Annotated in this window: 53 protein-coding genes (1 of these 53 only partly in view); 34 read left to right on the top strand and 19 right to left on the bottom strand. The window is 69.9% G+C overall.

Features of this window, described 5'->3' with window-relative positions; translation table 11 throughout:
• The 3 genes in view from AB0H36_RS15285 to AB0H36_RS15275 are tightly spaced (at most 26 nt apart) and all read right to left on the bottom strand, a layout consistent with a single transcriptional unit that may run on beyond the window.
• A protein-coding gene (locus AB0H36_RS15285) for a DUF6596 domain-containing protein (protein WP_360522258.1) crosses the window boundary here: on the bottom strand, nt 1-939 show its 5' portion. 288 nt of this gene lie to the left of the window's left edge; the window shows 939 of its 1227 coding nt (coding positions 1-939); it begins with the start codon at nt 937-939; its stop codon lies off the left edge, out of view.
• A 26-nt stretch (nt 940-965) separates the two neighbouring features.
• Entirely contained in the window at nt 966-1358 is a 393-nt protein-coding gene (locus tag AB0H36_RS15280) for a YciI family protein (RefSeq protein WP_360522255.1), read from the bottom strand.
• Between the two features lie 24 nt (nt 1359-1382).
• Entirely contained in the window at nt 1383-2183 is an 801-nt protein-coding gene (locus tag AB0H36_RS15275; protein WP_360522252.1) for a GNAT family N-acetyltransferase, read from the bottom strand.
• 124 nt (nt 2184-2307) lie between these two features.
• Between AB0H36_RS15275 and AB0H36_RS15270 the strand changes: the two genes are divergently transcribed.
• Entirely contained in the window at nt 2308-3087 is a 780-nt protein-coding gene (locus AB0H36_RS15270; RefSeq protein WP_360522249.1) for a TSUP family transporter, read from the top strand.
• On the opposite strand, the gene AB0H36_RS15265 is transcribed toward AB0H36_RS15270, so the two are convergent.
• Entirely contained in the window at nt 3074-3550 is a 477-nt protein-coding gene (locus tag AB0H36_RS15265; RefSeq protein WP_360522245.1) for a GAF domain-containing protein, read from the bottom strand. The genes AB0H36_RS15270 and AB0H36_RS15265 overlap by 14 nt on opposite strands.
• A 50-nt stretch (nt 3551-3600) precedes the next feature.
• Between AB0H36_RS15265 and AB0H36_RS15260 the strand changes: the two genes are divergently transcribed.
• Complete coding sequence (locus AB0H36_RS15260) at nt 3601-4365, top strand: class I SAM-dependent methyltransferase (RefSeq protein WP_360522242.1); 765 nt, start codon at nt 3601-3603, stop codon at nt 4363-4365.
• On the opposite strand, the gene AB0H36_RS15255 is transcribed toward AB0H36_RS15260, so the two are convergent.
• Entirely contained in the window at nt 4346-4555 is a 210-nt protein-coding gene (locus AB0H36_RS15255) for a hypothetical protein (RefSeq protein WP_360522239.1), read from the bottom strand. The two genes, AB0H36_RS15260 and AB0H36_RS15255, sit on opposite strands and share 20 nt — an antisense overlap.
• Before the next feature lie 3 nt (nt 4556-4558).
• Between AB0H36_RS15255 and AB0H36_RS15250 the strand changes: the two genes are divergently transcribed.
• Nucleotides 4559-4783 (top strand): hypothetical protein, encoded by a 225-nt coding sequence (locus AB0H36_RS15250; protein ID WP_360522236.1) that lies wholly within the window; start codon nt 4559-4561, stop codon nt 4781-4783.
• Here AB0H36_RS15250 and AB0H36_RS15245 read toward each other — a convergent pair.
• Nucleotides 4764-5885, bottom strand: a complete 1122-nt coding sequence (locus AB0H36_RS15245; RefSeq protein ID WP_360522233.1) for a cytochrome P450 — start codon at nt 5883-5885, stop codon at nt 4764-4766. The two genes, AB0H36_RS15250 and AB0H36_RS15245, sit on opposite strands and share 20 nt — an antisense overlap.
• Before the next feature lie 123 nt (nt 5886-6008).
• On the opposite strand from AB0H36_RS15245, the gene priA reads away from it, so the two are divergent.
• Genes priA through AB0H36_RS15205 form a run of 8 tightly spaced genes read left to right on the top strand, consistent with a single transcriptional unit; the run spans nt 6009 to nt 14659 of the window.
• Entirely contained in the window at nt 6009-6746 is a 738-nt protein-coding gene (gene priA, locus AB0H36_RS15240; protein ID WP_360522230.1) for a bifunctional 1-(5-phosphoribosyl)-5-((5-phosphoribosylamino)methylideneamino)imidazole-4-carboxamide isomerase/phosphoribosylanthranilate isomerase PriA, read from the top strand.
• A complete protein-coding gene (locus AB0H36_RS15235) occupies nt 6743-9046 on the top strand; it encodes an HAD-IB family hydrolase (RefSeq protein WP_360522227.1) in 2304 nt (767 codons plus the stop codon). The genes priA and AB0H36_RS15235 overlap by 4 nt, the downstream gene beginning before the upstream one ends.
• Nucleotides 9043-10239, top strand: coding sequence for a zinc-binding dehydrogenase (locus AB0H36_RS15230; protein WP_360522224.1), 1197 nt, complete (start codon nt 9043-9045; stop codon nt 10237-10239). Before AB0H36_RS15235 ends, AB0H36_RS15230 begins: the two co-directional genes overlap by 4 nt.
• Before the next feature lie 33 nt (nt 10240-10272).
• The gene (locus tag AB0H36_RS15225; RefSeq protein ID WP_360522221.1) at nt 10273-11853 is read left to right on the top strand and encodes a lactate racemase domain-containing protein; all 1581 of its coding nucleotides are present in this window, start codon (nt 10273-10275) and stop codon (nt 11851-11853) included.
• Complete coding sequence (locus AB0H36_RS15220) at nt 11853-12785, top strand: lysophospholipid acyltransferase family protein (RefSeq protein ID WP_360522218.1); 933 nt, start codon at nt 11853-11855, stop codon at nt 12783-12785. The genes AB0H36_RS15225 and AB0H36_RS15220 overlap by 1 nt, the downstream gene beginning before the upstream one ends.
• Nucleotides 12786-12793: 8 nt before the next feature.
• Nucleotides 12794-13372 (top strand): hypothetical protein, encoded by a 579-nt coding sequence (locus AB0H36_RS15215; protein WP_360522215.1) that lies wholly within the window; start codon nt 12794-12796, stop codon nt 13370-13372.
• 46 nt (nt 13373-13418) lie between these two features.
• Nucleotides 13419-14180, top strand: coding sequence for an imidazole glycerol phosphate synthase subunit HisF (gene hisF, locus AB0H36_RS15210; RefSeq protein WP_360522212.1), 762 nt, complete (start codon nt 13419-13421; stop codon nt 14178-14180).
• Nucleotides 14177-14659, top strand: coding sequence for a MarR family transcriptional regulator (locus tag AB0H36_RS15205; RefSeq protein ID WP_360522209.1), 483 nt, complete (start codon nt 14177-14179; stop codon nt 14657-14659). Before hisF ends, AB0H36_RS15205 begins: the two co-directional genes overlap by 4 nt.
• 37 nt (nt 14660-14696) lie before the next feature.
• On the opposite strand, the gene AB0H36_RS15200 is transcribed toward AB0H36_RS15205, so the two are convergent.
• From AB0H36_RS15200 to AB0H36_RS15190, 3 genes are all read right to left on the bottom strand, one after another.
• Complete coding sequence (locus AB0H36_RS15200) at nt 14697-16064, bottom strand: right-handed parallel beta-helix repeat-containing protein (RefSeq protein ID WP_360522206.1); 1368 nt, start codon at nt 16062-16064, stop codon at nt 14697-14699.
• Between the two features lie 161 nt (nt 16065-16225).
• A complete protein-coding gene (locus tag AB0H36_RS15195; protein ID WP_360522203.1) occupies nt 16226-17587 on the bottom strand; it encodes an O-antigen ligase family protein in 1362 nt (453 codons plus the stop codon).
• Nucleotides 17588-17593: 6 nt separating this feature from the next.
• Nucleotides 17594-19231 (bottom strand): Wzz/FepE/Etk N-terminal domain-containing protein, encoded by a 1638-nt coding sequence (locus tag AB0H36_RS15190; protein WP_360522200.1) that lies wholly within the window; start codon nt 19229-19231, stop codon nt 17594-17596.
• A 198-nt stretch (nt 19232-19429) separates the two neighbouring features.
• Between AB0H36_RS15190 and AB0H36_RS15185 the strand changes: the two genes are divergently transcribed.
• Complete coding sequence (locus tag AB0H36_RS15185) at nt 19430-19939, top strand: MarR family transcriptional regulator (RefSeq protein ID WP_360522197.1); 510 nt, start codon at nt 19430-19432, stop codon at nt 19937-19939.
• A 115-nt stretch (nt 19940-20054) separates the two neighbouring features.
• Complete coding sequence (locus AB0H36_RS15180; RefSeq protein ID WP_360522194.1) at nt 20055-20594, top strand: hypothetical protein; 540 nt, start codon at nt 20055-20057, stop codon at nt 20592-20594.
• Here the strand turns inward: AB0H36_RS15180 and AB0H36_RS15175 are convergent.
• From AB0H36_RS15175 to dacB, 4 genes are read right to left on the bottom strand one after another with little or no spacing between them, the layout of a single operon-like run.
• Nucleotides 20591-21850 carry an MFS transporter gene (locus tag AB0H36_RS15175; RefSeq protein WP_360522191.1) on the bottom strand — a complete coding sequence of 420 codons (1260 nt, stop codon included), beginning with the start codon at nt 21848-21850 and terminating at the stop codon, nt 20591-20593. The two genes, AB0H36_RS15180 and AB0H36_RS15175, sit on opposite strands and share 4 nt — an antisense overlap.
• A gap of 13 nt (nt 21851-21863) precedes the next feature.
• Nucleotides 21864-22445: a helix-turn-helix domain-containing protein gene (locus AB0H36_RS15170; RefSeq protein ID WP_360522188.1), complete on the bottom strand. Its 582-nt coding sequence runs from the start codon at nt 22443-22445 to the stop codon at nt 21864-21866.
• Nucleotides 22446-22485: 40 nt separating this feature from the next.
• Nucleotides 22486-23427 carry a GNAT family N-acetyltransferase gene (locus tag AB0H36_RS15165; RefSeq protein ID WP_360522185.1) on the bottom strand — a complete coding sequence of 314 codons (942 nt, stop codon included), beginning with the start codon at nt 23425-23427 and terminating at the stop codon, nt 22486-22488.
• A 40-nt stretch (nt 23428-23467) separates the two neighbouring features.
• A complete protein-coding gene (dacB, locus tag AB0H36_RS15160; protein WP_360522182.1) occupies nt 23468-24991 on the bottom strand; it encodes a D-alanyl-D-alanine carboxypeptidase/D-alanyl-D-alanine-endopeptidase in 1524 nt (507 codons plus the stop codon).
• Between the two features lie 180 nt (nt 24992-25171).
• On the opposite strand from dacB, the gene AB0H36_RS15155 reads away from it, so the two are divergent.
• The 4 genes from AB0H36_RS15155 to AB0H36_RS15140 all read left to right on the top strand — a co-directional run bounded on the left by AB0H36_RS15155 (nt 25172) and on the right by AB0H36_RS15140 (nt 30123).
• Nucleotides 25172-26470, top strand: coding sequence for a family 43 glycosylhydrolase (locus tag AB0H36_RS15155; RefSeq protein ID WP_360522179.1), 1299 nt, complete (start codon nt 25172-25174; stop codon nt 26468-26470).
• 177 nt (nt 26471-26647) lie between these two features.
• Nucleotides 26648-28765: a phage holin family protein gene (locus AB0H36_RS15150; RefSeq protein WP_360522176.1), complete on the top strand. Its 2118-nt coding sequence runs from the start codon at nt 26648-26650 to the stop codon at nt 28763-28765.
• 3 nt (nt 28766-28768) lie between these two features.
• Nucleotides 28769-29536 (top strand): MBL fold metallo-hydrolase, encoded by a 768-nt coding sequence (locus AB0H36_RS15145; RefSeq protein WP_360522173.1) that lies wholly within the window; start codon nt 28769-28771, stop codon nt 29534-29536.
• On the top strand, nt 29533-30123 hold the full coding sequence (locus AB0H36_RS15140) for a VTT domain-containing protein (protein WP_360522170.1): 591 nt from the start codon (nt 29533-29535) through the stop codon (nt 30121-30123). Before AB0H36_RS15145 ends, AB0H36_RS15140 begins: the two co-directional genes overlap by 4 nt.
• Here the strand turns inward: AB0H36_RS15140 and AB0H36_RS15135 are convergent.
• Entirely contained in the window at nt 30109-30750 is a 642-nt protein-coding gene (locus AB0H36_RS15135; protein ID WP_360522167.1) for a TIGR03085 family metal-binding protein, read from the bottom strand. The two genes, AB0H36_RS15140 and AB0H36_RS15135, sit on opposite strands and share 15 nt — an antisense overlap.
• Before the next feature lie 164 nt (nt 30751-30914).
• Here AB0H36_RS15135 and AB0H36_RS15130 point away from each other — a divergent pair, with 164 nt between their 5' ends.
• Together AB0H36_RS15130 and AB0H36_RS15125 are read left to right on the top strand one after the other, a co-directional pair.
• Entirely contained in the window at nt 30915-32765 is a 1851-nt protein-coding gene (locus AB0H36_RS15130) for an ABC transporter ATP-binding protein (protein WP_360522164.1), read from the top strand.
• A 76-nt stretch (nt 32766-32841) separates the two neighbouring features.
• Nucleotides 32842-34638 (top strand): ABC transporter ATP-binding protein, encoded by a 1797-nt coding sequence (locus AB0H36_RS15125; protein WP_360522161.1) that lies wholly within the window; start codon nt 32842-32844, stop codon nt 34636-34638.
• 227 nt (nt 34639-34865) lie between these two features.
• On the opposite strand, the gene AB0H36_RS15120 is transcribed toward AB0H36_RS15125, so the two are convergent.
• Both AB0H36_RS15120 and AB0H36_RS15115 read right to left on the bottom strand, forming a co-directional pair.
• Nucleotides 34866-35186 (bottom strand): Fe-S cluster assembly protein HesB, encoded by a 321-nt coding sequence (locus AB0H36_RS15120; protein ID WP_360522158.1) that lies wholly within the window; start codon nt 35184-35186, stop codon nt 34866-34868.
• Nucleotides 35187-35314: 128 nt separating this feature from the next.
• The gene (locus AB0H36_RS15115) at nt 35315-36325 is read right to left on the bottom strand and encodes a hypothetical protein (RefSeq protein ID WP_360522155.1); all 1011 of its coding nucleotides are present in this window, start codon (nt 36323-36325) and stop codon (nt 35315-35317) included.
• A 262-nt stretch (nt 36326-36587) separates the two neighbouring features.
• Between AB0H36_RS15115 and AB0H36_RS15110 the strand changes: the two genes are divergently transcribed.
• Nucleotides 36588-37367, top strand: coding sequence for a GNAT family N-acetyltransferase (locus AB0H36_RS15110; RefSeq protein WP_360522152.1), 780 nt, complete (start codon nt 36588-36590; stop codon nt 37365-37367).
• On the opposite strand, the gene AB0H36_RS15105 is transcribed toward AB0H36_RS15110, so the two are convergent.
• On the bottom strand, nt 37364-38458 hold the full coding sequence (locus AB0H36_RS15105; protein WP_360522149.1) for a dipeptidase: 1095 nt from the start codon (nt 38456-38458) through the stop codon (nt 37364-37366). The two genes, AB0H36_RS15110 and AB0H36_RS15105, sit on opposite strands and share 4 nt — an antisense overlap.
• A 64-nt stretch (nt 38459-38522) precedes the next feature.
• On the opposite strand from AB0H36_RS15105, the gene hisI reads away from it, so the two are divergent.
• From hisI to AB0H36_RS15045, 12 genes are all read left to right on the top strand, one after another.
• On the top strand, nt 38523-38852 hold the full coding sequence (hisI, locus tag AB0H36_RS15100; RefSeq protein WP_132211951.1) for a phosphoribosyl-AMP cyclohydrolase: 330 nt from the start codon (nt 38523-38525) through the stop codon (nt 38850-38852).
• Between the two features lie 118 nt (nt 38853-38970).
• Complete coding sequence (locus AB0H36_RS15095; RefSeq protein WP_360522146.1) at nt 38971-40467, top strand: anthranilate synthase component I; 1497 nt, start codon at nt 38971-38973, stop codon at nt 40465-40467.
• Nucleotides 40467-41009: a Trp biosynthesis-associated membrane protein gene (locus AB0H36_RS15090; RefSeq protein ID WP_360522143.1), complete on the top strand. Its 543-nt coding sequence runs from the start codon at nt 40467-40469 to the stop codon at nt 41007-41009. Before AB0H36_RS15095 ends, AB0H36_RS15090 begins: the two co-directional genes overlap by 1 nt.
• A gap of 68 nt (nt 41010-41077) precedes the next feature.
• Nucleotides 41078-41332, top strand: a complete 255-nt coding sequence (locus AB0H36_RS15085; RefSeq protein WP_360522140.1) for an HGxxPAAW family protein — start codon at nt 41078-41080, stop codon at nt 41330-41332.
• A gap of 13 nt (nt 41333-41345) precedes the next feature.
• Nucleotides 41346-42152: an indole-3-glycerol phosphate synthase TrpC gene (gene trpC, locus AB0H36_RS15080; RefSeq protein WP_360522137.1), complete on the top strand. Its 807-nt coding sequence runs from the start codon at nt 41346-41348 to the stop codon at nt 42150-42152.
• Nucleotides 42153-42227: 75 nt separating this feature from the next.
• Nucleotides 42228-43439, top strand: coding sequence for a tryptophan synthase subunit beta (gene trpB / locus AB0H36_RS15075; protein WP_360522134.1), 1212 nt, complete (start codon nt 42228-42230; stop codon nt 43437-43439).
• On the top strand, nt 43432-44256 hold the full coding sequence (trpA, locus tag AB0H36_RS15070; RefSeq protein WP_360522131.1) for a tryptophan synthase subunit alpha: 825 nt from the start codon (nt 43432-43434) through the stop codon (nt 44254-44256). The genes trpB and trpA overlap by 8 nt, the downstream gene beginning before the upstream one ends.
• A 7-nt stretch (nt 44257-44263) precedes the next feature.
• Nucleotides 44264-44926, top strand: coding sequence for an SCO family protein (locus AB0H36_RS15065; protein WP_360522128.1), 663 nt, complete (start codon nt 44264-44266; stop codon nt 44924-44926).
• A complete protein-coding gene (locus AB0H36_RS15060) occupies nt 44923-45444 on the top strand; it encodes a MauE/DoxX family redox-associated membrane protein (RefSeq protein WP_360522125.1) in 522 nt (173 codons plus the stop codon). The genes AB0H36_RS15065 and AB0H36_RS15060 overlap by 4 nt, the downstream gene beginning before the upstream one ends.
• Nucleotides 45441-46154 carry a thioredoxin domain-containing protein gene (locus tag AB0H36_RS15055; protein WP_360522122.1) on the top strand — a complete coding sequence of 238 codons (714 nt, stop codon included), beginning with the start codon at nt 45441-45443 and terminating at the stop codon, nt 46152-46154. The genes AB0H36_RS15060 and AB0H36_RS15055 overlap by 4 nt, the downstream gene beginning before the upstream one ends.
• An 87-nt stretch (nt 46155-46241) precedes the next feature.
• Nucleotides 46242-47321 (top strand): prolipoprotein diacylglyceryl transferase, encoded by a 1080-nt coding sequence (gene lgt / locus AB0H36_RS15050; protein ID WP_360522119.1) that lies wholly within the window; start codon nt 46242-46244, stop codon nt 47319-47321.
• Complete coding sequence (locus tag AB0H36_RS15045; RefSeq protein ID WP_360522116.1) at nt 47314-48039, top strand: VIT1/CCC1 transporter family protein; 726 nt, start codon at nt 47314-47316, stop codon at nt 48037-48039. Before lgt ends, AB0H36_RS15045 begins: the two co-directional genes overlap by 8 nt.
• Here the strand turns inward: AB0H36_RS15045 and AB0H36_RS15040 are convergent.
• Both AB0H36_RS15040 and AB0H36_RS15035 read right to left on the bottom strand, forming a co-directional pair.
• Complete coding sequence (locus AB0H36_RS15040; protein ID WP_360522113.1) at nt 48036-49046, bottom strand: 1-aminocyclopropane-1-carboxylate deaminase; 1011 nt, start codon at nt 49044-49046, stop codon at nt 48036-48038. The genes AB0H36_RS15045 and AB0H36_RS15040 overlap by 4 nt on opposite strands.
• Before the next feature lie 317 nt (nt 49047-49363).
• Nucleotides 49364-50179: a phosphotransferase gene (locus AB0H36_RS15035; protein WP_360522110.1), complete on the bottom strand. Its 816-nt coding sequence runs from the start codon at nt 50177-50179 to the stop codon at nt 49364-49366.
• A 248-nt stretch (nt 50180-50427) separates the two neighbouring features.
• Between AB0H36_RS15035 and gltB the strand changes: the two genes are divergently transcribed.
• Both gltB and AB0H36_RS15025 read left to right on the top strand, forming a co-directional pair.
• Nucleotides 50428-54966 (top strand): glutamate synthase large subunit, encoded by a 4539-nt coding sequence (gene gltB / locus AB0H36_RS15030; RefSeq protein WP_360522107.1) that lies wholly within the window; start codon nt 50428-50430, stop codon nt 54964-54966.
• Nucleotides 54966-56432, top strand: coding sequence for a glutamate synthase subunit beta (locus AB0H36_RS15025; RefSeq protein WP_360522104.1), 1467 nt, complete (start codon nt 54966-54968; stop codon nt 56430-56432). The genes gltB and AB0H36_RS15025 overlap by 1 nt, the downstream gene beginning before the upstream one ends.
• Nucleotides 56433-56478 lie beyond the last annotated feature (46 nt).

Raw genomic sequence — 56478 nt, 5'->3', positions numbered from 1 at the left:
CAGGCCGGCGATCTGCTCCCAGTCGGTGCTCTCCACCGCATCGGCCTCACTGTGTACGGCGGCGATCGCAGCCTCGAGCTGGTACGCGCCGACGGGTCCCGAGCGCAGCGCGTCCTCTGCGAGCCGGGTGCCCTCGGCGATCTCGTCGGCGTACCAGCGAGTGCGATCCTGCCGGTCCGCCGGGATCAGGTCGCCGCCCGGACCGGTGCGGGCGTCCCGGCGCGCGTGGGTGAGGACCATCAGCGCGAGCAGCCCGGTCACCTCACTCGACCCGGTCGTGGCCTGATGCAGGAGACGCGTGATGCGCATGGCCTCAGCTGCCAGGTCCACGCGCTGCAGGTCCTCGCCCGCGCTGGCCGTGTGACCTTCGTTGAAGATCAGGTACAGGACGTGCAGGACTGCTCGCAGGCGTACGCCGTACTCCGCGCCAGTCGGCAGCTCGAACCGCGCGCCGGCGTCCTGGATCAGCCGTTTGGCCCGGCTGATCCGCTGTGCCACGGTCGGCTCCCCGACGAGCAGTGCGGCGGCTACCTCGGCCGTGGTCAGGCCGCCGACCGATCGCAGCGTCAAAGCAACCTGCGACGCCGGTGTCAGCGCGGGGTGGCAGCACAGGACGAGCAGGCGGACGGTGTCGTCGGCGTCCTCGCGGTAGTCGGCAACCTGCTCCGCGTCCGCCGGCTCCCGGAGGAAGTCGTTGAGCTCGCGCTGCCGCCGGGCGTTGTCGCGCCGCCAGCCGTCCATCAGCCGCCGCGTCGCGACACTGACCAGCCAACCGACCGGGTGCTCGGGTACGCCGTTCGCCCGCCACTGCACGAACGCCTCGAGCAGCGCCTCCTGGACGGCGTCCTCGCACTGGTCGAAGGCGTCGTACCGCCGGACCAGCGCCGCCAGCGCCCGCGGCGCAGCAGCCCGGATCGCCGCCTCCAAGCCGCCAGTCACCTGACCGTCCGGCATCTGGCGGCCGGTCACCTGATTGCGGCGCCCGGGGCGAAGTCGGCGTCGCCGAGCTCCATGACCGGCCGGACCTCGATCCGGCGCAGCTCCAGCGCCGGCACCTCGGCGGCGAGCTCCAGCGCCCGCTCGATCGTCGGGCAGTCCACCAGGAGCGCGCCCGCCAGGAACTCCTTCGTCTCCAGGAACGGCCGGTCCGAGATCACCGGCGTCCCGGCGACCAGCTGGGCGCTCTGGCTCGTCGACGGGTCGTCCAGGGCGAGGACGGACAACAGCTCTCCGCTCGCCCGCAGCTCGCGGACCCGGGCGGCCAGGCGCTCACGGTCACCCGCCAGCTCGATTTGCTGCTGCGGGGTCAGCCCGGCCAGCGCTTCGGCGTTGTTGTGGATCAGCAGTAGGAACTTCACCCACCCATTGTCCCGATCCAGGGATCAGGGCCGGATCCAGACCGTCCAGCGTTCGATGCGCAGGTAGCTGAGGCGCTGGTACACCGGCTGGCCGTCGTCGGACGCGAGCAGGACCGACGGCTGGTCGTGGTGGGTGGCGGCGGTCCAGGTGAGGGCGGCCCCGGCTCGGCGGCCGCGGGCGGCGGGCATGACCGCGACATTCTCGACGACGGTCACACCGGCGGCGTTGTGGGCGACGGCGGTGGCGAGCGGTACGTCGCCGTCGTACCCGACCCAGACTGTGGTTGGTCCGTCGAGGAAGGTCGCCGCGTACAGCACGCCGGTGTCGACGGGCTGGAGCTCCGGGACCGGATAGCCCTCGATGAACACGCGCTCGGCGTCGGCCAGCCCGGCGGAGTCGGTGACCTGGCGGACGTCGAGATCGGTGACCGGCGGGGTCGCCGTGGCGTCGGGGAAACGGACCATCAGCGGAGGATGGCCGACCAGGGCGAGCCCGTGCTCGCGCAGGTCGCGGGTCGGCCAGGGGCTGACGAAGAGGTACGGCACGTTGTTCGGCAGCCGGCGCGCGACCTCGGCGAGCACCTCGGCCGGGTCGACCGGTTGTTTCGCCACGATCAGGTTCGTGAACGGCCCGCGGTCGCCGAGGAAGCCGCCGGCCCAGGTGTCGCCGTCGTACCAGGGCTTGCCGGCCCGGCGGGCGCCCTCGGTCACCCAGGAGGCGTGCGCGAGGACCGCTTGGCGGACGAGGGAGTCGGCCGGTGCGAGGTCCGGTTCCCAGCCGGTGGCGAGCGACTCGCCTTCGGGTGGCACGATCGAGGACGCCATGCGCCCACTGTGGCACCGCGCCGCCGGATATGTCGTGGGTCACGTCCGCCGGTGTAAGGGTTTTTTGGGACAACGTCCTTACCTGATGATGGCCGGGTGAGTGCTTTCCGCCTGGTGTGCCGCCGTGCCTGACATCTCCCTGTGGACCCTGGTCTTCCTGGTGGTCGCGGCCTTCTCCGCCGGCTGGATCGACGCCGTGGTCGGGGGCGGCGGCCTGATCCAGCTGCCGGCGATGCTGCTCGGCCTGCCGGGAGCGACCCCGGCGCAGATCCTTTCAACGAACAAGATCTCCTCGCTGTGCGGTACGGCGACCAGCGCCGTCACCTTCGGCGTCAAGGTGCGCCCGGACAAGCGGACTGTCATCCCGCTGGCGATCCTGGCCGGTCTCGGGTCCGCCGTCGGCGCCCTTGTGGCGACGAAGATCCCGATGTCCTGGTTCAAGCCGATCGTGCTGGTGCTGCTGATCGGCGTCGCGATCTACACCGCGATGAAGCCGTCACTCGGCGCGCGTACGGCGTTGCGCTTCGACGGCCGTGATCACTACGTCGCGGCGAGTGTGGTCGGCGTGCTGATCGGCTTCTACGACGGCGCGGTCGGGCCCGGGACGGGGTCGTTCCTGATCTTCGCGCTGGTCGGCTTCCTCGGCTACAACTTCCTGCAGGCCAGCGCGAAGGCGAAGATCGCCAACGTGGCCACCAACCTCGGCGCGATCGTCATCTTCGCCGTGAACGGCGCCCCGCTGTGGATCCTCGGCCTGGTCATGGGCGCGGCCAACATGCTCGGCGGCCTGCTCGGCGCCCGGACCGCGGTGGCCCGGGGCAGCCGGTTCGTCCGGATCATCTTCCTGGTCGTCGTCTCCGCGCTGATCCTTCGATTGGGCTACGACGTCGTCAGCGGTTGGTGAACGTCGGGGCCCAGGGCGCGTCGGCCAAGCCGATCCGCTGGATGGCTTCGGCCGTGCGGGTCGCCAGGCCCTGCAGGACGTCGATCTGGTCGTCGGTGGCGCGGTGGTGGCGGGACCAGTAGGCGCCGATCGCGGCGACCGGGGTCGGTGAGCCGACCGGCACCATCAGCAGGCTGCGGACGAAGGTCGGCAGGTACGCCTCGAGCGGGATGCGTTCGTCGAGTTCGATGTTTGGCACGACCGCGGTCTCGTCGTGCAGCATCGCCCAGCCGCTGATGCAGCTCGTGATCGGGAACCGCTGCCCCTTCCACAGCGGCGCGATCGCGTCCTCGTCGGCGTAGAAGCAACGGTCCTGCTCGCGCAGCACGAAGGTCGCGCCCTGCGCGCCGGTGAGCCGCCGGGCCTCGACACGCACGATGTCGCCGACCTCGGCCAGCGACTGCGCATCCGCCAGGTTCGTCATGCCGTCATTGTGCGGTCCGCGGGCGGCGATTCGCCAGTAGGGTCCGCATCATGGTCGACTACAACGGACGGTTGAGCAGTGTGTACGCCGCGGGGCGAGGAATGACCGTGGACGAGGTCAAGCGCTGGACTGATGCGTTCCAGCCTCACCTACCGGGTGAACGGCCGTTGACCCTGCTGGACCTGGGCAGCGGGACCGGCCGCCTCACGCCTGGGCTCGCCGACGCGTTCGGCGGTCCGGTGTACGGCGTGGAGCCGTCGGACCGGATGCGGGAGATCGCCGAAACGACCGCTGTGCACCCGGACGTGGTCTATCGGAAGGGCAGCGCGGAGGAGATCCCGTTGCCGGAGGCATCGGTCGACGGCGTGCTGATGTTCCTGTCGTTCCACCACTTCCGGGACCAGCAGCAGGCGCTCGAGGAGGTCCGCCGAGTGCTGAAGCCCGGGGGAGTGGCGTTCCTGCGCAGCCAGTTCGCGGACCTGATGCCGGACCTGTTCTGGTACGACTACTTTCCGTCCGCACGAACCGTCGACGCCGGCATGTACCTGTCCCTCGACGCCGTGAAGTCCCTTGCGCGCAAGGCAGGTCTGACACCCGCCGACGACGTGGTCTGGGTGACCACCGAGCCGCCGCGTACTTTGCGCGAGAGCTACGACCGGCTCAAACTCCGGGCGCTGTCGACGTTCGAACACCTGCCGGAGGACGAGATCGAGGCAGGCTTCGCCCGGTTGGCCGCCGACGCCGACCGCGATCCGGACCGGCGCCTGTCCGTCCATCCCGCGGCGATGCTGCTGCTCAGCCGAACTGGGTCCTAGAAGCGGCCTTCTGGGCTTCGCGCCGGGCCGCGGTGAGCAGGGCGTCGCCGAGCACGGTGCCGATCACCGCACGTTCGGCCAGCAGGTCGCGGTCGACAGCCGCCTTCGCCAGCCAACGGATCTCGAGCGCCGCCAGCTCGTCGCTGTCCGTCGGTACTCCGCCAGCATGTTGCTGATCGTCGGAGACCACCCGGTGGAGTTCGTAGTTGCCGATCTGCTCGTCGTCGCCCTCCTGGTCGTCGCCGCGATGCTCGGGCGGCTGACCCTGTTGGCGATTGCGTTCGGTGTCGGGCTCGGTGTGTTCACCGTCGCCTTCGCGGCCTCCGTGGACGACGGCGCAACCAGCTGGGCGCTGGCGTCCGCCGTCATCGGCTGCCTGCTGCGCATAGCGGTCGTGCTCAGGTCACATCCCAGCTGACGTTGAGCGCCGGCGGCTTGCGGAAGACCAACCCGCGCGGCGGCGGGGAGGACGGATCCAGCCGGAGGCCTGGCAACGCGAGCACTGCGCTCACCGCGGTCAGCGCTTCGAGACGGGTCAGGTGCATGCCGAGGCAGATGTGCGGACCGCTGGCGAACGCCAGGTGCCGACGGGCGTTCGTACGGCGTACGTCGAAATCGTCAGGCGACGGGAACAACGCCGGATCCCGGCCCGCACCCGCCAGCGACACCGTGACGAAATCGCCCCGGCGAATCGACGCACCGGCCAGTTCGACATCGCGGGTGGCGTAGCGGTCGACCACCGCCGCGGCAGGTTCGAGGCGAAGCGATTCCTCGATCGCGTTCGGCAGCAGCGACGGGTCCGCGAGCACCAGGTCCAGCTGGTCCTGGTGGTTGAGCAGGTGCCACAAGGCGTTGGTGATCATGCCTTCGGTGGTCTCGATCCCGCCGAACATCAGAACGGCGGCGTTCGCGACCACCTCGTCGACACCGAGCCCGGCCCCGGCGGCCGCGGCGATCAGCGAGTCGGCCGAATCGAGGCCTGAGGCAACATGCGCGTGCAGGGCGGCGAACGCCTTCGAGCCTTCGGCCGTCACCGGACGACCGGCGGCGACGCCGGAGACCGAGTCGGAGATCGCGGTGTACCAGTCGAGAACCGTCGACGCCGACGCCGGCGGCAGGCCGAGCGAGTAGGCGACCACCGCGACCGACAACGGCCCGGCCACGGTCCGCCGGAGGTCTGCGGTGCCATCTGCCCGGATTGCACCGACCAGTTCGTCGACGGTCTGCTGCACAGGCTCGGTGAACCGCCGGCGGGTCTCCGCGAGCGTGAACGGCTCCTCGAAGGGACCGCGGTGCGCCTTGTGCGTGGCGCCGTCCAGCGACAGCATCGACGGACCGACCACCTGTGCGGTCGAGAACCGCGGGTCGTCGACGGTGAAGGTCTCCGGATCCCGCAGTACCTCGAGAGCGAGTGAACGGCCGGCGACCACCCAGCCACCGAGCGCGTCGACCCAGCCGATCGGACGGAGCGCCGCCAGCGCGGGATGCGGATCCGTCTCGAGCTCCTCCACGGTGACCATTCAGCCACCCTAAAACGAGCAGACCACCTTCTAGAGTGGTATTGCTGAGACAGATTGGATCTCAACGACTCAGCGGGGCAGCGGGTGACGAATGCCGAACTAAGGCCATCTAGGGTGTGGGCCATGTCTGAGAACCTGGTGCTGCTGCCTGCCGTCGATGTGGCGGACGGTCAGGCGGTCCGGCTGGTGCAAGGGGAGGCCGGCAGCGAGACGTCGTACGGCGATCCGCTGGCGGCGGCGATGGCGTGGCAGGAGGCCGGCGCCGAGTGGATCCACCTGGTCGACCTCGACGCCGCGTTCGGCCGCGGCAGCAACCGTGAGCTGCTCGCGGACGTGACCGGCAAGGTGGACGTCCAGGTCGAGCTGTCCGGCGGCATCCGCGACGACGACTCCCTGGCGGCCGCCCTCGCCACCGGCGCGCGCCGGGTCAACATCGGCACCGCCGCGCTCGAGAACCCGGAGTGGTGCGACCGGATCATCCAGCAGTACGGCGACCGGGTCGCGATCGGGCTCGACGTCCGCGGCCGGACCCTGGCGGCCCGCGGCTGGACCAAGGAAGGCGGCGACCTCTACGAGGTGCTCGAGCGGCTGGAAGCGGCCGGCTGCGAGCGGTACGTCGTCACCGACGTGACCAAGGACGGCATGCTGCAGGGCCCCAACCTGGACCTGTACCGCGACCTGTGCGCGCGCACCGACAAGCCGATCATCGCCTCCGGCGGCGTCTCCAGCCTCGACGACCTCGTGGCTTTGAGCACGCTGGTCGAGGACGGCGTCGAAGGCGTCATCGTGGGCAAGGCCCTGTACGCCGGTGCGTTCACCCTGACCGAGGCACTCGAGCTCACGCGTGGAGGCGACAAGTGAGTCTGGCCGACAAGCTCAAGGACAAGAAGGTCCTGGTCACCGGCGTCACCGGGTTCGTCGGTGAGGCGCTGCTGCACCGGATCATCGGGGAGCTCCCCGGGACGACGGTGGTCGCGATCATCCGGCCGAAGGGCTCCCTCAAGGGCGCCGACCGGATGGCGCAGCTGCTGAAGAAGGACATCTTCAAGCCGTTCTACGGCGAGGGCACCCCGCACGCCGACGCCGAGGCGCTGACCGCGGCCCGGATCGAGGTGGTCGAGGGCGACCTGGCCGACGTGCCGGAGCTGCCGAAGGACCTCGACATCGTCGTGCACTGCGCCGGCGACGTGAGCTTCGACCCGCCGATCCACGAGGCGTTCACGACCAACGTGCTCGGCACCAAGAGCCTGCTCGAGCGGATCGTCGAGACCGGGCGGGCGGTGCACTACGTGCACATCTCCACCGCGTACACCGCCGGTCGCCGGCGCGGCGCGATCCCGGAGGCTCCGGTCGACCACAACGTCGACTGGCGGGCCGAGGCCGAGGCCGGCATGGCGATGAAGGCCCGGGTCGAGGAGCAGTCCCGGTCGGCCCCGATGCTGGCCAAGTTCCGCAAGGATGCCGAGAAGCTGCACCGCCGCGCCGGTCATCTGACCGCGGCGGCCGACACCGAGCGCCGGCGGACCGAGTGGGTCGCGAAGAAGCTGGTCGAGACCGGCACCGAGCGGGCCCGCAGCCTCGGCTGGACCGACTGCTACACCTTCACCAAGGCCCTCGGCGAGCGCGTGGTCGAGGAGTTCTCGGCCACGCTGCCGACCTCGATCGTCCGCCCGGCCATCATCGAGTCCGCGGTGCAGAGCCCGCACCCGGGCTGGATCGAGGGCTTCAAGATGGCCGAGCCGCTGATCCTGGCCTACGGCCGCGGCGAGCTGCCCGAGTTCCCGGCCAGTCCGGACTCCGTGGTCGAGATCATCCCGGTCGACCACGTGGTCGGCGCGATCTGCGCGGTGATGGCGACCGAGCCGGAGCTGTCGAAGCCGGAGTACTACCACGTCAGCTCAGGTGCACGGAATCCGCTGACGTTCGAGCAGTTGTACGCCGGGGTCCGCGCCTACTTCTCCAAGCACCCGTTCGATCTGGGCGAGCGCGGCGCGGTCCGGCTGCCGGTGTGGAAGTTCCCCGGCGGCGACTCGGTCGAGAGCATGCTGCGGTACGGCGAACGCGCGCACAAGATCGCCGACAAGATCATCACCACCGTCCCGCGCAGTGAGCGGACCCGGAAGTACGCGCGCGAGCTCGACGTCCAGAAGCGCCGCCTCGACTTCCTCCGCCGCTACATGGATCTGTACTCCGAGTACGCGCAGGCCGAGCTCCAGTTCGTCGACGACAACGTGCTGGCGCTGCACAACGCGCTCGAGGGTGACGACCAGGAGAAGTTCTGGTGCGACACCTCGATCGTCGACTGGCAGCACTACCTGCAGGAAGTGCACTGCCCGAGTGTCACCGACTCGCTGCGCCGGCTGGACGTCGTACGGAAGAAGCGGAACAAGGCGCTGGCCGAGTCCGCCGGTGTGCTCAAGAAGATCGGCGAGCCGGCAGGCAGCGAGACAGACGCCGAGGTGATCGCCGCGTTCGACATGGACGGCACGCTGCTGTCGTCGAACGTGATCGAGACCTACCTGTGGATGCGGCTGCCCGAGCTGGACAGCCACCAGCGGCTCGGCGAGATCGGCTCGATGCTTCGCCGGCTGCCGAAGCTGATCTCGGCCGAGCGCAAGGACCGCGGCACCTTCCTGCGGACCATCTACCGCCGCTACGAGGGCGCCGAGCTCGAGGAGCTGAACCGGATCGTCGACGAGCTGCTCGCCGAGCACGTCCTGGAGCGGCTGAGCGGGGACGCCGTACGGCGGATCCGCGAGCACCGCGCGGCCGGGCACAAGACGATCCTGATCACCGGCGCGATCCGGCCGCTGACCCGGCCGCTGGAGCCGCTGTTCGACGAGATCGTCGCCGCCGAGCTGGCCGTCGACGACCGCGGCCGGTGCACCGGGTTCCTGTCCGGGCCGCCGCTGGTCGGGGAGTCCCGGGCTGCGTGGATCAAGCACCGCGCCCGCGGCACGAACATCGACCTGTCCAAGTCCTACGCCTACGCCGACAGCCACTCGGACCTGCCGATGCTGCAGGTGGTCGGCAACCCGGTCGCGGTCTCGCCGGACGTGTCGCTGTTCCGGGCCGCCCGGGCCGCGCGCTGGCAGATCGTCGACTGGAAGACCCCGTCCACCTCGTCAAGACTGGAGCTGCCAGGGGTGAACGCCCGATGATGCTCGCGCTGGAGATGTACCGGTCGCCGGCCAAGTTCCTGGCGGCCAAGGCGGTCGGCGGCCGGATTCCCGGCATCCTGACCGGACCGGCCGCGCCGCTGCGCCTGGTCACCATCAACGAGCCGAAGGCCGAGCGGGAGGGCTGGGCGCGGATCCGGCCGATCCTGTCCGGGATCTGCGGCTCCGACCTCGGCATGGTCACTGGCTCGACCAAGCTGTACTTCTCGGCGATGGTCTCGATGCCGTTCGTGCCCGGCCACGAGATCGTCGGCGAGCTGCTCGACGACTGCGGGGACCTGCCGAAGGGCACCCGGGTGGTGATGGACTCCGTCCTCACCTGTGCCGCGCGCGGCGTCGAGCCGTGCCAGGGCTGCGCGTCCGGCACCACCAACCGGTGTGACCGGATCACGGTCGGGCACGTCGCGCCGGGCCTGCAGACCGGGTTCTGCCAGGACACCGGTGGCGGCTGGGGCAACGTGATGGTCGCGCACCGCAGCCAGCTGTACGCGGTGCCGGACGGGATGTCCGACGAGCGCGCCGTACTGACCGAGCCGCTGGCCTGCGCCGTCCACACCGCGCTGCGGGCGAAGGTGGAGCCGGGCCAGTCGATCCTGATCAGCGGAGCCGGCGCAGTCGGCCTGTTCGCGACCCTGGCGCTGCGCGAGCTGACCCAGGCCGGCCGGATCACCGTCGTCGCCAAGCACGCGAAGCAGCGGGAGCTGGCCCGGGCGTTCGGCGCCAGCGACGTGGTCGCCCCCGACGAGGTGTTCCGCGGCGTACGGCGCTCGACCGGAGCCTTCCGGCTGAAGCCGGAGATGGCCAAGGAGTTCCTGCTCGGCGGTGTGGACATCGCCGTGGACGCGGTCGGCAGCAAGGACTCGATCGACACCGTGCTGCGGGTGACCAAGGCCGGCGGCCGGGTGCTGCTGTCCGGGATGCCGGCCAGCGGCGCCGACCTGTCGCCGGTGTGGTTCCGCGAGCTCGAGCTGACCGGCACCTACGCCTCCGCGCGGGAGGAGCCGAACGACAAGCCGGCCTTCGAGACCGCCCTGGAGCTGGCAGGCAAGGCTCCGCTGGACGGGATCGTCGGTGCGCGCTACCCGCTGTACCGCTGGCGCGAGGCGATCGACCACGCGCATTCGGCCGGCCGACTGGGCACGGTCAAGGTTGCTTTCGATGTGAGGGCCTCATGAGGGCGCTGAACGTACGACGAGAGGGTTTGTGACATGTCTCGGCCAGGTTTTGTGCTTGAGGTGGACGACCGGACGCCGCCGCTGATCGTGCACTCGGGTGAGGGCTTCCAGCTGGAGCGCTTCCCGCTCGGCACCCGGGTGGTGTACCCGCCGGAGGCGCTGCCGCCGGTCCGGGACGTCGAGGAGGCGATCCAGAACGCGCTGCTGAACCCGATCGACGCCGAGCCGCTGCCGGAGCTGCTGACGGCCGGGATGCGGCTGACGATCGCGTTCGACGACATCTCGCTGCCGTTGCCGCCGATGAAGAAGCCGGACATCCGGCAGCGGATCATCGAGGCGGTGCTGACGATGGCCGCCGACGCCGGGGTCGACGACGTCGAGATCATCTCGGCGAACGCGCTGCACCGCCGGCTCACCCCGAACGAATTGCGCGACATCGTCGGCGAACGGGTGTTCCGGTCGTTCTTCCCCGACGGCAAGCTCTACAACTTCGACGCCGAGGACCGCGACAACCTCACCCACCTGGGCCAGACCCGGCACGGCGAGGACGTGGAGATCTCCAAGCGGGCGGCCGAGTCCGACCTGCTGGTCTATGTGAACGTGAACCTGGTGGCGATGGACGGCGGCCACAAGTCGACGTCGATCGGGCTGGCGTCGTACAAGTCGCTGAAGCACCACCACAACAGCCACACGATGATCCACTCCCGGTCGTTCATGGACCACAAGGCGTCCAAGATGCACCACTCCGCCTGGCGGATGGGCGAGGTGCTGACCCAGAACGTCAAGGTGTTCCAGATCGAGACGACGCTGAACAACAACATCTTCGGCGGCGGCCTGGAGTTCCTGCAGAAGCGCGAGTGGGAGTGGTCGCTGAAGGACCAGGCCTCGATGCTGGCCACCAAGCGCGGGCTGGCCGCGGCGCCGGCCAAGCTGCGGCACAGGATCTTCACCGACGTCCGGGCGAACTACGAGCTGACCGGGGTGAACGCCGGCGCGATCGAGCCGGTGCACGACAAGACGCTGGAGATGGTGCACCGCCAGCACCTGGTCGAGGTGCAGGGCCAGTCCGACGTCGGCATCATCGGCGTGCCCTACCTCGGCCCGTACAACGTCAACTCGGTGATGAACCCGATCCTGGCCGCGTGCATGGGGCTGGGCTACCACTTCAACGCCTACCGGGGGAACCCGATCGTCCGCAAGGACGGCGCGGTCATCCTCTACCACCCGGTGCCGTACGAGTTCAGCCAGCTGCACCACCCGTCGTACGTCGACTTCTTCGAGGAGGTGCTGTCGGAGTCGACCGACCCGGCCACCATCGAGGCGAAGTTCGAGAAGCAGTACGCCGAGGACCCGTGGTACATCCACCTGTACCGGACGTCGTACGCGTACCACGGCGTGCACCCGTTCTACATGTGGTACTGGATCTCGCACGCCCTGGACCACTGCGGCGACATCGTCTGGGTCGGCGCCAACCGCAAGACGGTCGAGCGGATGGGCTTCCGGTCCGCGTCGACGCTGCAGGACGCGCTCGAGATGGTCAGCCACTCGGTCGGCCGGTCGCCGTCGATCACCTACCTGCACAACCCGCCGCACCTGCTCGCGGACGTGCGCTGATGGGTACCAGCCTGGTGAAGTTCAGCCGCGACACCGCGCGCGACGTGAAGCAGGTCGCGCGCGGGTGGCGGTGGGGCCGGCGGCCGCAGGTGCCGCGGTCGGCCGAGCCGTACGTGATCCCGAAGGAGACCTCGGTCTTCCCGACCAGGTGGGCCCGGACCCCGGCCGCGATCGCGGTCCGCGAGGTGCTGCAGAAGGGCGCGCTGAACTCGGTGCTGCGGTTCGAGGTGAACCCGCAGGTGAGCGGGCTCGACTCGCTGCTCAAGGTCAACGGCCCGGCGCTGATCGTGGCGAACCACTCGTCGCACCTGGACACCCCGCTGCTGCTCTGCACGCTGCCGGACGCGATGCGCCGCAAGACGGCCGTGGCCGCGGCGGCGGACTACTTCTTCGACACCTGGTGGCGGGCGACCGCGTCGGCGATCGTGTTCAACACGTTCCCGATCGAGCGCCGCGGCGGCAAGCTCAGCTCGACCCCGGGCGACCTGCTCGCGGACGGCTGGAACGTGGTCGTGTTCCCGGAGGGCACCCGGTCGCCGGACGGCTGGATGGAGCGGTTCCGGATGGGGGCGGCGTACCTGGCCGTCGAGCACGGCGTCCCGGTGATCCCGGTCGGGATCAAGGGCTCGTTCGCCGCGATGCCGCGCGGTCGCGGCTGGCCGGTTCCCGGCCGCCCGACGGTCGCGGTCCGGTACGGCGATCCGCTCAGCCCGGCCGAGGGTGAGAGCGCCCGGGAGTTCGCGCCGAAGATCTCCGCCGCGGTGTCGGCCCTGCTGGACGAGGAGTCGACCACCTGGTGGGAGGCCCGCCGTCGGGTCGCCGCGGGGGCCTCGCCGTCGCAGTCCGGTCCGGACGCCGCCCGCTGGCGCCGGGTCTGGGAGTCGACCGCCCCGATGAAGCCTGCCGGCACCAAACGCCGCGCCTGGAAGTGACGCCACTCATGGTCCGGCCGAGGTTCGCCTCGGCCGGTCGACCGTTCTGGATCCTGGCCGGCACGTACTTGGTGATGCTCGCCGTTCTGTGCGCCTCGCTCGCGACCTGGGCGGTCAGCTGGCCGATCGCGGCCTGCCTGTACGTCGTGCTGGTCGCCGTGCTGGCGCTGATGTTCTGGGTCACCTTCCGTGACGCCGGATTCTCGATCGATGCCGAGACCGTCGCCTACAAGGCGAGCGCCTGGGGACCGCCGAGGGTGCTGCCCCGCGCCGGGCTCGTGCGGGTGCTCTCGATCGGCCGGGTCAAGTGGTCGCTGCCGATCGGCATCCTGGTGATCCTTGCGGCGGACGGTAACCGGATCGGCGCCGCGCGCTGGCTGTGGTCGTCCGAGACGCTCGCCGAGGTGACCACGGCGATCGGGCTCCCGGTCGAGCATCGGGACGCCGTCGGCTCGCTGGAGATGATTCGCGAGCTCGGTGTCGACCCGGCGTTCAAACGCAACCCCCTGCACGCGCTCGTGCTGGTGGCCGCCGCGGGCGCCGGCGTCCTGATCGCCTGGCCGGTCGTCCGCGCGCTGCTGCTCTGAGACACGTTCACCGGACCGAGACGTGGGGATCGGTACGCTTGGCCGCGTGAGTCTTGCCGTGCGAGTGATTCCCTGCCTGGACGTCGATGCCGGGCGGGTGGTCAAGGGTGTCAACTTCATCGATCTGCGCGACGCCGGGGACCCGGTCGAGATGGCCAAGGTGTACGACGCGGAGGGCGCCGACGAGCTCACCTTCCTCGACATCACCGCGTCCTCGGGCTCCCGGGAGACGACGTACGACGTGGTCGGGCGGACCGCCGAGCAGGTGTTCATCCCGCTCACCGTCGGCGGCGGGGTCCGGGAGGCGGCCGACGTGGACCGGCTGCTGCGGGCCGGCGCGGACAAGGTCGGCATCAACACCGGCGCGATCGCCCGGCCGGAGGTGATCCGCGAGATCGCGCACCGCTTCGGCAACCAGGTGCTGGTGCTGTCCCTCGACGTACGGCGGGCGCCGGACCAGCCGAGCGGGTTCGAGGTGACCACGCACGGCGGCCGGAAGTCGGCCGGGCTGGACGCGATCGAGTGGGCCCAGCGCGGGTGTGAGCTGGGGGCGGGGGAGATCCTGCTGAACTCGATGGACGCCGACGGGACGAAGCAGGGTTTCGACCTGGAGCTGATCCGGGCGGTCCGGGCGGTGGTCGACGTACCGCTGATCGCGAGTGGGGGAGCGGGCGCGCCCGAGCACTTCCCGCCTGCGGTCGAGGCGGGGGCGGACGCCGTACTGGCGGCGAGCGTGTTCCACTTCGGCGACTTCCGGATCGCCGACGTGAAGAAGGCGCTGCGCGACGCCGGGATCGTGGTCCGGTGACCGTGGACACGCAGGAGACCGAGCGGTCCGAGCAGAACGAGCAGCTGGTCGCGGACATCGAGCAGCAGCTGTCGGCGCTGTTCCGGCGGTCGCGGTCGGCGTCGCTGCGGCTGGCCCGCCGGGTGCACCCGGACATGGATGCGGCCGGCTACGCGCTGATCTCCCAGATCGAGCTCGGCTCGGCCGGCGGTGGGGCGGGCGTGCGCGCGTCGGACGTCGCCCAGGCGCTCGGCCTGGACAAGTCGACCGTCAGCCGCGGCATCACCCAGTTGGAGACCCTCGGCCTGATCGAACGCGTCGGCGACCCCGACGACGGCCGCGCCCGCCTTCTCCGCCTCACCACCGTGGGAGCCGACCGCTTCGAAGCCATGCGCTCCCAACGCCAAACCGAGTTCCGAGCCATCCTCGACCGCTGGAACCCCACAGACCTGGCCGCCCTGGGCCGCCTACTAACCCGCCTCAACGACGACCTCACCTGAACCACCCGCCCTCCGCTCCGCTCCTCGCAGGGAGCGGTCAGCGCAGTTCGGCTTGGCCGTGTTTGTCGTTGCCGGTGGTGCGCCAGGCGGGCCAGGAGAGGTCGGTGTCGTTCCAGGTGAAGAGCGGGTCGTCCAGGGACGGGACGACGTACGTGTTGGCTTCGAAGCGGTTGTTGTTGGAGGTGTAGACGGCGGTGTCGCCGATGTCCTGGACGGCGCCGGTGAGTTGGCCGGCGGACATGGCGACCCGGTTGCCGTGCACCCAGACGTTGCGTACGACGTGCGGCCCGTGCGGCGCGGGGTCCTCGCCGGCCCGCCCACCGCTCTCGATCAGCGCGATCCCGTTGGCGTTGCCGCTGAGGTCGTTGCCCACGACCTCGATCAGCCCGGTCCCGCCCGACGACTGGATCTGGATCCCGGCCTCCCACGCCCAGCCGCTGTGCCGCCGGCCGTTCCCGGAGATCTCGTTGGACCGGATGACCGCGTCGTAGCTGATCTCGTGCTGGATCCCGGCGCCCCAGTTCCCGGTGATCCTGTTCGACGAGTACTCGGTGTGGATGTTGCCGCCGTCGGTCCACAACCCCGGCCCGTAGTTGTCGTGGACGTAGTTGTGCGTGACCGTGTGCCGCTCGGTGTGCCAGCTCTTGCTGCCACCGGCCTCCCACCCGGACGAGTACCCGGCCGCCCCGTTGAACGAGATCTCGTTGCCGCCGACCAGCGACCCGTTGCCCCAGGCACCGAAACCGAGCTGCCCCTGGTGGTGCACGAAGTTCCCGGTCGCGACCGCGCCGTCGGCCAGCCCCAGGCCGACGCCGTGGTTGAGCCGCACCTCGTTGTTCAGGATCCGCCACCCCGACCCCATCGCGTACGGCGTGACCTGCCGACTCTCGACCGCAGCCACCTGAGCCTCGTTCGCCGCCTGCTCGAGAACAAGGTTCGCCACCGTCACGTCGTCAGCGGTCGCCTGGACGAGACTGGGCGCGACGGCCTGCTCGACCAAGCGCCCACGCGGGTCCGCACCGATCGTGATCGAGTTCGCCGCGTAGTCCGCATAGACCGTCCCGCTGGTCACGGCCGACCTCGAGCCCACCCGCGTCAACCGCTGCTTGTCGACGAAAACGTCCTCCGCATACGTACAGGTCGGCGCGTATTCCAGACACTCGCCGTGGTAGCTCGGCTCCGGCGACAGGAACCCAGTAGTCGACCAGACCGACCCATCCTGCCGCCACCCGCTCAACACCTTCGCCCCACTGACCACCGCACCCTGCAGCCCGATCAGCGAGTCGCCCTTCTTAGGCGTCAGCGGTTGCTCCAGCCGGAAAACGCCGGAAGAGAGGCAGTACGTCGTACCCGCTGGATGCGCGTCGATCACACCCTGCACGTCCTCGGACGGACCGACCGACACGCCATCACAAGAGCGAGGCCCCGGCCCGACCGGACCGGTGGGCCCCGGCCGACCAGCCGGCGTGAACTCGGTCGACTCGTCAGCGCCACCCAACGACCACGACACCGCAGCCACCACCGCCACCAGCGCGCAGGCGGCCGCAATCCACCGCCGCGGATGTCTCACGGCGAGCGGAACCATGGCCGGACCGTCGTCACCGCCACCCCGATCCCGAAGAGGGTCCACAGCAACGCCGCAACCTGCGGCCCCTCCAGCTGTGGATCGAAGAAGCAGGAAACGAGCACAGCCGTGGTCACCATCAGGCAGAGCACGCCCACCTGACGCCGGGTGTGCTGCCCTTCACTCGTCAGGCGCCGGCAGCCGGCGACCATACGCCAGTACCAGCCCACCCACAGGGCGATCCACAACGCGAAGCCGACGAGCCCCATCCGGGCCAGGATGTGCAGGTGCGAGTTGTGCGGACTCCGCAGGGTGTCCTTGCCCGCGTCGAGTACGCCGACCTCGCTGGCCAGGTTCTGCCCGAACCCGGACCCGTCGACGAGATGACCGTCCTCGATCTGCTTGTCGAGGATCCGCGTCCACAGTTGCTGACGGCCCTCGACCGTGCCGCCGAGGTTGCCGGGGGAGTCCTGCCCGCCGAGGCTCACCACGTTGGCCACCAACTGCGAGGCCGAGAACTCCCGCCCCTGCAGCCCAGGCATCGGCACCTTCAGCGACAGCAGCGAAGCCACACCCAGCCCGACGACCATCACGAGTACGACGCGAGCCGCGAGACCGACCCGGTTGCGCAGAAACGCCAACCCGACCGCGCCACCGGCCAGCACGCCGAGCAGCCCACCCCGGTTCTGGGTGGCGGCGAGCGCGACCACCAGCAGAGCCATCAAACTCCAGCCCACCCGGCTCCGGGCACTGCGCTCACCGGGCAGCAGCCACATCAGGCCGAGCACGAGCAGCGCCGCAATCGCCGCACTCCCGGACTTGTGCGACAGCACCGAGACCGTGGTGAACGGAACCACAGGCGCCTTCGGAGACAGCGGATAGAGGATCACGGCGATCGGCAGCCACAGCAGCAGCCACGGCGTCAGCCGGTGGAGCCCGCCGATCCACCGGTCGAGCAGCTCCGGCGACCGGGCCAGCGCGCCGACCATGAAGAACGCGAACAGGCAGTAGAGCCACAGCACGGCGTCCCGCAGCGCGTCCATCTGGTACGTCGCCACGCCAGGCGCCGTCCGGATCAGTCCCCAGACCGCGAACGCGCCGAGCAACGCGAACACCGACTCGTCCCGCACCGGCGCCTTGAGGTACTGCGTCGACACCGCGGCAGCCGCCGCGCCGACCCCGAGCACCATCTCGCCGACGAACAACGGACTGCCCGGCAGGTGCAGGTAGGCGAAGGCCCGGTCGAACAGCAGGTACCCCGCCAGCAGAACACCGAGCAGACGGCCGTACAGGACCCACGGCCGCCCCGGGGTGTCCGGCGACGCGGCGCGCAGGAGACGTCGGGCAACGACGGGCGAGGACATCCCGGATCAACCTCGCGGCGCGCCCGCCGACGTACGACGCTCCTTCGGTGGGCGCCGGAAGGCCAGCAACTCCGCCGAAGGCAGAGCCTGCGGACCGGTCCGGTGCCTGGCCTGGGCGACGATCCAGTCGCGCAGCCGCCGGACGGATCTCGCCCCACGGCCCGCCCGGCGGAACACGTAGCCGACGAGGTTCGGCTCGACCTGCTCCAGCCGCTCGACCATCGCGACATGGTCCTCGACCGGATCGCCGGCGCCGAGGACGACGACGGTCGCGTCGGAGCTCTGCGCCAGTTCCATGGCGTTGGCCACCTTCAGGACCGCCGGACTGTCGATCAGCACGAACTCGAAGGACTTCTTCGCCTCGGTGATCAGCCCTTCCACGGCGTCGGCGTACACCGAACCTGTGGTTCGCCGTACTCGGGACGGGCCGGCGCGGAGGACGGTGACGTCCGCGTTCAGCGGGCTGGGCTCGATGCACTCCGACACCGGACGGGACCCGGCCACGACCTGCTCGAAGCCGTCGGACTCCGGACTGCCCGGGAGCAGCAAGCCGGTGAGAGTGCGACTGGTGGTGTCGGCGTCGACCGCGAGCACCAGCCGACCGCTCTCGGCCAGGGCAAGTGCGACGTTCGCGACGACTGCACTCCGCTCGGAGTTGCTGTTCGCCGAGACAAAGACGAGGGCGAGTTCGTCGCCGTGTGCAGCGTACAGACGTTCGACCGAGCCGGCGGTGAACCGGAACGCCTCGGCTGCCGGCGACTGGGGGCTGACGGCCATCGGCAGTTGGCCGGCGGTCGACAGGCCGGACAGGATCCCGCCTCGCCTGGTCGGCGGGATGTCGCCGACGAGTGGCGCCTCGTAGATGGCGACCGCGTCGAGCCGATCGTCGATGCAGCGGCGGCGACTCGCTCGCCAGAACGCCAGCCCGGCGCCCAGGACCAGACCGGCCAGCAGCCCGATCGCACCGGACCGCTTGGCGTTGCCGTTGATCGGCACCTGCGGTTCGGCGGCCCAGGCGAACGTCGGGTCACCGGCCAGGTCGAGTTGCAGGTCGACCAGGGTCTTCGTCCGCTGGTTCAGCAGGTCGGCCACCTGGCCTTGCGCCCGGCTGTCCTTGATCGCCCGGTCGATGGCGGCCACGGCGGCCGCGCCCTGCGCGGCGATGGCGGCGGACCGTACGTCGTCGAACGCCTGCAGTACTGCGTTCGCGCCGGCCTGCGCCACCTTCGGGTCCGGCCAGGTGAACGTCAGCGCGACGATGCTCGACCCGAAGCTGCCTGGTGCCGCCTGCTCCGGGGGCGTGATCTCCAGCGACGTGTTCTCACCTGCGAAGTCTCCGCGGGTGAGCACGTTGTCGTTCAGCGCCGCGTTGGCGATCCGGGCAGCGCGCTCGGCGACTTCCTGGGACTGCAGCAGCAGCACCTGGCTGTCGAAGTACTGCGTTCTGGCCTCGCCCTGCGCGAACGTGGTCTGCGGCACTGTCACCGTCGCGTACGCGCGGAAGACCTCCGTCTGCAGGACGGAGTACCCCGTCGCCGCCGCGGTCGTCAGCACCGCGATGGCCAGCACCATCAGCCGGTACCGGCGGACTGCCCCCACCACCGTCGGCTCGAAGCGTGCCTGTTCGATTTTGGTCGCCCTCACTGCCCCACCTCAGTCGTTCCCCTGGACTTCGGTGCACCCCAGCCCCAACAACAGGAAGTGCTTCCCCCTCGCAGGAATCATAGACGGAGAGTCGCCAAAAGTGACCAGGCCCGATTAAAAATGCACCCTCTGTATTCGGAACTCGACACTCGCTCCATATGGTTGCAGAAACCAACTATCTAGGCATATAGTTGGGTTATGCAACTAGCTCGTGAATCCCTCGTCCCGGGGACAGCGCGGGACATGCCGGCCCAGGAGCTGCTCGAAGGGGTCAGCTCGCTGGTGCGCGCGGTGCGTTGTGTCGAGCATCGGCACCTGGCGCCCGACGGCGGGCTGCGACGGTCCGACGCGAGTGTGCTCAAGGTCCTGCTCAGGGACGGCGAGCAGCGTGGCGGCGAGATCGCGGCCAAGCTCGGCGTCGACGCCTCCGTGGTGAGCCGGCAGTTGACCGCCCTCGAGGCCGACGGACTGGTGAGCCGTCGGCCGGACCCGGCTGACGCCCGGGTCGGGCTGGTCAGCCTCGCGCCGCTCGGCAAGGCCCAGCTCGAAGCCCTCTACTCCTCCTACACCGAGCATCTTCGTGCCGCCCTCGCGGATCTCGACGACGACGCCCTGCTCGCTGCTGCGCAGACCATGCAGCGGATCGCGCACGCGATCACCGAGGTCACCAAGAGCGCGCGGCGTACCCGATCGACTGGAGACCGATGACTGTCACCGAGACCCGGCGGGAACTGCCCAGCGCGCCGGAACTCACCCACCGCGAGATCCTCGAGATCCTGGCTCCGGCCAGCTGATCACCCGGTTCGGCAAGTGGAAGCGCTACTTGATTGCCGGTGGCATCCTTCTGGTCGCCAGCCTGCTGGTGCTCGGCACGATCGACCACACCACGCCGTACTGGTACGTCGGAGTCGGCATGCTGGCGATGGGTCTGGGCATGGGCATGACCATGCAGAACCTCGTCCTCGCCGTGCAGAACACCGTCGACGTGAGCCAGATCGGCGCGTCGAGTGCGACGGTCGCGTTCTTCCGCAGCCTGGGTGGGGCGGTCGGCGTGTCGGTCCTGGGCGCCGTACTCGCGGTGCGGGTGAAGGACCTGATCGTGCAGGGTGTGCTCGCCGGACCCGGTGGCGCCGAAGCGGCGCGGAAGTTGCAGGAAGGCGGTTCCGGGAGCACGAGCCTGCTCGACGTCGGTCACCTGCCGCCGCAGCTGGCCGAGCTGGTGCGGCAGTCGTACGGCGATGCGACCGGCCGGATCTTCCTGATCGCGGCAGCCTGTGCGGTGGTCAGCCTGATCGCGGTCCTGTTCATCAAGGAGGTCCCGCTGCGCCGGACGGTCGCCAGGCTCGACGTCGACGACGACTAGAGGTCGGGCGGCTGCAGGCAATCGAGGTCGCGGGTGCGGATGATGGGGGAGCGGATCAGCCACAGTACGGCGAGGAAGCCGCCGGCCGCTGAGATCAGCAAGGTCTCGCGGACGCCGATCCAGGTCCCGAGGAAGCCGCCGACCACAGCGCCGAGCGGGCGGACGCCGTAGTTGATGCTGCTGAACGCTCCCGCGACGCGGCTGCGCATGTGGTCGTGGGTGACCGCGGCCTGCAGTGAGTTGAGCGGTACGTCGAAGCACATCACGGCGAACGCCCCGATGAACTCGGCGGCGGCCAGTGCGGTGGCCCGGGCCCAGGTCGGTCCGTCCGCCAGCGCCGCGATCGCGATCGATCCCGGGAAGATGATCGAGCTCGCCGCGATCACCCGGCCGGCGCCGAAGATCCGGCTCAGCGGTGACGCGGCGAGCGCGCCGAGCAGTCCGCCGGAGGCGCCGATGCCGAAGGCCAAGCCGATCGTGCCGGCGGACAGCTCGAGGTTGCGGCTGGCGAACAGCACCAGCAGCGCCAGGCTGATCAGGTTGAAGAAGTTCACCGTCGTCGCGCAGCCGAGGCTGCGGCTCAGGTACGGGTGGTGCAGCAGGTAGCGCATCCCGGCCCGGGCGCGGTGGAGCAGCGGTTCGGTCGACTCCTCGGTCGGGCCCGGCGGTGTCTTCAGGCGGCCGAGCTGGACCGCCGCCACCAGGAACGAGAACGCGTCCACCAGGATCGCGACCGGCGCGGTCAGCCACTGGACGAGAGCACCGGCGACCGCGGGTCCGCCCATGAACGAGATCGACCGGGTCGCGGAGAGCTTGGAGTTCGCCTCGAGGAACTTGTCGCGAGGAACCAGCCGGACGAAGAACGAGGCGTACGACGTACCGAACACGACGTCGGCGATCCCGGCCAGGACGGCGATCGCGTAGAGGTGCCCGAGAGTCAGCAGATCCAGCCAGTACGCGGCCGGAAGGCTGAGCAGCAGGATTGCCCGGAAGACGTCGGCAGCGATCATCAGCCGACGCTTGTCGGGCCGGTGGTCGACCCAGGTGCCGATGAACAGCGATGCGATGTTCGGCAGCCAGACCGCGGCGGTCAGGAAGCCGACCTGCGCGGGCGTGGCATCGAGCAACAGGACGGCGATCAGCGGCAGCGCCAGCTCGGTCACCCGGTCGCCGAACTCGGACACGGTCTGCGCGGACCAGAACCGGCGGAACTGCCGGTCCCGCCAGAGACTCGTCGTGGCGGTCAGAGTCTTCATCGTCGGGCTCCGATCAGTTCGGTGCTTCAGGCAACGACATGCGGAGGTAGCGGACCGCGCGGGCGTCCGCGGGCGCGCCTTCCTCGCCACGCTGGACGTACGGCGCGAGCAGTTGCTCGATGGCGTCCTCGACGGCCTCGGCCTCGGCGGCGGTGAGGACCAGCCGGGTGTTCGCCGAGCCGGCCAGCCGGCTCCACTCGGGATCGAGCTCGGGCTCGGTCTCGACCAGCCACTGCTGAGCGGACTCCAGCGCCTGGTTCATCATCTCGGTCCGGAGCAGCCGGCCGGCCTCGTTGCCCTCGGGGGTGTCCGGCATCTCGTACCGGAACCCGCGGGCCACCGCCTTCCACCACCGCTGTCGCTTGTCCCCGTCCGGCGGCTGCTCGTCGACCACCAGGCCGAAGTTGGCCAGGTGGCGCAGGTGCCAGCTGGTGACGGACGGCGACGCGCCCACGTGCTCGGACAACTGGGTGGCGGTCGCCGGGCCGTTCTTCTGCAGCCAGCTCAGCGCGGCCAGCCGGACGGGATGCGCCAGCGCCCGCATCGCCTGCGGGTCGGTGATCTCGAAGTCGCCGTACGGATTTCTGAGAGACATGTTTCGAGAGTAGTCTCTCAGATATCGTGAGAGCAACCTCTCAGATCTGGATCGTGCGTCGCCAGATGTCGCTGATCAGGTCGGGGCGCATGCCGACCGAGGTGTAGAGACCGACCGCCGGGGTCGGGTTGGAGCTGTCGACGTGCAGGATGGTGCCGGTCCGGCCGGCCGCGGCGTCGGTGGCGAACGTGTCGTGCAGCAGGTACTTCGCGAGCCCCTTCCCGCGCGCCTCGGGTACGACGGCCAGCCGGCCGACGTACCCGCAGTTGACGGTGCTGACGAAGTTGTCGTTGCACTCGCAGACCGCGACCGCCCGCCCGTCGAGCTCGACCGTGGTGAGCTGCGACCAGTCGAACGTCGACCGGCTCTCCCGCGACGCCACCCAGTCGTCGTACGGCCGCGGATCCGCTCCCGGCTGCGTCCGGAACGCCTCCACGAGTACGGCGTGCGCCGCCCGCCGACTCGGCTCGTCCAGGGCTCCGCGCCGTACCGCCGCTCCGGCCGGAACCGCCGGCCGCGCGACGGCGCCATCGAAGTTGATCCGCATCCGGTGGATCGACGTACTGATCGAGAAGCCCTTCGCAGCCACGATCTCCGGCATGAACTCGTCCTGCCGGATCACACCGATGCTGACCACCACGTCACCGGGCCCAGCCTCCCCAGCCCGCTGAAGCCCGCGCTCGATCAGCCACTCCGCAACCGCCGGGATCTCGCTCAACGCCTCCAGATCCACCCGCGACCCATCACTGTTGACGGCCGCCGTCCCCGACCCGGCAAACTCTCCGCCGCTGTCGACCACGACCCGCCCATCGCGCGCCGGATCGAACCCCGGATCCCGCAGATAGTTGGCAACATCCTCAAAACTGTGCTTCGCAAACCCAAGCAACGCAGTCGTATAAGCCCCCGACCGCTCCGCAATCAGCCGAGCATCCTCAACCGTCATCGGCCGGGCAGTGAAGGTGTTGGGGAGTACGGCGGTCATTCCGTCATCGTCGGGAATGGCCGCCGTACTGTCCAAGGGTTTAGCAGGCCTTGTCCCAGTCGAGTTCGCAGGCGGTCTCGGTGGTGGTCTTGAAGGCCGTCGCGGTCTGGTTGGGCCAGGACGCGAGGGTTACGCCTACTGCGTCCTCGATGGAGCGGGGGCTGACCAGGTAGTTGTTGCTGATCATCGAGAAGACCAGCTCGCGGCCATCAGCCGTGGTGACGTAGCCGGACAGTGACGTCACGCCGGTGAGTGAGCCGGTCTTGCCGTGCAGGTTGTTGGCGGCCGGGGTGTTGGCCATCCGGCTGCGCAGCGTGCCGCCGATGAAGCGTTGCGGGTTGCCGGCGATCGGCAGGGCGTCGTACCACTGCTGCCACCACGGCTCTTTCTGCACTCCGATCAGCAGGTCGGTGATGCTGTCGGCGGTGACGTTCACCTTGCGCGACAGGCCGGAGCCGTCGGACAGCCGGATCGTGCTGCTGTCGACGCCGACGCTCTGGGCGTAGTCGCTGACCACGCCCAGGCCGGCCGGCCAGGTCCCCGATGCCTCGGCGACTGCGCCCATCGCCTTGACCAGCGTCTCGGCGTGCATGTTGTTGGACAGCTTGAGGAACGGGTTCATCAGTTCGCCGACCGTCATCGACTCGTCCCGGGCGAGCACCCGGGCAGCGGCGGGGGAGGCCGCGGCCTTGACGTTGCCGACGACACTGATGCCCTGCGCCGCGAGCGCACGCTTGAACACGTCGGCGGCGTACAGTTCGGGCTCCCAGACCGTCACCCACTCCTGGCCGACGGACGCGCCGAGCGGCACGGAGCCGGTCACCCGCACGATGTTGGTGCCGTGCTCCCGCTCGATGCTCAGCGTGTTCGCCGAGCCGGCCGCGCCGGTCTTCGCGGTGTTCACGAGCTTGAGTACGCCGTTCGCCGGGACCAACGCGAGCTGGACCGGGGCCCCGGCAGTCGCACCAGGCCGGCTTTCGACGATCGCCGTACCGGAGTCGTAGTCGGTGTTCGGGGCGAGCGTGAGGGCGGAGATCTGCGCCGAGTAGTAGAACGGCTCGTCGTCCCAGGCCCAGCTGTCGCCGAGCCGGACGGCGTCGAAGTACGTGTCGTCCGCGACCAGGTCACCGACGACGCGCTGCACGCCGGACTCGGCGAGCTGCTTGGCCAGGGCGACGTAGTCGGACTCGAGCGCGGTCGGGTCGCCGTACCCCTTGAGGTAGAGGCTGCCGAGCAGAGCGCCGCGCTGGACCGGGCCGGTCGCCAGCACATCGGTGTGGAAGCGGTACGACGGGCCGAGCACGTCCATCGCGGCTGTTGACGAGAAGAGCTTGGTGTTCGAGGCGGGCAGCATTCGCGTGCCGCCGTTCCGGTCGTACAACGTCTCGCCCGTCGTCGCGTCCCGGACCACCAGCGCGACCTGCGACCCGTTGTAGCGGCTGTCGTTCAGCAGGCTGTCCAGGCGCTCCTGCAGCGGTGTTGCTTGTACGGTCGCCGGCGCCCCGGCCGACTGCGTGACCACCCCACCGACCGCGGTCGCGAGCACGGCAGCGACGGCGATCACCCCGCGTCCCGACACTCTCGGTAAATGCCTCACGAGAACACCCCTCTATCCAGGCGGAATCCAACTAGCGGGAGTCAACACCCCGGAACGCCCTGGGTCCAGTGATGACCTCTGGTCATCCAGGTGAATCGATGGAAAAGTTCGGTCCACAGGTATCCGCCCCCACCTGAGGAGTCCCGTATGCGACGACTTCTGCCGGCCTTGCTCGCCCTGCTCAGCCTCGCCGCCTTCCTGTCCCCGCCGGTCCACGCGGCCACCACCGCGGCCGTCTTCCCGGCCCAGATCATCGGGGAGGACTTCCCGGATCCGGACGTGTTCGAGAAGAACGGCACCTGGTACGCCTACTCGACCAACAACGGCCGCGGCCACGTCCCGGTCGCGACCGCCCCGAGCGCGAACGGGCCCTGGACGATCCGCGGCGACGCGATGCCGGGTGGACCGTCGTCCGGCTGGGCGCAGTCCGGCCGCACCTGGGCTCCGGACGTCTTCCCGAACCCGGACGGCTCCTACACCCTGACCTACACCGCCTGGCACAAGGCGTCCGGCCGGCAGTGCATCGGCGTCGCCACCGGATCCTCGCCGCTCGGGCCGTTCGCCCCGGTCGGCAGCCAGCCGCTGATCTGCCCGCTCGAAATCGGCGGCGCGATCGACGCGAACACGTTCGTCGCGAACGACGGCACCCGCTACCTGCTCTGGAAGAACGACGGGAACGCGATCGGCCAGCCGTCGACCCTCTGGCTGACGCGTACGGCGAACAACGGCACGGCCCTGGTCGGCGGCAACTCGACGCTGCTCACCTCGAGCGGGGTCATCGAGGCGCCCGATCTGGTCCAGCGCGGCAGCCAGTTCGTCCTGTTCTACTCCAGTGGCGGCTACACCGACTGCAACTACCTGACGTCGTACGCGACGGCTCCTAGCCTGAGCGGGCCGTGGACGACGGCCTTCCGGCCGCTGATGACGACCGGGACGTTCGACAACCACATCTGTGGTCCGGGTGGCGCGGACTTCGTCGGCGACAAGGTGTTCGTGCACGGATGGGTCGGCGGGTCGCGGCACCTGTACGTCGCCGATCTCGGGTACGCGAACGACTACCCGGTGGTCCGCGGCAGCCGCGTCCGGTACGAGGCCGAGCGCGGGACGCTGAACCACTGTGTGGTCCGGTCGAACGCAGCCGGGGCTTCGGACGGGAAGGTGGTCGCGTACATCGACTACGCCGACTCCTGGGTGGAGAACACTGTGCTCGCTCCGGTTGCAGGCAGTTACTCCCTGCATGTGGGGTACGCGAACGGCTCGGGTGCCACCGCGAGCCACGGGCTTGTTGTCAACGGCAACAGCCAGGGGTCGGTGAGCTACCCGGTGACCGGCTGGGACAACTGGCGGCAGAGCTCGGTCTCCATCACCCTGAACGCCGGCTGGAACACCATCCGCCTGACCAAGGGCAACTTGTACGCCGAGGTGGACTACCTGGAAGTGCAGTGAAGACGCCGCCTTCGGCGGCGGAGAGGGGAGGGGAGGTCGACTACCTGGAGGTTCAGTGACGGGTCAGGGATGGCCCGGGAACCACCCCCTGGTTGCGTGGCGTGATGCGGCTGGACTGGACCATGCCTCGTAGGCTCGGTACAGCACAGCGGCAGCGACGGGGAGTACTACCAGGAGATGGCGAAACCACCAGAGCAGGTGTCCGGTGACCGGCGGCGGCGACGACCGGTCTGGCTGGACCTCGGCCGTCGTACCGGCCGGGGCCTGCAGGCGATGCTGTTCGGCGGCCTGGCCTCGCTGATCTCGCTGGTCATCACGTTCTGGACGCTGCCGCAGATCAGCAGCGACGGTAGTGTGCCGATCCTGCGGCTGGTCGTGCTGCTGGCCGTGTTCAGCATGCTGATGCGCTGGGTGCTGGCCGGGATCGCGATCCTGATCGGCTCGATCGGCGTCCTGGTCGGCGGGCTGCTGTCCCAGTTCGGCGTCGTCTACCTCGGCATCACCGTCGACCCCGGCGTCAACCTGCACGGCGGAGTCGAGGCGGCGCTGCTGGTCGCGATCGTGATGTCCTCGGTCAGCGCGTTCGTCGGCTGGGTCGCGTACGCCGGCAGTGACGACGCGTACGTCGCCGAAGTGATGCGGGTCGTGCACCGCCGGGCCCGCAAGCTCACGCCGGCGCCGAAGACCGGGATGCTGATCATCCAGATCGACGGACTGTCCGCGCCGCTGCTGAACTGGATGGTGCTGGCCGGCAACCTGCCGAACCTGGGCGGCTGGATCCGGGACGGCAAGCACTCGCTGGTGGGCTGGCACACCGGTGTGCCGTCGACCACCCCGGCCAGCCAGGCCGGCATCCTGCACGGCGGCTCCCGGCAGATCCCGGCGTTCCGGTGGTACGAGAAGGACTCCGCCCGGGTGATCGTGACCAACCGCGGCCGGGACGCCGCCGAGCTCGAGGCCCGGATGTCGACCGGCCGTGGCCTGCTCGCCGATGGCGGTGTCAGCATCAGCAACAACTGGTCCGGCGACGCGGACCGGTGCGAGCTCGTGTTCAGCCGCGCCTCGCTGCCGAGCCACCGCAGCCGCGGGTACGTCCGCTTCTTCTCCAGCCCACAGGGTGCCGCCCGCGGCCTGGTGCTGTGCGTCGCCGAGATCGTCAAGGAGCTCCACCAGGCCCGGCGCCAGCGGGCGCGGCACCTGGTCCCGCGGGTCAAGCGCGGCAGCCCCTACATCTTCCTGCGCGCGATCACCAACGTCCTCCTTCGCGACCTGAACGTCTCGCTGATCACCGACGAGCTGGTGAAGGGCACCCCGGTCATCTACTGCGACTTCGTCGACTACGACGAGGTCGCCCACCACGCCGGCCCGACCCGCGCGGAGTCGCTGCAGACCCTCGAAGGCCTGGACCGCGTCCTCGGTGCGTTGCAGCGGATCATCGACACCCTGCCGCACTCGTACGAGATCGTGGTCCTGTCCGACCACGGCCAGAGCCAGGGCTCGACCTTCTTCCAGCGCTACGGCCGGACGCTCACCGAGGTGGTCGACGATCTGGTCGACACCACCAAGGAGCCGGTGGCCGCGGTCGGCAAGGCCGAGGGCTGGGGTCCGGTGAACGCGTTCCTGACCGAGCTCAGCCTGCGCCGCAGTGTGGCTGGATCGGTCACCCGGAAGGCACTCCACGGCAAGGCCAGGGGCGGCGAGGTGGAACTCGGCCCGAAGGACTGCGAGCCGCAGATTGCCGCGGACGAGCAGGTGGTGGTCACGTCGTCGGGCAACCTGGCCCTGATCTACCTGGCGACCACACCCGGCCGGGTGCCGCTGGAGGAGATCGAGCTACTGCATCCGAAGCTGATTCCCGGGCTGGCGACCCACCCGGGCGTCGGGTTCGTCGTGGTCGACTCGCTCGCCGAGGGGCCGGTCGCGATCGGCCGAGCCGGGGTGCACGTACTGCGGAGCGGCCGGATCGAGGGTGAGGACCCGTTGACGCCGTACGGGCCGTTCGCGATCGCGTCGATGCTGCGGCAGGCCGAGATGCCGCACAACGGGGACATCGTGGTGATCAGCCGGCTGGACGACTACACCCACGAGGTGGCCGCGTTCGAGGAACTGGTCGGGTCCCACGGCGGCATCGGCGGCTGGCAGACCGAGGCGGTGCTGGTGCACCCGAGCCGTTGGGAAGTCGACGAACCTCCCGTAGGCTCCGACGCGGTCCACGCACTGCTGATCAGCTGGCTCGAGCACCTCGGCCACCGCAAGGACCTCCGGGAGCCAGTCGAGTCGAAGGTGGAGGCCTGAAGCGTGCGGATCACCTGGTGGGGGCACGCCACCACCACGATCGAGGAGAACGGCACGCGCCTGCTCACCGATCCCGTGCTCACGTCGCGGATCGCGCACCTGCGCCGCCGCCGCGGTCCGGCCCCGCTGCCCGCCGCCGCCGAGTGCGACGCCGTACTGATCTCGCACATGCATGCCGACCACCTGCACCTGTCGTCGATCTCGATGGTTGCGCCCGGCGCCGCGCTGGTTGTGCCACGAGGTACGGCCCGGCTGATCCAGCAGGACTTCGGTACGGCGATGGCGGACCGCTGCATCGAAGTTGCCCCGGGCAATCAGGTGCGGATCGGCGCGCTCGACATCACCGCGATCACCGCTCACCATGACGGCCGGCGGCTGCCGTGGTCGTCGTACAGCGGGCCGGCTCTCGGGTTCCGGGTCGAGGGGTCGCCGAGTGTGTGGTTCGCCGGGGACACCGATCTGTTCGACGAGCTGGGGGCGGAGGCCGGTCCGGTCGACATGGCGCTGGTGCCGGTCGGCGGGTGGGGGCCGTCGCTCGGTCCGGGGCACCTGGATCCGGTTCGCGCGGCGGAGGCGGTTCGCCGGGTCCGGGCGCGGGCGGCGATCCCGGTCCACTTCGGGACGTTCTGGCCGATCGGGTGCGACTGGCTGAAGCCCGAGCTGTTCCTGCCGCCGGGTGACCGGTTCAAGGCTGCGATGGCCGAGCTCGACCCGGCGGTGGCGGTACAGATCCTGGCGCCGGGGGAGTCGACTGAGGTGGTGGCGCCGTGAGCGGCGAGCCTCGGTTCGATCTTTGGTACCTGTTTGCGCTCGCGGGTGCGGTGCTGCTGGGCGCCGTACTGCCGGTGCTGCCGACTGGGGCGGCTGTGTCGACGGGCGCCGTACTGGCGTCGCACCACAATCCGATCGGGTTGGTCGGCGTACTGATCGCGGGTGCGGTCGGGGCGTATGTCGGGGACCTGATCGTGTACGCCGGGTGCCGGTTCGGCGGGGAGCGGTTGGCGAAACGAGTCGGCTGGTTGCGTGACAACGCATCACTCGACGCGCTGCGGGTCCGGCTGGCCGAGCACGAGATCGGGGTGCTGCTGACCTCCCGGTTGATCCCGGGTGGACGGGTGCCGGTGCTGCTCGCAGCTGGGCTCGCCGGGTACCCCTGGGAGCGGTTCGCGGTGGTCGACCTGACCGCCTCGTCACTGTGGGCGGCGGTCTACATGGCGATCGGCCTGCTCGGGTACGCGCTGTTCGACGAACCGTGGCAAGGTGTGGTCGCGGCGATCGTGCTGGTCATCCTGACGACCGTTGTGAGCAGCTTGGTCCAGCGCTGGCGGCGGAAGAAGCGCGCCTCACACTCCGAATGACGCGGTGCGGATCCGCTCGACGGTCTCCGCATCGCCCTCCAGCTGTACGTCGGCCACCTGCTGCCGGCCGAAGCAGAACATCACCAGCTCGGACGGCTCGCCCGTCACGGTGACCGAACCCAGCTCGGTCGGCTTCTTCGCGACTGACGTCCTCCCGTCCGGCAGTCTCAGGATCAGCCCGCTCGGCGCTTTCCGTGTCATCGACTTCGCGGCCAGCCGGACCGCCTTCCACAGTCCGGCCTGCTGTCCGCCCGGCAGCGTCCGGATGTCGTACGACGGCTGCGCCCGGCGCACGTCCTCGTGGTGGACGAAGTACTCGGTGAAGTTCAGCTGGGGACCGAACTTCGGCACCGCGTAGATCGACACCTTCGGCGGGCCGTTGCGGACCTTGTCGACCACTTCGCTGAAGCTGTACTGCGCCTTGGCCCGGGCCATCCGCTTCTCGGTGGTGTCCGACAGCGCCGGAATCATGATCCCCGGACCGGCCAGCGGATCGGCCTCCCGGACATAGAGGTGCACCGCCAGGTCGTAGGTGTCCCACCCCTCACACAGCGTGGGCTGATCAGGCCCGAGCTGGTCGAAGAGGTCACACAGAGCAAGACGTTCCACCCGGCTGTAGTCGGTCACAACTCGATCGTAGTTGCGCCGCCTGATCCCCGCTTCTTCTCCTCCCTCCGCCTCGGCGGTGGAGGAAATAGATCCGGGAGGAAGGAGTTTGGAATGGCAGAATGTCAAACGTTGTCATGACTGTGCCTGGTTGATGCACCTGATTGCCCTGGAGCGTGTTGCCCGTGCCGCCGAAAGTCCCCGACAAGGGCAGCGTCACCCGGAGGGGCTTCGCGGTCCTGAAGGTTGCGATCTGGGAGGAGCCGTGGATCTTCGCCCTGTCCGTGCTGGCCAGCATGCTGTACGGCGCGATGACGGTGGCGGACGGCTGGGCGCTCGGCTGGGCCACCGACAACGTGATCCGGCCGGCCCTGGAGCGCGGTGACACCACCTTCGGCGCGATCGCGTCGCTCGTCTCGCTGTTCCTCGGGATCGCGATCCTGCGCGCGATCGGTGTGGTCGGCCGCCGGATCGGCGCCGGCGTGATGCAGTTCCGGCTGCAGGCGACGTGGCGTCGCCGCGTCACCCGGCAGTACCTGAAGCTCCCGCTCGAGTGGCACCACAAGCACCCGACCGGGATGCTGCTGTCGAACGCGAACGCCGACGTGGAGTCGATCTGGTTCGTGATCGCGCCGCTGCCGATGGCGATCGGCGTACTCGCGATGCTCGCGTTCGCGACGGTCGCGATGTTCATGGCCGACGTCTGGCTGGCGCTGGTCGGCTGCCTGGTCTTCCCACTGGTGTTCCTGGCGAACGTGATCTTCCAGCGCTACCTGCAGCCGCTCGCGACCCGCGCCCAGCAGTTGCGCGCGGACGTGTCCGAGGTCGCGCACGAGTCGTTCGACGGCGCCCTGGTGGTGAAGACGCTGGGCCGGGAAGCCGCCGAGACCGAGCGCTTCCGCGCCCCGACGTACGCGCTGCGCGACGCGAACATCGCGGTCAACAAGGCTCGCGGTGTGTTCGACCCGGTGATCGACGGCCTGCCCCGGCTGGGTGTGCTCGCGGTGCTGCTGGTCGGCGTCGGCCGGGTGCAGTCCGGCGCCGCCGACCCGGGTGACGTGGTGCAGGTCGCGTTCCTGTTCACGCTGATCGGCTTCCCGATCCGGGCGCTCGGCTGGGTGCTCGGCGAGCTTCCACGCTCGGTCGTCGGCTGGGACCGGGTCCAGCGGGTCCTGGTCGCCGAGGGCGGCATGGAGTACGGCGACCAGCGGCTGACGTCGGCCAAGCCGGCGCGGCTCGAGGTGTCCGGCGTGCGGTTCGGTTACCTGCCCGAGCGGGACGTGCTGTCCGGAGTGGACTTCACCGTCCGGCCCGGCCGGACGGTCGCGATGGTCGGCCCGACCGGCGCCGGGAAGTCGACGATGACCACGTTGCTGACCCGCCTGGTCGACCCGGAGGAGGGCACGGTCAAGGTCGACGGCCTCGACCTGCGCGACCTCGCCCGCGACGAGCTGGCCGGCTCGGTCGCGCTGGTGGCGCAGACCGCGTTCCTGTTCGACGACACGATCCGCGGCAACATCACGCTCGGCGGCGACTACAGCGACGAGGACGTCTGGGACGCGCTGCGGATCGCCCAGGGCGACGGCTTCGTGAAGAGCCTGCCGGAGGGCCTCGACACCAAGGTCGGCGAGCGCGGGACGACCCTGTCCGGTGGCCAACGGCAACGAATCGCCCTGGCCCGGGCCCTGGTACGGCGACCCCGGCTGCTGATCCTGGACGACGCGACCAGCGCGGTCGACCCCCAGGTTGAGGCGCGGATCCTGGCCGGGTTGCGGTCCGCGGTCCAGGACTCCGAGGCCGCCACGACGGTCCTGGTGATCGCGTACCGGAAGGCGACGATCTCGCTCGCCGACGAGGTGGTGTTCCTCGACGAGGGCCGGATCGCCGCCCACGGGACGCACGCCGAGCTGCAGCAGCAGTCGGCCGCCTACCGCGAGCTGGTCGACGCCTACGAGAAGGACGCGGTCCGCCGCCAGGAAGAGGCGGAGCTGGCTGCCGAGATAGACGACCTCGACGCGGAAGGAGCGTCCGCGTGAGCGAGCGGAGCGAGTTGACCATCGAGCACAATGCGCCTCGTGCCTCAGCCGCGCCCGGAGCGAAGCGAGGACGCGGATGAGTTCGGCGGAGACGACCAGGCTGGACCACGCCGACGATGCGGGCGGTCTGGAGACACTGCGGCAGGGAATGCGAGTCTCGCCTGAGTTGGCTCAGGGGTGGTGGGTCACCGGGCTGCTCGCGCTGCTGATGACGGCCGGGCGGATCGTCGTACCGATCGCTGTCCAGCAGACGATCGACAAGGGACTGTCCGGTCCGGGCGGGCCGGACATGTCGTACGTGGCGTGGATGTGCGTGGTCTGTACGGGCGGCATCCTGGTCACCGCGGTGGCGTCGTACCTGACGACGGTGCGGCTCGCGGTCAACTCCGAGCACGGTCTGGCGACGATGCGGATCAAGGCGTTCCGGCATGTGCATGACCTGCCGGTGCTGACGCAGAGCACCGAGCGGCGCGGCGCGCTGGTCAGCCGGGTCACGTCGGACGTGGACACGGTGTCGCAGTTCCTGCAGTTCGGCGGGTTCATCTTCCTGGTCAGCATCGGGCAGATGCTGCTCGCGACCGTGGTGATGTTCGTCTACTCCTGGCAGCTCGCGCTGGTCGTGCTGGTCTGCTTCATCCCGCTGTTCGCCAGCCTGAAGTACCTGCAGCGGCTGATGTCCGCGGCGTACGGCGTGGTCCGGGCGAAGGTCGGCGACATGCTGTCCGCGATCGCCGAGCCGGTGGTCGGGGCGCAGGTGGTCCGCGCGTACGCGATCGAGCAGCGCACCCAGGAGCGGATCGACGCCTCCATCGAGGACTACCGCCGTACGGCGACCAAGGCGCAGGCGATCACCGGCCTGACCTTCTCGATCGGCGGACTCGCCGCCGGTCTGGCCAACGCCGGCGTGCTGACCGCCGGGGTGCTGCTCGGGGTCGACGGGCAGGCGACGCTGGGCGAGATCCTCGCGTTCATGTTCCTGGTGGCGCTCTTCTCGGACCCGGTGCAGATCGCGACGCAGGTGCTGACGGACGCGCAGAGCGCGTTCGCCGGCTGGCGGCGGGTGCTCGGCGTGATCGCGACACCGGCTGACGTGGTCGACCCGGGGGACAAGGGCGTCGTGCAGGCGCGGGGGCCGATCTCGGTCGAGTTCGCCGACGTGGACTTCGCGTACCCGGAGGGCGAGCTGGTGCTGCGGGATGTCGACGTACGGCTGGAACCGCATCGGCGGGTCGCGGTGGTGGGGGAGACCGGGTCGGGGAAGACGACGTTTGCGAAGCTGCTGACCCGGTTGATGGACCCGTCGTCGGGCGCCGTACTGCTGGACGGGGTGGACGCGCGGGAGATCTCGTTCGCGTCGCTGCGGGAGCGGGTCGTGATGGTGCCGCAGGACGGGTACCTGTTCGACGCGTCACTGGCCGAGAACGTGCGCTTCGGCCGGCCCGAGGTGACGGACGCGCAGCTGCTGGACGCGTTCGAGTCGCTCGGCCTGACGGACTGGCTGGAGTCGCTGCCCGACGGGCTGGAGTCGCCGGTTGGTCAGCGCGGAGAGTCACTGTCGGCCGGTGAGCGGCAACTGGTCGCGTTGGTACGGGCGAACATCGCCGACCCCGACCTGCTGGTCCTCGACGAGGCAACGTCGGCGGTCGACCCCGGGACCGAGGTCCGGGTGAACGCGGCGCTGGAGCGGCTGATGGCCGGCCGGACGTCGGTGACCATTGCGCACCGGCTGTCGACGGCAGAGGCCGCGGACGAGGTGCTGGTCTTCGACAACGGCGAGATCGTCGAGCGCGGCCCGCACGCCGACCTGGTCGGCGCCGGTGGCGTCTACACCCGGCTGCACGACAGCTGGATCGCCCAACGCAACGCTCTGTAAACGTACGACGGCCGGGACCAAGGAAAGGGGCCGGTCCCGGCCGTCGACTTCACGCGATCGACTAAGGTCGCGCCTGCCGATCCCGCGCCTACTGCGCGGCACTCGGCACGGCACCTCGCCGCACTGGCCCGAAGGCCACGATGCTCCGCATCGAGACCTCCGCTCCAGCACGCCGATGCACCGCACCGAGCACCTGCTCGCTACGGCGCGGGATCGACAGCCACGACCTAGGGAGTCGGGGCGGCACCGTTCTCCCGTCCGGTCCCCGGCTGGGGTACCAGCAGGAACTCGACGCCGCCCTTGTCGTCGACCGCCGCGTCCAGGATCTTGTCGTCCAGGGCGTTCGCGGCGTTCTGCTCGAGGAACACCCGAGCTCCGGCCTCCTCGACCACCTGGTCACCCGGCCGCGGCGCCTCCGTGGTCGTCACCGCCAGCGCGGGGTTGGCCGGGTCCTCCTGCGAGATCCGCACTCCGGCGCCATCCGGCGCACCCTCGACTCCCGTGATGCTCTTGATCACCAGAGTCGCGTTCTCGGTCAGCGTCAGCACAACTACTCCAACCTCTCGATGTCACTGAGCCCGCCCCGTGCCCGATCCGCCACAGCCCAAACACCCACCTTGAGAAGCCACCAACCACAATTCGCGCCCGAGAGTGGTCGGTGGCTTCTCAAGGTGCTTCAGGCAGCGGGCAGCCAGTGGGCGGGGTCGGGGGCTCGCCAGGTGGGAGGGGGAGTCGGGCGGGATCGGCCGCGGTGGAAGGCGGCGCGGAGGCGGGCGGGCAGATCCGAGTGTCGATCGATCGCGTCCTCCCAGCCGAAGTGCACGAGCTCGATGCCTCTGTCGCTCAGCCGTTGGTCGCGGCGGTGGCCGGCGCGCAGCAGGCGGCGGCGCTCCTCGGCGCTGCTGCCGTCGTACTTCGCGAGGCCGTCGGCCTCTCCGACGGTCCGGTACTGCGGCCACCAGAAGTCGACGCGTTCAGGCATCCAGCGGACCCCGTCCCAGAACTGCGCCTGGAGCACGGGTGTGGGGATCCCCGCCGCGGCGAAGAGCACTCGCGCGATCGACTCCAGCGCCGACTCCGATCTCGGATCGCCGAATGCGAGCGTCGTCCGTGCCCTCCGGACACCGGTCCATCGCTGCTGTCGTTCGAGGACAGCTTCGCACTCGGCGACCGGCGTACCGGTCCGTAGCGCGTGGTCGACCGTCACGATTGCCTCGCGAAGGGGCAACTCTCGCGCGAGGTCGACGACGGTTCGCGCCGCAGTGGTGACCACCAGCCCCTCGTGCCGGCGCAGATCGGCCAGCGTCAGGCCTGCCCGCCGTACGACGATGTCCGGGCGCCGCTGATTCCGCTTGGCCGCCGGAGACCTCGTCAGCCACACCGCATCCGCCGGAGGCGCCGACGGACGCCTGATGTCCGTCCAGGTACGAAGGCCGGCGATCTGAGCGGCGCTGAAATGACTCACGACCGAGCCGCGGTGCATCGCTTGCGCACAGGCGATCCTCGCGAGCACCTGATCCACCCGTCCGTCGAGGTAGTGCCCATGGTGGTGCTGGAGCTCTTGCCTGCGGAGGAGCCGCCGTACGTCGGCATCCCGCAGTCCGAGCGCGAGCAGCGTCCGCCGACGCTGCGGGGTGCGGACCATCGCCATCAGCTGCTCGCGAACCACATCCTCGAGTCGATCCACCACCCCACCCTCCCCCTTCCCCTCGCCACCTCGCCCCTCCAATTCCCCACCGCTGTGGATGGGACCTTGAGAACCCATCGACCACAAATCGCCTTCGGAAATGATCGGTGGGTTCTCAAGGTCGCGTCCGGAAACCCGGGTGCGGGCGGGAGGTGGGGTGGTGTGGGATGGGGGGATGGCGATTGTGATGGGTAGGCCGGGGGTTGGGGGGCTTGGTGGTGTGGTGGGGGTGTTGCGGGAGTGGCAGGTTGATGGGGCGCCGATGCAGTTGCATCCGGGGGACCTGGGGTGGTTCTGGCGGTTCGGGGGTGAGCGGACGGCGGCGGCTGTGCGGACGTGGAGCCGGGATGGCGAGCTGGTAGCGGTCGGGATGCTGGACGATCCCGAGCTGTTGCGGCTCGCGATCGCGCCGGAGCTTCAGCGTGACGACGAGTTGGCGCAGCGGGTCGCCGAGGACGTGTCGTTGCCGGAGCGCGACGTACTGATCGAGGGCAAGGTGTACGTCGAGGCGCCGGTCGGATCGCTCGTCCTCGAGTTGCTGCACAAGGACGGCTGGGATTTCGACGACCCGTGGGTCCCGCTGCGGCGTGACCTCAGCTCGCCGGTGCCCGATCCGGGCGTTCGCGTCGAGGTGGTCGGGCCGGAGCAAGCGGCTGAGCGGACCGCGGTCCAGCGGGCATCGTTCGACGGGTCCACGTTCACTGACGAGCGCTGGCACGCGATGGCGGCGGGTGCGCCGTACGCCGATGCGCAGTGTCTGATTGCCCGCAACGAGCAGGGTGAGGCGGTCGCCGGCGCGACGGTCTGGTCGGCCGGTGCGGGCAAGCCCGGGCTGCTCGAGCCGATGGGTGTGCACCGAGCACACCGCGGCCGCGGCTACGGCGAGGCGATCACGCTCGCGGCAGCCCGCGCACTGCAGGAGCTGGGCTCGTCCAGCGCGACCGTCGCCACGCCGGCCTTCAACGTGGGCGCGGTCGCGACCTACCGATCAGCCGGCTTCGAGCAACTCGCCGACAAGCGGGACGTCTTCCGGAAGGGCTAGCGCGCGGCGTCGTCCGCGGCCCGGAGCACGCGGAGGATATTGCCTCCGGCAAGTTTTGCGAGCTCGGTGTCGTTCCAGCCGCGATCCGCCAGCGCCTGGAACAGCACCGGGTACGACGCCACGTCCGGCAGCTCGTCGGGGAACTCCGGGCAGCCGTCGTAGTCGCCGCCGATGCCGATGTGGTCGACACCGGCGATCCCGCGCACGTGCTCGATGTGCTCCACCACGTCGTCCAGCGTGACCGCCGGCTTCGGGATGTCGTACACCTCGGACAGCTTGGCCTGGTCGTCCGGCCGGAGCGGGTTCAGGTCCGGCACGGCTTCCTTGGCGGCCGCGATCCAGTCGACGTACCGCTGCGACACGAAGGCCGGCACGAACGTGACCATGCACACGCCGTCGTTGCGCGCGAGCGTCTCCAGGACGTCGTCGGGCACGTTCCGCGGCACGTCGCACACCGCCCGCGCGGACGAGTGGCTGAAGATCACCGGCGCGCTCGTCACCCGGAGTGCGTGCCGCATGGTGTCCGCGGACACGTGTGAGAGGTCGACCAGCATGCCGATCCGGTTCATCTCCCGGACCACCTGCTCGCCGAAGTCGTTCAGCCCGCCGAGCACCGGCTCGTCGGTGGCCGAGTCCGCCCACGACACGTTGTTGTTGTGCGTCAACGTCAGGTAGCGGACACCGAGCTCACGCATCACCCGCAGCACGGCGAGCGACTCACCGATCGAGTGACCGCCCTCCATCCCCATCAGCGACGCGATCCGGCCGGCCTTGATCGCCGCCTCCACGTCGGCCGCCGAGGACGTCAGCTCGAGGTCCGCCGGGAACCGCTGCACGAGTCGCCGGACGAAGTCGAGCTGCTCGAACGTACGCCGTACGGCGTGCTTGTCCTGCGGCACCCACAGCGACCAGAACTGGGCGCCGACGTGGCCTCGGCGCAACCGCGGCAGGTCGGTGTGCAGCTGTGGGACCGGGCCGCTCAGGTCGTGCGCGTCCAGGTCGTAGCCGCAGAGCTCGTGGAAGGCGATCGGCAGGTCGTTGTGACCGTCGACCACCGGGTGCTCGCGGAGCAGATCCGTGATTCTCGGCATCGGGCCATCCTCGCAGTTCCGGACCGTGGTCAGAAGGCCACCCGGCATCGGGGACAATAGGCGGGTGAGTATCGACGAGCTGACCTTCGACGCGGCCGGGCTGATCCCGGCAGTGGTACAGCAGTACGACACGCGTGAGGTCCTGATGGTGGGCTGGATGAACGCCGAGGCGGTACGCCGTACCGCGGAGACCAAGCGGAGCACGTTCTGGTCCCGCAGCCGGCAGGAGTACTGGGTCAAGGGCGAGACCAGCGGCCATCGTCAGCACGTCAAGCAGATCCTCGTCGACTGCGACGCCGACACCCTGCTGGTCCTGGTCGACCAGGAGGGTCCGGCCTGCCACACCGGGACGCGGAGCTGCTTCGAGCACGGCGAGATCGAGGTCAAGCCGTGACTGTGCTTTTGGCCGGGCCTTCGGCGCCGGCAGGGTCATGGGGCTTTGACTCCCGGCCTTCCCTCGTCCCTCCGGTCGCTTCGCTCCCTCCACTCCTCAGTCCAGGCCGGGAGGCCCCATGACCGACGCCAACCCGGTGATCGAGACCTTCCGCGAGTACGCCAAGGACCGCCGGGTGATCCCGGTGACGCGGCGGCTGCTCGCGGACGCCGAGACGCCGATCGGGGTGTACGGCAAGCTCGCCGCCGAGCGCGAAGGCACCTTCCTGCTGGAGTCGGCCGAGAACGGTGGCGTCTGGTCGCGCTACTCGTTCATCGGCGTCCGGTCCGCCGCGACGCTGACCGAGCGCGACGGCCAGGCCGTCTGGACCGGCAACCCGCCGGTCGGCCTGCCGGATCACGGTGACCCGCTGCAGGCGCTCCGCGAGACGGTCGAGATCCTCCACACGCCCCGACTGCCCGGTCTGCCCCCGCTGACCGGCGGCATGGTCGGCTTCCTCGGGTACGACGCGGTCCGCCGGCTGGAGCGGTTGCCGGACACAACGACCGACGATCTCGGCCTGCCCGAGCTGACGTTCCTGTTCGCCACCGACCTGGCCGTGCTCGACCACGAGACCGGCGAGATCTGGCTGATCGCGAACGCGGTGAACTGGGACGACTCCGACGAGCGCGTCGACGAGGCCTACGCGGACGCGGTCCGCCGGCTGGACGCGATGGAGGCCGACCTGGCCCGGCCGACCCCGTCGTACGTCGTCCGCGCCGACCGGGCCGCGGAGCCCGAGCCGCACCGGCAGCGGTCGAGCGCGGAGTACCGGCAGGCGGTCGAGCACGCCAAGGAGGAGATCCGGGCCGGCGAGGCGTTCCAGATCGTCGTGTCGCAGCGGTTCGAGCTGCAGACCTCCGCGAGCGCGCTGGACATCTACCGCGTGCTCCGCCGGTCGAACCCGAGCCCGTACATGTACCTGGTCCGCCTGGACGGGTTCGACATCGTCGGATCCAGCCCGGAGGCGCTGGTCAAGGTCACCGAGAACAAGGTGATCCTGCACCCGATCGCCGGCACCCGCCGCCGCGGTGCCACGCCGGAGGAGGACCACGCGCTGGAGGAGGAGCTGCGGGCCGACGCCAAGGAGCGGGCCGAGCATCTGATGCTGGTCGACCTCGGCCGCAACGACGTCGGCCGGGTCTGCGCGCCGGGCACCGTCGAGGTGGTCGACTTCATGGACGTCCGGCGCTACAGCCACGTCATGCACCTGGAGTCGACGGTCACCGGGCAGCTGGCGGCCGGCAAGACCGCGTTCGACGCGCTGACCGCGGCCTTCCCGGCCGGAACGTTGTCCGGGGCACCGAAGCCGCGGGCGATGGAGATCATCGACAAGCTCGAGGTGACCCGGCGCGGCGTGTACGGCGGTGTCGTCGGCTACCTCGACTTCGCCGGTGACGCCGACACCGCGATCGCGATCCGGACCGCAGTGCTGCGCGGCACAACGGCGTACGTGCAGGCCGGTGCGGGCATCGTGGCCGACTCCGACCCGGCCGCGGAGGACGCGGAGTGCCGGACCAAGGCGGCCGCCGTGCTCAACGCGATCGCAGTCGCAGGAACCTTCAGTGATGTCTGATGCGATCGCAGCGACTCGTTGACCTCTGCACCCTCGCGGCGCTGGCTCTGCTCGCGTTGTCGGCGTACCTGACCTGGTCGTCGGCCGACCCGGGCAGCGGGCGCCCGGTGGTGGACTTCAACGGCTACACGGTCACCAAGGCGCCAGTGACGCTCGCCTTGGCCTCTGTGGTCGCTGTGGTCGTCATGAAACTCGCCGGTACGGCGCTACGCCGCGTGCTGGGCGCGCTCGTCCTGCTGATGGGGATCGCCGCGATCGGTGTCGCGCTGCAGGTGCGGCCGGACACGGACGAGCTGAGCCGGATCCGGCCCGAGCTGAGCCAGGCGGTCACCGACAGCGTCGTGCTGAGCAACGGAGTTGCGCCGTGGTTCGCGCTGGCGGGAGGAGTCGCGTTGGTCGCTGCCGGGCTGATCGCGGTGCTGACAGCGCATCGCTGGCGGCGTGCTACGGACCGGTACGAGCGTGATCCGGCGGCGAGTGGGGCCGGTCACGGAGCGGATCAGTGGAAGGCGATCGACGCGGGGGAGGACCCGACTCTCTGATCGCGGCGGGCTACCGCCACAATAGGACGGGACGACGACGAGGAGTGGCGCCAACCATGGACAATACGATGGCAGATCAAGGGGCGGACCAACCGGTGACGCCGGTGAGCGAGGAGGCTCACGACCTGCACGGCAACAGCCCGGCGGCCTGGACCGCCGTGACCATCGTGCTGATCGCTTTCACGCTGGGCGCCATCGCGATGGTGCTCGGGCCGAACTGGCTGCTGTTCTGGATCTCGGTCGGCATCGCCGTGCTCGGCGCGCTGACCGGCAAGGTGATGCAGCTGCTGGGCTTCGGTGTCCCGGCCGACGGCCACCACTGAGGAGACCACGAACATGACTGTGCTTGACGACATCCTCGCCGGGGTCCGGGAGGACCTCGCGGAGCGCCAGGCGCGGGTCAGCCTGGACGATCTCAAGCTGGAGGCGCAGCGCAAGCCGGACGCCAAGGACCCGATGCCGATCTTCCGCGGCGACGGGATCGCGATCATCGCCGAGGTGAAGCGCTCCAGCCCGTCCAAGGGCGAGCTGGCCGAGATCACCGACCCGGCCGCGCTGGCCGGGGAGTACGAGGAGGGCGGCGCGGCCGCGATCTCGGTGCTCACCGAGCAGCGCCGGTTCAACGGCAGCCTGGACGACCTGCGGGCGGTCCGCGGCCGGGTCGACGTACCCGTGCTGCGCAAGGACTTCATCGTCTCCTCCTACCAGCTCTGGGAGGCCCGCGCGGCCGGCGCCGACATGGTGCTGCTGATCGTCGCGGCGCTCGAGCAGGAGGCGCTGGTCTCGCTGATCGAGCGGGCCCAGTCGATCGGGCTGTGCCCGCTGGTCGAGGTGCACGACGAGGAGGAGACCCGGCGTGCGGTGGACGCCGGAGCTCAGCTGATCGGCGTGAACAACCGGAACCTGAAGACCCTCGAGGTCGACCGGGACACCTTCGCCCGGATCGCGCCGACGATCCCGTCGCAGCTGATCCGGGTGGCGGAGTCCGGGGTCCGCGGCCCGCATGATGTAATCGAGTTCGCGCGCGCCGGGGCCGATGTCGTCCTCGTCGGTGAAACCCTGGTGACCGGCCGCGATCCCCGCGCCTCGGTCGCCGACCTGGTCGCTGCCGGATCGCACCCCGCCATTCAGCAGCGCCACTAGTACCCCAGCCGCAGGCCGGCCGGGCAGATCACCCCGTGCCTGCGGGCGACGGGTCTTCGGAAGGCTGTTTTACGGATGACAACTGTGCTGCCCGACCAGTTCGGGCACTTCGGCCGTTTCGGCGGCAGGTTCATGCCGGAGGCGCTGATCGCGCCGCTCGACGAGCTCACCACGGCGTGGCGGGAGGCGATGGCCGACCCGGCGTTCGCCGGTGAGTTCGAGCGGATGCTGAACCAGTACATCGGCGCCCCGAGCCTGCTGTACGACGCGACCCGGTTGTCGGACGTGGCCGGTGCCCGGATCCTGCTGAAGCGCGAGGACCTGAACCACACCGGCGCGCACAAGATCCGGAACGCGATCGGCCAGGCGCTGCTCACCAAGCGGATGGGCAAGACCCGGGTGATCGCGGAGACCGGCGCCGGCCAGCACGGTGTCGCGACCGCGACCGCCTGCGCATACCTGGACCTCGAGTGCGTGGTCTACATGGGCGAGGTGGACACCGAGCGGCAGGCGCTGAACGTGGCCCGGATGAAGCTGCTCGGCGCCGAGGTGATCTCGGTCAAGACCGGCAGCCGGACCCTGAAGGACGCGATCAACGAGGCGCTGCGGGACTGGGTCGCCAGCGTCGACAAGACGCACTACATCCTCGGCACGGCGGCCGGTTCGCACCCGTTCCCGGCGATGGTCCGCGACTTCGTCCGCGGGATCGGCGACGAGGCGCGGGCGCAGTCGCTCGAGCTGCTCGGCAAGCTTCCGGACGCCGCGGTCGCCTCGGTCGGCGGCGGCTCGAACGCGATCGGCCTGTTCGCCGCGTTCATCCCGGACGAGGACGTGAAGCTGTACGGCATCGAGCCCGGCGGCGAAGGCTTCGACACCGGTCGGCACGCGGCCACGATCAGTGCCGGGCAGGTCGGCGTACTGCACGGCGCCCGGTCGTTCCTGCTGCAGGACGAGGACGGCCAGACGATCGAGTCGCACTCGATCTCGGCCGGGCTGGACTACCCGGGCGTCGGGCCGGAGCACGCGTGGCTGGCCGAGACCGGCCGGGCGACGTACCGGCCGATCACCGACGCCGAGGCGATGGACGCGTTCCGGCTGCTGTCCCGGACCGAGGGCATCATCCCGGCGATCGAGTCCGCGCACGCGGTTGCCGGCGCGCTCGACATCGCGAAGGAGCTCGGGCCGGAGGCAACCATTCTGGTGAACCTGTCCGGCCGCGGCGACAAGGACATGGACACGGCCGCCTCCTGGTTCGGCCTGGCCGGCAAGGAGACCGGACGTGAGTGAGCTCGTTGCCCTCGGCAAGGCCGGGGTCGCGGTCCGGAAGGCGAACGACGCCGGCCGCGGCGCCCTGGTCGGGTACCTGCCGGCCGGTTACCCGACGTACGACGGTGCGTTGGACGGCTTGAAGGCGCTGGTCGACGGCGGCGCCGACGTACTCGAGCTCGGCCTGCCGTACAGCGACCCGGTGATGGACGGCGTCACCATCCAGCGCGCCACCGAGATCGCGCTCGCCGCGGGCCTGCGGACCCGGGACGTGCTGAGCACGGTCGAGAAGATCGCGGCGTACTCCGACGTCCCGGTGCTCGTGATGACGTACTGGAACCCGATCGAGCGGTACGGCGTGGACCGGTTCGCGGCCGACTTCGCCAGCGCCGGGGGAGCGGGGCTGATCACGCCCGACCTGATCCCGGACGAGGGCGCGGAGTGGATCGCCGCGGCGGACAAGCACGAGCTGGACAAGGTGTTCCTGGTCTCGCCGTCGTCCACCGACGAGCGGATCGCGATGACGACGGCCGCCTGCCGCGGCTTCGTCTACGCAACGGCTGTGATGGGCGTCACCGGTGCGCGGGACAAGCCGTCGGAGCTCGCGGCGCCGCTGGTGGCCCGGGTGAAAGCGGCGACCGAGGTACCGGTCGGCGTCGGCCTCGGGATCTCGAACGGTGACCAGGCGGCCGGGGTGGCGGCGTTCGCGGACGCGGCGATCGTCGGCGCGGCGCTCGTCAAGGCGCTCGGGGACGGCGGCCCGGCCGCCGTCCGCGCACTCACCGAGGACCTGGCAGCGGGTGTCCGACGGGAACCCCGCGCGGCCGCCGGTCGTTGAACACGCCGTGAGTCGAACCAGGAACGCGGCCCTTCTGCTCGCCGCGGTGGCTCTGCTCGCCCTCACGGGCTGCAGCGGCGGCAAGGACAAGGAACAGGCCGACAACCCCGGTGGCGCGGTCATCCGCACCACCCAGGACCCGAACGGGTTGCGCGGGGCGACGCTGGACCGGCCGTACGCGATGCCCGCGCAGACCCTGACCGACACCGGCGGCAACCCGTTCAACCTGGTCACCTCGACCAAGAAGCCGGTCACGCTGGTGTTCTTCGGCTACACCAACTGCCCGGACGTCTGCCCGACCGTGATGGCCGACGTGGCGTCCGCGCTGACCAAGCTGGACGAGTCGGTGCGGGACCAGGTGCAGGTGCTGTTCATCACCACCGACCCGTCCCGTGACACCGGCCCGGTGATGCGCAAGTACCTGGACCGTTTCGACCCGGCCTTCGTGGGGCTGACCGGGTCGCTGACCGAGATCAAGAACATCGCGAAGGCCGTCGGCGTACCGGTGGAAGGCATGAAGAAGCTGCCGTCCGGCGGCTACGAGGTCGGCCACGGTGCGCAGGTGCTCGGTTTCGGGAAGACCGACAAGGCGAACGTGCTGTGGTTGTCGAACGCCGCCATCGGCGACCTCGCCCACGACTTCGGGAAGCTGGTGGAGGACAACCAATGACGGCCCCTTCAACTTCTTCTTCTTTCCGTGCGAAGCACCGGTCCTGGTTTCCGTGGGTTTCGCTGGCGGCGCGGCTGGTGCTCGGCGGTGTGATGCTGGTGGCCGGCGCGTTGAAGGTGACCGATCCGGAGACCGCGTCCCAGGCGGTCCGCGCGTACGAGCTGCTGCCGGAGGCGCTGGTCGCCCCGATCGGGTGGGGACTGCCGTTCCTGGAGATCGCGATCGGGTTGCTGTTGATCGTCGGTTTCGGTGTCCGCGCCGCGGCGGTCGCGGCGGGTGTTTTCATGGTCGTGTTCATTGCCGCGGTGGCCTCCGCCTGGGCGCGCGGCCTGGCGATCGACTGCGGCTGCTTCGGTGGCGGCGGGCAGGTCGCCCCGGGTGACACGAAGTACCTGCAGGAGATCCTGCGGGACGTCGGCCTGCTGCTACTGGCAGCCTGGCTGTGGTTGAACCCGGTGAGTAAGTTCGCCCTCGAGTCCGATCCGCACACACCCCCGACAGGAGCCCCGGCGTCGTGAGCAAGACCAAAACCCCCGTGAACCCGCTGCTGCAGCAGAAGAAGCGGTGGATCTCGCCCGGGATCGTCGTGGTGATCGTGCTGGTGCTCGCCCTGGCCGGCGGTGTCGGCGTGCAGTACTGGCGCAGCCACTCGAAGGTCGAGGTGAGCTCGAACGGCCGCCCCGAGCCGGCCGTGATCCAGGGCCCGGGCACGTCCGGCAAGGGCGTCACCGTCGGCACGGAAGGCGCCAAGGCGCACATCGACATCTACCTGGACTTCCGCTGCCCGCACTGTGCGGAGTTCCATGAGGAGACCGGCGCGACCGTCGACAAGCTGGTGCAGGACGGCACCGCGACGCTGACCTACTGGCCGCTGACCTTCGTGAACCCGGACGCCTCGCCGCGGCTGGCCAACGCGTTCGCCGCCGCGGCCGCGAACGGCAAGGCGCTGAGCTACGCCGACGAGCTGTACGCCGACTTCTCGAAGTCGTGGACCACCGACCAGCTGATCGAGCTGGGCAAGCAGCTGGGCCTGGACGACGCGAAGTTCGAGCAGGCGGTCCGGGACAACAGCTACGCCGGCTGGCTCGACACCGTCTCCAAGGCCGCCGACGACCGCGGCGTGACCGGGACGCCGACCGTCTACGTCAACGACAAGCAGCTGGACGCCGACAACCTGACCGCCGAGGGCCTGCAGAAGGCCGTCGACGAGGCCGCGGCGGCCGGCTGAGGCTCACGCACCGAGTCCCCATCGTGACCCCGGGTTCCTGGCCGCGGTGGGGACGGTCGAGTAGCGTTCCTGCTTGCCATGATTACTATGCCGTCTAGTCTGATCTCCGCCGTGATGGTTCCGGCGTCCATTCCCAGCCCGAGCCAGGGTGTCTGGCATCTCGGTCCGCTGCCGATCCGCGCGTACGCGCTGTGCATCCTGGCCGGCATCTTCGCCGGCTACTGGCTCGGCCGCCGCCGGTGGGTCGCCCGCGGCGGTTCGCCGACGGTGCTCGCCGACATCATGTTCTGGGCCATCCCGTTCGGGCTGGTCGGCTCCCGGATCTACCACGTGATCACCGACGCCGAGCTGTACTTCGGCGCCGGCAAGAGCCCGATCGACGCGCTGAAGATCTGGAACGGCGGGCTCGGCATCTGGGGTGCGATCGGGTTCGGCGCGCTCGGCGCCTGGATCGCCTGCCGGCGGGCCAAGGTGCCGTTCCTGGCGGTCGCCGACGCGATGGCGCCCGGGCTCGCGCTGGCCCAGATCTTCGGGCGGTTCGGCAACTACTTCAACCAGGAGCTGTTCGGGAAGCCCACCGACCTGCCGTGGGGCCTGCAGATCGACCCCGCGCACCGGCCCGAGGGGTACGCCGACTTCGCCACCTTCCACCCGACGTTCCTGTACGAAGCGCTCTGGAACGTCGGCGTGATCGCGCTGATCATCCTGGCCGGCCGGCGCTTCACCCTCGGCCACGGCCGCGCGTTCTTCCTGTACGTCGCCGCCTACACCGCCGGCCGCGCCTGGATCGAGAACATGCGCATCGACACCGTCAACCACTTCCTCGGCCTCCGGCTGAACGTCTGGACCTCGTTCGTCCTGTTCGTGCTGGCGGTGGTCGCCTTCGCGATCAGCGCCGTCAAGTACCCCGGCCAGGAAGACATCTCCACCGGCCCCGCCGCCGGCCAGCCCGCTGAGGACGCCGAGTCGACGGACTCGACCGACGAACCGGAGGACGGCACGACGCCGGTCGACACCACCGAGCCCGGGACGTCGTCGGAGCACGACGCGGCTACCTCCGCAGCTCCCGAGCGGAGCTCGGAAGGCTCCGCCGAGGCAGGGCCGGCTGCCGAGGCCACCAGGCAGCCGGCGGAGTCGAGCAACGGATCAGATGGGGCTCGTGACTGACGGTCCTGCAGTTTCTCCCGAGCATCGCGGCGACCACACCCACCGGGATGTGAACGGCGGCTGGCTACGACCGGCGGTGTTCGGAGCAATGGACGGCCTGGTCTCGAACTTCGCCCTGATCGCCGGCATGGACGGCGGCACCGAGTCCGGCTCGCATTTCATCGTGCTGGCCGGACTCGCCGGCCTGGCCGCCGGCGCGTTCTCGATGGCGGCGGGGGAGTACACCTCCGTCGCCTCGCAACGCGAGCTCGCCCGGGCCGAGATCGAGCTGGAGCGCAAGGAGATCCAGCGGCACCCTCTCGACGAGGAGATCGAGCTCGCCGAGACCTACCGCGCGAAGGGCCTCGACCCGGACCTGGCCAGCAAGGTCGCCAAGCAGTTCCACACCGACCCGGACCAGGCCCTCGAGGAGCACGTCCGCGAAGAGCTCGGCATCGATCCGCACGACCTGCCGAACCCACTCGTCGCGGCCGCGACGTCGTTCATCTGCTTCGCGGTCGGCGCGTTCATCCCGCTGCTGCCGTACCTCCTCGGCGCCGGCAGCGTCGTACCCGCTCTGGTCCTGTCGCTGAGCGCCCTGTTCATCTGCGGCGCGGTCGTCTCCCGCGTCACGTCCCGCTCCTGGTGGTACTCCGGCCTCCGCCAACTGATCCTCGGCGGCCTGGCCGCAGCCCTCACCTACTTCGTCGGCACCCTCGTCGGCCCGGGCATCGGCTAGGCCCTGAACAATCCGCTGTAGGCGTTCAGCGCGGGCTGGCCGCCGAGGTGGGCGTAGAGGACGTTGGAGTCGTTGGCGATCTCGCCGTTCCGGATCAGGTCGATCAGGCCGGCCATCGACTTCCCCTCGTAGACCGGGTCGATGATCATCCCCTCGAGCTCCCCGGTCAGCCGGATCGCGTCCAGGGTGGATTGCACCGGGACGCCGTACAGGTCGCCGGCCCAGCCCTCGAGTACGACGATCTCGTCGTCGCGCAGGTCCCGGCCGAGCCCGATCAGCTCCGCGGTCGCGCGGGCGATCCGGCTGACCTGCTCGTGGGTCTCCTTCAGCTTGGCGCTGGCGTCGATGCCGATCACCCGCCGCGGCCGGTCCTGTCCGGCGAAGCCCGCGATCATCCCGGCCTGGGTCGACCCGGTCACCGCGCACACCACGATCGTGTCGAAGAAGACGCCGAGCTCGCGCTCCTGCTGCTCGACCTCGTAGGCCCACTGCGCGAACCCGAGCCCGCCGAGCCGGTGGTCCGACGCACCGGCAGGGATCGCGTACGGCGTCCCGCCGCGAGCCTCGACGTCGGCCAGTGCCTGCTTCCAGCTGTCCTTGAACCCGATCCCGAAGCCGGCCGGGTCGAGCCGGACCTCCGCGCCCATGATCCGGCTGAGCAGAATGTTGCCGACCCGGTCGTTGAGCGCGTCCGGCCAGTCCACCCAGTTCTCCTGGACCAGCACCGCCTTCAGGCCCACCTTCGCGGCAACCGCGGCGACCTGCCGGGTGTGGTTGGACTGGTAGCCGCCGATAGACACCAGCGTGTCCGCGCCCTGCGCGAGCGCGTCCGGGACCAGGTACTCCAGCTTCCGCGTCTTGTTCCCGCCGTACGCGAGCCCCGAGTTGCAGTCCTCCCGCTTCGCCCACACCCGCGCCCCACCCAGATGCGCACTCAACCGATCCAGCGGATGCACCGGACTCGGCCCGAACAACAACGGATACCGCGGAAAGTCACCTAATGGCATGTGCCCCTCCAAATCTCGACCCCACGGCCCCATCTTCGCCCAGACCCCCGCACTACGGGAGCGCGAATCGGGGCTGTGGCCGGGATATGGAGTCGGGGCGTGTGCTTCGGGCTTGGAATCGGGGCAGGAGTTGCGAGTGTGAACACCATCTGGTGGGGTCGCACAGTAAATAGCCTGTTCACGGCCCCCCGGTCCGCATCTCGGGCAGTCGGCCTTCCGGCTTCGCCTGGGCGTCGAGTTGTGAAATCTGGTCTGGATTTCCGGCCCAGCCGAGCCATTCCCCACAACTCGATGCACCCGGGTGGATGGGGCGAGGATCACGCGATGATGCGGGCGGCCTCCTCGATGACGGGGAGCAGCTGCTCAAACGTGTCGAGGTGATGCCGGGGGGCTGGCCGGGTCAGCGACCACGCGGCTCGCGACACGCCCGTGTACGCCGCCACCAGGACGGCCCCACGTCGTACGGCGTCCAGGTCGCCACCCTGAGCGGCCAGCAGCTCGTCCAGTGGTGTGTCGACGGCCAGCAGCAGGTAGCCGAGGTGGAAGCCGGCTGGGCTGAGGCCGAACTGCTCCCAGTCGATAGCCAGTACGTCATCCCCGGTGCGACCCAGCAGGTTCACCGGATGGACATCGCCGTGGGTTGGCACGCGTGGCAGCGTGTCCAGCACGTCCAGTGCGGCGGCACGTCGTACCCACAAGGCATCAGTCGCCGGGTGGCGGGGGAGGGCCGACCAGCCGCCTCGGCGTTCTACGGTCGTCAGACGGTCTCGCAGTACGTTCCGCGCATCCCACGAGGGCTCTGCCACCTTCCCGCGCGCAAACCGGCCTGGAGCGCCTGCCAGAGCCTCTCCAGACCACACGACAGGCTCCACGCGGGCCATGCGCAGGGTGATGCCGCTCGCGTCCTGCTCGACGCCCAGACACACGGGTGAACGGAGACCCGGGGTGCTGGCGACGACACCGGACGAGGCGACCAGCGCCTGGCGTCGCCAGTAGCCGTGGTGCCTGGGGTCCTCCACGCCGGGCACGAGGCGCTTGACCACCTGACCGTCACCGGTGAGCCAGACACCACCGGTCGCCTGGACGGTGCCGGTTGTCAGCGGACGCCATGAACGAGAGGGCTGCCAGGTCATGGGCATGGCTGACCAGCGCCGGGCTGTCTCAGTAGGTGAATTTTGGGGGTGGTGGGTGGTTCGGGGCGGGGGTTGTTGGGAAGATAGAGGCTGGTAGTGAGCGCTTGCTTACTGTGGGTGAGAAGGGCGTGGTGACGGTGGAATGGAAGTCCATCTGTCGGGCGTCATGAGGTAGTCTCGGGACTCCCGGCTTGGGCCAATGTTGTCCCGCGGCCAGTTGTTGACCGTAGGACGACGGGAGCTCCTGAATGATTGGTCGCCCGCCCTTCACGATCAGGCAGAGCCCGAGCGAGGGTCTGTACGACGGACAGCACGAGCACGACGCTTGTGGTGTCGCCTTCGTCGCGACCCTGACCGGTGAACCCAGCCACGACATCGTGGCGAAGGCCTTGACCGCCCTGCGCAACCTCGAGCACCGCGGCGCTTCCGGCGCCGAACCGGACTCCGGCGACGGCGCCGGCATTCTGATCCAGATCCCGGACGCGTACTACCGCAAGGTGTGCGAGTTCGAGCTGCCGGTGCAGCGCAGCTACGCGACCGGTATCGCGTTCCTCCCGGCCGATCCGGACGACGCCGCCAAGGCGATCGCCCGGATCGAGGAGCTCGCCGCGGAGGAGAACCTGGCCGTCCTGGGCTGGCGTGACGTCCCGACCACCCCGGACCTGCTCGGCGCCACCGCCCGTTCGGTGATGCCGACCTTCAAGCAGCTGTTCGTCGCCGCCAAGGCGGGCCGGGTGCTCGGCCTGGCGCTGGAGCGGATGGCCTTCCGGCTGCGCAAGCGCGCCGAGAAGGACACCGAGACGTACTTCCCGTCGCTGTCCGGCCGGACCATCACCTACAAGGGGATGCTGACCACGGACCAGCTGGACAAGTTCTTCCCCGAGCTGACCGACCCCGACCTCGCCTCCGCGATCGGCGTCGTGCACTCGCGGTTCTCCACCAACACGTTCCCGTCCTGGCCGCTGGCCCACCCGTACCGGTACATCGCCCACAACGGCGAGATCAACACCGTGCAGGGCAACCGGAACTGGATGCGGGCCCGCGAGGCCCTGCTGGCCAGCGACCTGATCCCGGGCGACCTGGAGCAGCTCTACCCGATCTGTACGCCGGGAGCCTCCGACTCGGCGTCGTTCGACGAGGTCCTGGAGCTGCTGCACCTGGGCGGCCGGTCGCTCCCGCACGCGATGCTGATGATGATCCCGGAGGCGTGGGAGAACGCCACCACGATGGACTCGCAGCGGCGGGCGTTCTACGAGTTCCACTCGACGCTGATGGAGCCGTGGGACGGCCCGGCGTCGGTGGTCTTCTCCGACGGCACGAAGGTCGGCGCCGTCCTGGACCGCAACGGCCTGCGCCCGTCGCGCTACTGGGTCACCGAGGACGGTCTCGTCGTACTCGCGTCCGAGGCCGGCGTGCTGGACATCGATCCGGCCACGGTCACCGAGAAGGGCCGGCTCGAGCCGGGCAAGATCTTCCTGGTCGACGTCGACGCGCACCGGATCATCACCGACTCCGAGGTGAAGAACGCGCTCGCCGGCGAGCACCCGTACGACGAGTGGCTGCACGCCGGCCTGATCCGGTTCGAGGACCTGCACGAGCGTGAGCACGTCGTGCACAGCCACGCCTCGGTCACCCGCCGCCAGCAGGTGTTCGGCTACACCGAGGAGGAGCTGCGAGTCCTGCTCACCCCGATGGCCAGGACCGGCACCGAGCCGATCGGGTCGATGGGCACCGACACGCCGATCGCCGTCCTGAGCGAGCGGCCGCGGCTGCTGTTCGACTACTTCGCGCAGCTGTTTGCGCAGGTCACGAACCCGCCGCTGGACGCGATCCGCGAGGAGCTCGTCACCTCGCTGTCGTCCTCGCTCGGCCCGGAGGCGAACCTGCTCAGCCCGAGCCCGGCGTCCTGCCGCCAGGTGGTGCTGCCGTTCCCGGTGATCACCAACGACGAGCTCGCCAAGTTGCGCCACATCAACCTGGACGGCGACATGCCGGGCCTGGCGACCACGGTGCTGCGCGGTGTGTACGACGTCGAGGGCGGCGGCGAGGCGCTGAAGGCACGGCTCGAGGCGATCTGCGCCGAGGCGACCGCCGCGATCGAGGACGGCGCCCGGATCCTGGTGCTGTCCGACCGGCACTCGAACGCCGACAGCGCGCCGATCCCGTCGCTGCTGCTGACCGCCGCGGTCCACCACCACCTGGTCCGGGAGAAGACCCGCACCCAGGTCGGCCTGGTGGTCGAGGCCGGTGACGTCCGCGAGGTCCACCACGTCGCCCTGCTGATGGGCTACGGCGCGGCCGCGATCAACCCGTACCTGGCCCTGGAGTCGGTCGAGGACCTGTGCCGCCAGGGCACCTACCTGCCTGGGATCGAGCCCGAGCAGGCGGTCCGCAACCTGGTCAAGTCGCTCGGCAAGGGCGTGCTCAAGGTGATGTCGAAGATGGGTGTGTCGACGGTCGCGTCGTACACGGGCGCCCAGATCTTCGAGGCGACCGGCCTGGCGCCGGAGCTGGTCGAGACCTACTTCACCGGTACGTCGTCCAAGCTCGGCGGGATCGGGCTGGACACGATCGCCGAGGAGGTCCGGCGCCGGCACCTGCGCGCGTACCCGGCCGACGGCATCCTGGCCGCGCACCGCAAACTGGAGATCGGCGGCGAGTACCAGTGGCGTCGTGAGGGCGAGCCGCACCTGTTCGACCCGGACACCGTCTTCCGGCTGCAGCACAGCACCCGGACCGGGCGCTACGACATCTTCAAGCAGTACACGGCCCGCGTCGACGAGCAGTCGGAGCGGCTGATGACGCTGCGCGGCCTCTTCGGCTTCGAGTCCGACCGGGAGCCGATCCCGGTCGAGGAGGTCGAGCCGGTCAGCGAGATCGTCAAGCGGTTCTCCACCGGTGCGATGAGCTACGGCTCGATCAGCGCCGAGGCGCACGAGACCCTCGCGATCGCGATGAACCGGCTCGGCGGCAAGTCGAACACCGGTGAGGGCGGCGAGGACCCGGACCGGCTGTACGACCCGAACCGGCGCAGCTCGATCAAGCAGGTCGCGTCCGGCCGGTTCGGCGTCACCTCGGAGTACCTGACGAACTCCGACGACATCCAGATCAAGATGGCGCAGGGCGCGAAGCCCGGCGAGGGCGGGCAGCTGCCCGGCCCGAAGGTGTACCCGTGGGTCGCCAAGACCCGGCACTCGACCCCGGGGGTCGGCCTGATCTCGCCGCCGCCGCACCACGACATCTACTCGATCGAGGATCTGGCCCAGCTGATCCACGACCTGAAGAACGCCAACCCGCAGGCGCGCGTGCACGTGAAGCTCGTCTCCGAGGTCGGCGTCGGCACGATCGCCGCCGGTGTCAGCAAGGCGCACGCGGACGTGGTGCTGATCTCGGGGCACGACGGTGGCACCGGTGCGTCCCCGCTGACCTCGCTGAAGCACGCGGGCGGTCCGTGGGAGCTCGGCCTGGCCGAGACCCAGCAGACCCTGCTGCTGAACGGGTTGCGGGACCGGATCGTGGTCCAGACCGACGGCCAGCTGAAGACCGGGCGGGACGTGATCGTCGCGGCCCTGCTCGGCGCCGAGGAGTACGGTTTCGCCACCGCGCCGCTGGTGGTGTCGGGCTGCATCATGATGCGGGTCTGCCACCTGGACACCTGTCCGGTCGGCGTCGCCACCCAGAACCCGGTGCTGCGCGACCGGTTCTCCGGCAAGCCCGAGTTCGTGGTGAACTTCTTCGAGTTCATCGCCGAGGAGGTCCGCGAGTACCTGGCCGAGCTCGGCTTCCGGGCGCTGGACGAGGCGATCGGGCACGCCGAGGTGCTGGACATCCGGCGCGCGGTCGACCACTGGAAGGCCGACGGCCTCGACCTGTCGCCGATCCTGCACGTGCCGGCGCTGCCCGAGGGCGCCGCGCTGCACCGGACCGTCGAGCAGGACCACGGCCTGGACAAGGCGCTCGACAACGAGCTGATCCGGATCTGCCAGCCGGCGCTGGAGACCGGTGAGCCGGTGCGCGCGCAGCTGCCGATCCGGAACGTCAACCGGACCGTCGGGACGATGCTCGGCCACGAGATCACCAAGCGGTACCGGTCCGCCGGCCTGGCCGACGGCACCATCGACCTGACCTTCACCGGGTCGGCCGGCAACTCGTTCGCCGCCTTCGTCCCGCGCGGCGTCACGCTGCGCCTCGAGGGCGACGCCAACGACTACGTCGGCAAGGGCCTGTCCGGTGGCCGGGTGGTGATCCGGCCCGACCGCCGGGCCCGGTTCGACGCCGCCGACCAGATCATCGCCGGCAACGTCATCGCGTACGGCGCGACGTCCGGCGAGCTGTTCATCAGCGGCGGCGCGGGCCAGCGGTTCTGCGTCCGGAACTCCGGCGCCACCGCGGTCGTCGAAGCGGTCGGCGACCACGCCTGCGAGTACATGACCGGAGGGCGCGTCGTCGTACTCGGCGCCGTCGGCCGGAACTTCGCGGCGGGCATGTCGGGCGGCGTGGCCCACGTGCTCGACCTGGACCACTCCCTGGTGAACCCGGACCTGGTGGACCTGCACCCGGTCACCGAGGACGAGTCCGAACTGCTGCACGACCTGGTCCGGCGGCACCACGAGGAGACCGGTTCGGAACGGGCGGCCAAGCTGCTCGCCGACTGGCCGGCCGCCGCTGCCAGGTTCACCACGGTGATGCCCCGCGACTACGCCCGGGTGCTGGCGGCCAAGGCGGCCGCCGAGCGGGACGGGCTGGACGAGGACGCCACCACGCGAGCGATGATGGAGGCCATCTGATGGCTGACCCGAAGGGATTCCTGACCACCGGCCGGGAGGTCGCCGGGCGGCGCCCGGTCGACGAGCGGGTCAAGGACTGGAACGAGGTCTACCCCGGTGGGCCCGGCAAGGCGCTGCTGCCGATCATCACCAAGCAGGCCGGCCGCTGCATGGACTGCGGCATCCCGTTCTGCCACAACGGCTGCCCGCTGGGCAACCTGATCCCGGAGTGGAACGACCTGGTCTGGCGCGACGACTGGTCGAGCGCGATCGAGCGGCTGCACGCGACCAACAACTTCCCGGAGTTCACCGGCCGGCTCTGCCCGGCGCCGTGCGAGACGTCCTGCGTGCTCGGCATCAACCAGGACCCGGTCACGATCAAGAACGTCGAGGTCGCGATCATCGACAAGGCCTGGGACACCGGTGACGTCAAGCCGCAGCCGCCGGAGTGGCTGACCGGCAAGACGATCGCCGTCGTCGGCTCCGGCCCGGCCGGCCTGGCCGCCGCCCAGCAGCTGACCCGCGCCGGTCACACCGTCGCCGTCTACGAGCGGGCCGACGCCCCGGGCGGGCTGCTGCGCTACGGCATCCCCGAGTTCAAGATGGAGAAGCTCCAGGTCGACCGCCGGATCCAGCAGATGAAGGAGGAGGGCACGGTTTTCCGCTCCGGCGTCAACGTCGGCGTGGACGTCACCGGGACCCAGCTCAAGCAGCGGTACGACGCCGTCGTCATCGCGACCGGGGCGACCGCGGCCCGCGACCTGCCGGTGCCGGGCCGGGAGTACGGCGGCATCCACCAGGCGATGGAGTACCTGCCGCAGGCCAACCGGGTCGCGCTCGGCCAGACCGTGGCCGGGCAGATCGTTGCCACTGACAAGGACGTCGTGATCATCGGCGGCGGTGACACCGGCGCCGACTGCCTCGGCACCGCGCACCGGCAGGGCGCCCGCTCGGTCACCCAGCTGGAGATCATGCCGCGACCCGGCGAGGACCGGCCGGCCGGGCAGCCGTGGCCGACGTACCCGATGATCTACCGGGTCGCCTCGGCGCACGAGGAGGGCGGCGAGCGGGTGTACTCGGTCTCGACCGTCAACTTCGAGTCCGATGCCCACGGCAACGTGTCCGGGCTGAACCTGGTCGAGGTCGAACTCAGGGACGGCAAGTTCACGCCGATCGAGGGCACCGAGCGGACCATCCCGGCGCAGCTGGTGCTGCTCGCGATGGGCTTCCTCGGCCCGGAGCGCGAGGGCTTCCTCGAGCAGCTCGGCGTCGAGCTGGACGAGCGCGGCAACGTGAAGCGGGACAAGAACTACCACACCTCGGTCGAGGGTGTGTTCGCCTGCGGCGACGCCGGCCGCGGTCAGTCCCTGATCGTCTGGGCGATCGCCGAGGGCCGCTCCTGCGCCAACGGTGTGGACACCCTGCTCACCGGCTCGTCGACCCTGCCGACCCCCATCCCACCCACAGCCCGCCCCCTGGCCGTCTGAGGGAACGATGATCCGGGCCGCAGGCAACGAATCGTTGCCTGCGGCC

It is taken from the genome of Kribbella sp. NPDC050820 (genome assembly GCF_040653975.1).
Classification (GTDB): domain Bacteria; phylum Actinomycetota; class Actinomycetes; order Propionibacteriales; family Kribbellaceae; genus Kribbella.
This window is presented reverse-complemented; position numbering and strand designations above follow the sequence as displayed.

What these genes read in the sequence shown, in the direction of transcription:
- AB0H36_RS15275 (WP_360522252.1), bottom strand. Translation starts at nt 2,183, where the DNA reads ATGGCGTCCTCGATCGTGCCACCCGAAGGCGAGTCGCTCGCCACCGGC.
- AB0H36_RS15265 (WP_360522245.1), bottom strand. Translation starts at nt 3,550, where the DNA reads ATGACGAACCTGGCGGATGCGCAGTCGCTGGCCGAGGTCGGCGACATC.
- AB0H36_RS15260 (WP_360522242.1), top strand. Translation starts at nt 3,601, where the DNA reads ATGGTCGACTACAACGGACGGTTGAGCAGTGTGTACGCCGCGGGGCGA.
- AB0H36_RS15245 (WP_360522233.1), bottom strand. Translation starts at nt 5,885, where the DNA reads ATGGTCACCGTGGAGGAGCTCGAGACGGATCCGCATCCCGCGCTGGCG.
- priA (WP_360522230.1), top strand. Translation starts at nt 6,009, where the DNA reads ATGTCTGAGAACCTGGTGCTGCTGCCTGCCGTCGATGTGGCGGACGGT.
- AB0H36_RS15230 (WP_360522224.1), top strand. Translation starts at nt 9,043, where the DNA reads ATGATGCTCGCGCTGGAGATGTACCGGTCGCCGGCCAAGTTCCTGGCG.
- AB0H36_RS15225 (WP_360522221.1), top strand. Translation starts at nt 10,273, where the DNA reads ATGTCTCGGCCAGGTTTTGTGCTTGAGGTGGACGACCGGACGCCGCCG.
- AB0H36_RS15220 (WP_360522218.1), top strand. Translation starts at nt 11,853, where the DNA reads ATGGGTACCAGCCTGGTGAAGTTCAGCCGCGACACCGCGCGCGACGTG.
- AB0H36_RS15215 (WP_360522215.1), top strand. Translation starts at nt 12,794, where the DNA reads ATGGTCCGGCCGAGGTTCGCCTCGGCCGGTCGACCGTTCTGGATCCTG.
- AB0H36_RS15195 (WP_360522203.1), bottom strand. Translation starts at nt 17,587, where the DNA reads ATGTCCTCGCCCGTCGTTGCCCGACGTCTCCTGCGCGCCGCGTCGCCG.
- AB0H36_RS15185 (WP_360522197.1), top strand. Translation starts at nt 19,430, where the DNA reads ATGCAACTAGCTCGTGAATCCCTCGTCCCGGGGACAGCGCGGGACATG.
- AB0H36_RS15175 (WP_360522191.1), bottom strand. Translation starts at nt 21,850, where the DNA reads ATGAAGACTCTGACCGCCACGACGAGTCTCTGGCGGGACCGGCAGTTC.
- AB0H36_RS15170 (WP_360522188.1), bottom strand. Translation starts at nt 22,445, where the DNA reads ATGTCTCTCAGAAATCCGTACGGCGACTTCGAGATCACCGACCCGCAG.
- AB0H36_RS15165 (WP_360522185.1), bottom strand. Translation starts at nt 23,427, where the DNA reads ATGACCGCCGTACTCCCCAACACCTTCACTGCCCGGCCGATGACGGTT.
- AB0H36_RS15155 (WP_360522179.1), top strand. Translation starts at nt 25,172, where the DNA reads ATGCGACGACTTCTGCCGGCCTTGCTCGCCCTGCTCAGCCTCGCCGCC.
- AB0H36_RS15150 (WP_360522176.1), top strand. Translation starts at nt 26,648, where the DNA reads ATGGCGAAACCACCAGAGCAGGTGTCCGGTGACCGGCGGCGGCGACGA.
- AB0H36_RS15125 (WP_360522161.1), top strand. Translation starts at nt 32,842, where the DNA reads ATGAGTTCGGCGGAGACGACCAGGCTGGACCACGCCGACGATGCGGGC.
- AB0H36_RS15110 (WP_360522152.1), top strand. Translation starts at nt 36,588, where the DNA reads ATGCAGTTGCATCCGGGGGACCTGGGGTGGTTCTGGCGGTTCGGGGGT.
- AB0H36_RS15105 (WP_360522149.1), bottom strand. Translation starts at nt 38,458, where the DNA reads ATGCCGAGAATCACGGATCTGCTCCGCGAGCACCCGGTGGTCGACGGT.
- AB0H36_RS15095 (WP_360522146.1), top strand. Translation starts at nt 38,971, where the DNA reads ATGACCGACGCCAACCCGGTGATCGAGACCTTCCGCGAGTACGCCAAG.
- AB0H36_RS15090 (WP_360522143.1), top strand. Translation starts at nt 40,467, where the DNA reads ATGCGATCGCAGCGACTCGTTGACCTCTGCACCCTCGCGGCGCTGGCT.
- AB0H36_RS15085 (WP_360522140.1), top strand. Translation starts at nt 41,078, where the DNA reads ATGGCAGATCAAGGGGCGGACCAACCGGTGACGCCGGTGAGCGAGGAG.
- trpC (WP_360522137.1), top strand. Translation starts at nt 41,346, where the DNA reads ATGACTGTGCTTGACGACATCCTCGCCGGGGTCCGGGAGGACCTCGCG.
- trpB (WP_360522134.1), top strand. Translation starts at nt 42,228, where the DNA reads ATGACAACTGTGCTGCCCGACCAGTTCGGGCACTTCGGCCGTTTCGGC.
- AB0H36_RS15060 (WP_360522125.1), top strand. Translation starts at nt 44,923, where the DNA reads ATGACGGCCCCTTCAACTTCTTCTTCTTTCCGTGCGAAGCACCGGTCC.
- lgt (WP_360522119.1), top strand. Translation starts at nt 46,242, where the DNA reads ATGCCGTCTAGTCTGATCTCCGCCGTGATGGTTCCGGCGTCCATTCCC.
- AB0H36_RS15040 (WP_360522113.1), bottom strand. Translation starts at nt 49,046, where the DNA reads ATGCCATTAGGTGACTTTCCGCGGTATCCGTTGTTGTTCGGGCCGAGT.
- AB0H36_RS15035 (WP_360522110.1), bottom strand. Translation starts at nt 50,179, where the DNA reads ATGACCTGGCAGCCCTCTCGTTCATGGCGTCCGCTGACAACCGGCACC.
- gltB (WP_360522107.1), top strand. Translation starts at nt 50,428, where the DNA reads ATGATTGGTCGCCCGCCCTTCACGATCAGGCAGAGCCCGAGCGAGGGT.
- AB0H36_RS15025 (WP_360522104.1), top strand. Translation starts at nt 54,966, where the DNA reads ATGGCTGACCCGAAGGGATTCCTGACCACCGGCCGGGAGGTCGCCGGG.